We start from the raw sequence: 57,671 nt of genomic DNA on the forward strand, positions 1-57,671 counted from the left end.
CATGCGTGCCCCTCCCGCTTAAATATAAAGGGGACATTTTAGAATTGGACGAAGGGGACATTACTGCTTTGGGCTAACATTGCCCTGGATCTGCTTGACAAATGGCTTGGTATATTAGATTCTAATGAAGTGCCTATATGGTGATTTACTAATGGGCACGCTCCTCCATCCTCCTTTGGTGGTTCTTGGCGCGGCTTGTCCGCGCTTTTTTTCTGCCAATACACTGCCTGCAAAGTCAAGCACTAAGGGCTTTGATGCAAGAAACCGCGAAGAATCTTGAAAAAATTGCCCCCAAGGCTTGTTTTATGCGTCGAGTTGTTGATAATTAGCGGCTTGTTTTAGCAACCCCAGATAGCAAGGTATATGCCCAAAGAAGATCATATTGAAATGGAAGGTACGGTGTTGGAGACCTTACCGAATACGATGTTTCGCGTCGAGCTGGAGAACGGCCATGTCGTGGTTGCCCACATCTCCGGGCGTATGCGCAAGCATTATATTCGTATCCTGACCGGGGATAAGGTCACGGTGCAGATGACGCCTTATGATTTAAGCAAGGGGCGCATTGTGTATCGCAGCAAATAAAACGCGCCTTCGCAAGCAAAAGGCGCGTCAGGCTTGACGGCGCACACCCGCTACGCGGTTTTCAATATCCGCCTGCCAGGTTGCGCAGGGGCGCATGGTTTGGCCACAGGGTCATGCGCCGGGATAGGGCGATTGATCATCAATCGCGGCTGTTGATCGGCGTTTGTGTGGTTAGTGTACGGCTTCTTTGGCGAATTCCAGATCCAATGTCCCTTCCTTGACGCAGATCTGCACCTCTCCTCCGGATACCAGACGTCCAAACAAAATCTCTTCTGCCAATGGCTTTTTGACATGTTCTTGTAACACGCGGGCCATCGGGCGTGCGCCCATTTTCCGGTCATAGCCCTGCTCGGCCAGCCAGGCGCGAGCCTCGTCATTGACATGCAAGGTTACTTTTTTATCATCCAGCTGGGCTTGCAGCTGGGCGATGAATTTGTCTACGACACTGGCAATGGTCAGGGGATCAAGCGGCTTGAACTGGATGATGGCATCCAGGCGATTGCGAAATTCCGGACTGAAGGCTCGCTTGAGGACTTCCATCGCATCGGAGGAATGATCCTGTTCGGTAAAGCCTACGGAGGGACGGCTGCCGGCTTCTGCGCCAATGTTGCTGGTCATCACCAGGATGACGCTGCGAAAATCCACCTTGCGCCCGTTTGTATCGGTCAAGGTGCCGTGATCCATCACTTGCAGGAGCAGATTGAACACGTCGGGATGGGCTTTTTCGACCTCATCAAGCAGCAAGACGGCATGTGGATGTTTAAGCACTGCATCTGTCAGCAGCCCCCCTTCATCGTAACCCACATAGCCTGGCGGTGCGCCGATCAGGCGTGAGACGGTGTGGCGTTCCATGTATTCCGACATGTCAAAGCGCAACAGCTCAATCCCGAGAATGCGCGCGAGCTGGCGGGTCACCTCGGTTTTGCCAACGCCGGTGGGGCCGGAGAATAAAAACGAGCCAATGGGTTTTTGCCCGTCAGATAGCCCTGAGCGCGACATTTTGATCGCCGTGGTTAAGGTTTGAATCGGCTCGTCCTGGCCAAACACCACCATTTTCAGATTGCGCTCCAGGTTTTTAAGCACATCCATGTCCGAGGCGGAAACGCTTTTCGGCGGGATGCGCGCAATTTTGGCAACAATGGCCTCGACGTCCTGTACAGAAATGGTTTTTCTGCGCTGACTGGCGGGTTGCAGGCAGCGGCTGGCCCCGGCCTCGTCAATGACGTCAATGGCCTTGTCGGGTAAATGGCGGTCGGTGATATAGCGGCTGGAAAGATCCACGGCGGCGCGCAGGGCGCGGTTGGTATAGCGCACCTGGTGATGCGATTCAAAGCGTGATTTAAGCCCTTTGAGAATTTCATAGGTTTCATCGACGCTGGGTTCATTGATGTCGATTTTTTGAAAGCGCCGTGCCAGGGCACGATCTTTTTCAAAGACGCCGCGATATTCCTGGTAAGTGGTTGAACCGATGCATTTCAGTTCGCCAGAGGCCAGCATCGGTTTGATCAGGTTGGAGGCATCCATGACCCCGCCCGAGGCAGCACCGGCGCCGATGATAGTATGAATTTCGTCGATAAACAGCACACTGTTGGGCTGGCGCTTGAGTTGGGCGAGTACGCTTTTCAGGCGCTTTTCAAAATCGCCCCGGTATTTGGTTCCGGCTACCAACGCGCCCAGATCCAGCGCATAAATCGTGCTTTGGGCCAGGATTTCCGGCACCTCACCATCGACAATCTTTTTGGCCAGGCCCTCGGCGATGGCGGTTTTGCCAACTCCGGCCTCGCCGACGAGCAGGGGGTTGTTTTTGCGCCGCCGACAGAGAATCTGAATGGTACGCTCGACTTCATAGCCGCGTCCAATCAGCGGATCAATCTTACCCTTGCGGGCCTGCTCGTTGAGGTTAGTGGCAAAGGCATCCAGCGGGCTGCGCCGCGTTTGCTCATCGGTCTCGGCAGGTTCACCGCTGGGGCTTTGCTCTTCTTCCTGCGGCCGGTCTTCATGGATTTTGGAGATGCCGTGCGAGATGTAATTGACGATATCCAGACGGGCGACATCGTGCTGGCTGAGTAGATACACCGCGTGGGATTCCTGTTCGCCAAAAATCGCCACCAACACGTTGGCGCCTGTAACCTCTTTGCGTCCGGAGGATTGCACATGAAACACCGCCCGCTGCAACACGCGCTGAAAGCTCAGCGTGGGCTGTGTATCGCGGGGGTCTTTGGGAGACAGGCGGGGGGTATTGGCCTGAATGAAGTCCGCAAGCTGCTTGCGCAACAATTCCATGTTCACGCCACAGGATTTGAGCACATTCATTGCGGTGGGGTTGTCCGTTAACGCCAGCAGCAAATGCTCAACCGTCATGAATTCATGACGCTTTTCCCGGGCGGCTTTGAAAGCCATGTTCAGGGTAAACTCTAACTCTTTGTTCAGCATCGTTATTAGGCCTCTTCCATCGCACACAGCAACGGATGTTGATGCTCGCGTGCATACTCATTGACCTGCGCGACCTTGGTTTCTGCAATTTCACGGGTATAGATACCGCAGATGCCCTTGCCACGGGTATGCACATGCAGCATGACGCGGGTCGCTTTTTCCCGATCCATGGCAAAAAACAGCTCCAACACCTCTACCACAAATTCCATTGGGGTGTAATCATCATTCAGCAGCACCACTTTATACATCGGTGGTGGTTTTAGCTGAGGTTTGGCCTCCACCACGGTCAGCTCGGTTTCGCTATGGGGTTTTTGTACATCACCCATAATTATGCTCACCTCGGGTGTGGTGGATGATGCCCAGACGCACACACCCATCCAGGGCTGTGCAGCCGCTACGACGACATGGCTGCGCAATAAAAGCAAACGGAATCGCTGCGGGATCAAGGGACTTTAGTTTACCTGCACACATAGCGAAATGCGAACACTCAACAGCGGTTGATTTTACCACGTCCCGGTATAGCGCTTGCGGCGTATTGATACGCGACTTAACAATAGACCCAATAATAAGCTGCCCATCGCCACGCCGCCACCGGCCAAAAACCAGTCACGGATGGTTTTATCCCGCAAAGCGTCATTTTCCTCGCTCAGGCGGTTCACAATCGCTCGCTCGCGCTCCAGGGCCTCCTGTAAGGCTTGATTTTCGCGGGTAAGTTCCAGCGGTCGGGCGGCGGTTTGGCGCAGGGAGGCAAGCTCTGCTTCCAGGGTTTGAACGCGCTGGGCCAAGGCCTGGGCGGTTTGTGCCTCCTGTTCACGCTCAGTCCGTGCCTCACGCAAGGCACGTTCAACATCGCCACGCTGTTCGGTCAATTGTTCCAAGCGGCGTTGCGTTTGTTCCAGACGAACCCTGGCGTGGGGGGTATTGACCAGATGTTGAGCCTCTGTCCAGCCCTCGATGCCATCAGGAATGCGGATCCGCACATAGTCTCCGTCTGTTTCCAAAATGGTCACAGGGGTTCCTGAGCGGACAAAACGCAAGATGCGATGTTGCAAGGTCGTGCCAGAGCGAATGGCAATCGTCAATTCATCACTGACATAGGCATTGCGTTCGGCCAAGGCCACGCTTGGCCAGCCTCCTACCAAAACTAGCCCCAAGAAAACCCAAATAACCCGTTTCACAAGTACTCCTTAAAAAAATGCACATTTAAATATGGCCATACGGCATACGCCGACCACCGTTGCAATGACTGTCTGCTCTGGCATCCGCCAGGCAAACAAATTCCGGCAGCTCAACACAAACTTGCAATGCTGGATGGGCATCCGCAAAGCCCAAAGGAGGGGCCTTGCCTCCAAAAGCATCACAGGCGATGAGCACACACCATAAACGCCATTAAGGCGAATGGCTAAGCATAGCTAAGATTAGCCCAAGCTGCACCTTCACCGCATTCCCGGCGATGCGAACCGGCAAAAAATTTTTGCCACAATTTTGACGCAACACTGAGAAAAAGTGTCAATAATATGATCTAATATGCGGGATAAGCTCAGGAATTTATTTTAAACGCTATGTGCCTGCAGCCGCGCCGGTCTAGTCTGCCCGCTTGGCGATGGCCCTGTTTGCACCGACCGCCGCCGTGATCTTGTTGAGTATGTTGATGGATTCCCGGCTGCCGGTTTCCCTTGATTCTTTAAAAATGATTAATGCGTGATGAACACTACGGACCCTCAAGAACTCAGCCCGATACAGGCCCACGAGCTGTTGCAGAGTAACCCCAAGGCTTTGCTGATCGATATCCGCTCCAGCATGGAGTATCTGTTTGTCGGTCATCCCGTAGGGGCGATTCATGTTCCCTGGCTGGATGAGCCTGACTGGGTGGAAAATCCGCATTTTATCACCGAGATTCGCAAGCTGCTGTTGGGCGGGGTCGTGTGTGAAAACCAGCAGGATTGCTCCCCGATTATTCTCATTTGTCGCAGCGGCAAGCGCTCCAAGGAAGCCGGACGCGCCCTGCTGGCGGCGGGCTTGAGTCAGATATTTCATATCAATGAAGGCTTTGAAGGCAATCTCGACGCGCATCACCACCGCTCCAGCGTCGGTGGGTGGCGTTTCCGGGGGCTGCCGTGGGAACAGTGCTAAATCCAAGCGATGGCGCACGATTAAAGTTTTGCCAATAACTGCCGCCAAGTGAGTCAAAGGCACTCGACTAAATTGTCACATGCGGAGAAGCGTAGCCATGAATAAATCAATGAACCATGAACCGGCCCTGTTTACCCATCCATATCGGGAAATCCCGGAGGCCAGCGCGGGAGCTGCCATTGTCGGCTTTTTGCCGGCCTTTATGGATCTGCACACCCAGGAGACCCACTTATCCATCCATGAAAACGGCGCGCTCGCCAGTGTGCATCTGCTGGACGCCCTGCCGGATCATTGGGTGATTGAACGCGATGATCGCGGGCGGATTACCGCGCTCAAGGAAGGCATCGTTGCCGGTTTTGTGCGCATGGGACGCTTTTATAGCCGTTCTGATCTGGCGCGCCTGCCTTGGGATGATTAAGCCATCCGGCCCGGTGTGTAGGTTTTTCCGCCAATGTTCTTGCGTCTTAGGTGATAATCCGTTCCAATAGCGGGCTTTTATCGGACCACTATTTCAAAAGAGCCGCTTTGCAATGCAAAAAAATCACTATGAACGCGATGAGCTGTTGGCCTGTGGCCAGGGTGAGATGTTTGGCCCCGGCAATGCCCAGCTTCCCACCCCCAATATGCTGATGATGGATCGCATCACCCACATCAGCGATGAAGGCGGGCGCTATGGCAAGGGGGAAATGCGCGCTGAACTGGATATTCACCCCGGATTGTGGTTTTTCGACTGTCACTTTCCGGGTGATCCGGTGATGCCGGGTTGCCTGGGTCTGGACGCCATGTGGCAATTAGTCGGCTTTTTTCTGGCCTGGAAAGGCAACCCCGGACACGGGCGTGCCTTGGGCGTTGGCGAGGTCAAATTCACCGGGCAGGTCTTACCCAAAGCCCGGCGTGTGACCTACCACATTGATATGAAACGCGTGATCACCCGCAAACTGGTACTGGGTATTGGCGATGGTACGATGAGCGTCGATGGCCGCCAGATTTACACGGCAACCGATTTGCGCGTTGGGCTGTTCACCTCGACCGATAATTTCTGAACCCCCGGCGCTGATTGATAAAGCTCAAGGCGTGGTTTATGCGCCAGCACCTGCAAACGGCGGCATCCCTCAGATGCCGCCGTTTTGTTTTGTGCGCTTAGCCGGTGTTGCGCATCCCGGCGGCAATGGCGTTGATGGAGCGCAATAAAGGCGATAACCACGGTTGCTCCGTATCATGCTCATTGCCTGCCGCTGGGGGCTGCGATGCGCGATGGCGGCGCAGTAAGGTCATCTGGATGTGGTTGAGGGCATCCAGATAGGGGTCGCGGCGTTTAAGCGACAAGGCCAGAACGGGATGCTCCTCCAGCAGGGTGTTGCTGTTGGCAATGCGCAAGACCTCCTGTACGGTGAGCGCGTATTCGCCACGAATGGTTTCAATCAGCGACTGTGCCAGCGCCGGTTCTGAACACAGCTGCGCATAGGCCTCGGCGATGCGCATATCCGCTTTGCTCAAAGACATCTGACAGTTGGCCAGCAGGGAATGAAAGAACGGCCACTCTCGATACATGCGCTGTAGCACCGCGATTTTTTTGGGATGGTTGGCATGCCAACATGCCAAGGCAGAGCCAATGCCATACCAGGCCGGCAGGGTGTGACGTGATTGGGCCCAGCCAAATACCCAGGGAATGGCGCGAATCGAGCTTTTGGAGCGATCCGCCCGGCGGCGATGTGAAGGGCGTGAGCCGATATTGAGCAGGCCGATTTCCTGCACCGGCGTGACTTCGTAAAAATAATCAAAAAAGCCTGGGGTGCGATCCACCAACTCCCGGTAGGCCATTTCGCCAAACTGTGCCAGCGCCTGCATGATGGTGATAAATTCCTCCGGCACCGCAGGCTGTGCCAGGCGCTCGCTGACCGAGGCTTTGAGCAGGCCGCTGGCACCCATGGTCAATTCATAGACCGCCGTTTCGGCGTTGCTGTATTTGTATGAAAGCACCTCACCTTGTTCGGTGAATTTGATCTGGCCGTGTACCGTGCCGGAGGGCTGGGCCAGGATGGCCTCATGCGTCGGACCGCCGCCGCGTCCCAGCGTGCCTCCGCGACCGTGGAATAAACGGCATTCAATCCCGTGATCTTTAGCCAGTGCCGTAATCTGTTGCTGGGCCTGATACAGATTCCAGGTCGAGGCGAGAATCCCGCCATCTTTACAGGAATCAGAATAGCCCAGCATCACCTCTTGCACATTGCCGCTGACCCTGAGCAGGGCACGATAGGCGGGAAGCCCCAAGACCTCCGGCAACACCTCGTTGACCCGGCACAGATCGTCGATGGTTTCAAACAGCGGGGATATGTGCAGATGACAGAACAAAGCCCCGTCGCTATCGCGTCCCAACAAGCCGGTCAAGCGGGCCAGCAGGGCCACTTCCAGCAGGTGGGCGGCATGATGGGTCATGGAAATCACATAATGGCCGATGCCCGGCGCGCCGACTTCCTGACGCATCCGCCCCATGACCCGGAACACCTCCAGGGTCTCCAGGGTTTGCTCGCTTAAATCCAGGTGCTTGAGCTGCACCCCATCCAGCGGATCTTGTGTGGGGGATACAGCCTGCGGATCGGGCAATAAACCGGCCAGCAGGGCGGTTTGCTGCGGTGGGCTTAAGGTGCTGTAATCGGTGACCAGCCCGGCCCGCTGCAAGATCTCCGCGACGGCGGCGCTGTGTACCAGGGATTCCTGGCGCACGTCCAGTTGTAACAGATGAAAGCCGCAGGTCTCGGCCAGACGGATCAAATCGGTCAGCGTGCCATTGGCAATCTGCGCGTCATCGTGCTGGCACAGGGATTCGTGCAGGATTTTCAGATCGCGGATGAAGTCCTCGGCACTGGCATAGGCGGCGGTTTGCGGCAAGACAGCCGCCTCGCCGTGGATGCGCCGGCAAACGGTTTGCAGGGTTTCATTGAGGCGATGACGCATAAAATACAATTTGCGCCGGTACGGCTCTGTGGCGGCCTGCTCCGGGTCTTCACGAAACACCGCGCCCGCAATCGTTTCATCCTGGGCCAGATTGTCCCAAAACGCCTGGGTCGGGGTACACATCCGCTGCGAGTGGGTCAGGACATGGCGCAAATAAGACACGCGGCGGATGTATTCGCCCAAGACCTTGGCCATTGCCAAACGAAAGGCCTGCTCGGTGACTGCCGGGGTGACATAGGGATTGCCGTCACGATCCCCGCCAATCCATGAGCCGAAGCGTAAAAAGCTGGGCACCGCCAGCACCGGCAAACCGGCCTCGGTGCTGCCATAGACGCGCTTGATGGCCTTTTCCAGATTGCGATAGACCGTCGGGATCGCCTGAAACAGGCTTTCCTCAAAATAAAACAGGCCGTATTTGATCTCGTCCTGCACCTGGGGTTTTTTCACGCGCACCTCGTTGGTGCGCCACATCACCTGGATTTCCGCCTCCAGGGTCTGAATCACTTCGGCGCGCTCCTCCTCGCCCAGACGCGGATCATACAGCCGGTCGGCGATCAAAAAGATGCGCCGCTGGATCTCCATCAGGGTGCGCCGCCGTGCCTCGGTCGGATGGGCGGTAAATACCGGCATGTATACCATGCGTCCAAGTTCGGCTTGCAACGCCGACGCACTCAGCCCCTGTTGATGCAGGCTGCGCAAGGAGAGATCAAACGATCCTTCCCACAAGGGGCCGCCTTCGCTGGCCTGACGCCGCCTTGCGCGGTGCAGGGCATCCTCCTCGGCAATATTGGCCAGGGTAAAATACGCGGTGTAGGCGCGAATCACCTGCTCCAGGGTGTGCGGATCCAGCTGCTCAATCAGGCGCATCAGGCGCTTGCGTTTGGCGGGGGTGTCGGCCTTGCGCAGGCTCAGATAGCCCCTACGCAGAGATTCAACCGTATCGTAGACGGCCTCCCCTTCGAGGCGTTTGATCACCTGCCCCAGCAAATCACCAAACAGCCGTACCCTGGCCCGCAATTCCCGATCTTTGCCTGTATTCAGACTCAACCACTGTTTCACAAAAATTCGCTCCTCTGTTTGCCCGGTTCCCAGCGCGTGGCCGGCCAATGTGCCCGTTCGCCCAACAGACCTTCATATAATTCCAGATAATGTTGTGCGCTGTGCGCCCAGCTAAAATCCTGGCTCATGGCCTGACGCATCAGTTGCGTCCAGACCGGCTTATCCTGATACAGACTCAAGGCGCGCTCAATGGCGGCGGCCAGCGCCGGGGCTGTAGCCGGTTCAAACACAATGCCGGTGGCGCTCTGATCGGCCAAGGTATCGGCGTGCGCATCCACGACCGTATCCGCCAGCCCGCCGGTGCGCCGGACAATGGGAATGGTGCCATAGCGCAGACTATACATCTGATTCAATCCGCAGGGTTCAAAGCGCGAGGGCATCAGAAAGATGTCGCATCCGGCTTCCAATTGATGCGCCAGGGCCTCGTTATAGCCCAGACACACGCCCATATCCTCCGGAAAGCGCGCCGCCAATGCACGGGCCGCGTCTTCCAGCGCTTTGTCGCCACTGCCGAGCAGGACCATCTGGGCGCGTTTCTCTGCCAGCAGGGGTTCCACGGCCTTGAGGATCAAATCCACGCCTTTTTGTGGCACCATGCGCCCAATATGCCCCAGCAGCGGCACCTCGGGGCGAACCTCAATCCCGAAGCATTCCTGCAAGGCCTGTTTGCACTGGCCTTTGCCCTGCAAATCCTCGGGGCTATAGTGGGCCTTAATATAGTTATCCCAGCGCGGATCCCAGTGGCGATAATCCACGCCATTGAGAATGCCGCTCAAGGTCTGGGCGCGATAATTGAGCAAGCCTTCAAGGCCATAGCCAAACTGGCCGCTGCGAATCTCGCGGGCATAGCTGGGACTGACGGTGGTAACATGGTCTGCATAACTCAGACCACCTTTGATCAATGAAAGCTGGTTGTGAAACTCCAGCCCGTGATAGGACCAAAACGATTCGGAAAGCCCCAGCTCGGCAAAGCGATAGGCGGGAAACAAGCCTTGATAGGCCAGGTTGTGAATGGTAAACACCATGGCGGGCCGTTCCGCATGTTGACTTAACAGGGCCGGCACCAGGCCGGTCTGCCAGTCATTGCAATGCACAATCTGCGGTTGCCAGTTTAGGTTCGCCTCATTGAGCGCCATGGCAACCACAACTCGCGCAAACAGCGCAAAGCGCAGATGATTATCCTGCCAGTCGCGCCGATCCAAGGCACAATATGGATGTCCCTCGCGGGCAAAATATGCGGGGGCATCCACCAGATACGTAGGCACATTGGTTGCAGGCAAAATGCCTTGCAGCAATTCGACCGTCACGCCATCAATCACCAGGGTCGTCACCGTTTGCAAGGCATCAATGTCCGCCTTGGCCCGGGGATAGGCGGGTAATACCATGCGAATATCTTCGTGCGCCTCACGAATGGCCGATGACAAACTGGTACTGACATCCGCCAGGCCACCGGTTTTGACCAGTGGATAGGCTTCACTGCTTGCAAACAGGATACGCATGATGAAAAAAGGCCCCCTGGATTAAAGGTGATCAATTATTTTTTAAATAAATGTGATTAGACTCCGCTAAGGATAGCGCAATGTGCAGGCTAAGATCAGCTTTTGCCCATCGGCCTTTGACGCAAGCCCGGAATGCAAAGGATGCGCCAAAGGCACTATACGCAAAACCTGCGTCGGTGCTATGCCCTGTGTGTGCAACGACGCTGCCGGGTATTGGCTGACCGTCGGGAAAGACCGGCACCTTAAGATAACACTCACCGCTGTGGCTTTGCTGCGGCATGGGATTCCCCGCCGGTCAGGCTGTCGGCAGATCGGTTTTTTTGCGGAGACTTTTTATGAAAAATTTTTTATGGATGCATACGCTGAGTATCCGAAGCAAGCTCATGATCACCATGATCCTGCCATTGGCGGCCCTGCTGCTGATCACCTCCTTATCGATCACATTTATGCGTCAACTGGAAAATACGGCAGAGCGTATCTATGAAGATCGGGTGGTGCCCTTGTTGCAGTTGGCGAAGGTGGGTGATGCCTATGCGGTATTGATTATTGATGCAGTGAATAAGGCAGAGCAGGGCGTCATCTCTGCACCCGAGGCACTGCGCTCTGTCCGCGAGGCGCGTGTGCAGATTGAACGCGAATGGGGTCAATTCATGCAGACCCGCCTGACACCCGAGGAGGCGGCCTTGGCGCGTGAGGCCAATGCCTTGTTTCAGCGCGCCAATGCCCAGATTGAGCAACTGGAACGGGCGCTGTCTGCCTTGCCCAACCGCGCTGCCGGACAATTATCCGCCTACAATGGCCCGCTGTATCAACTCATTGACCCGATTTCGCGCAAGCTGGATGAGTTGGTGATTTTGCAACGCGATGTGGCCGCGCTTGAACATCATGAAATGCAAAGATTGTATGCTCGCGCCATCTGGATCTTTGTCACGCTGTCAACACTGGCTTTATTGCTGGTCGGGCTGATGGGCTGGCAAACCTATCACTCCATTTCCAACCCAATGTCGTATATGCAGACACAGCTGCGCGAAATTGCCCGCGAGCATAATCTGGCACAACGGCTGGAGATCAAAAACCAGGACGAGATTGGCGCCACCGCCGAGGCCTTTAACTCAATCCTTGCGACCTTCAAAGATGCCGTCGATGAGATGACCCGCATGGCCGGGGAGTTGACCGAGGCCTCGGGGGCGCTGTCGCAGATCAGCAGCGCCACCAATCAGGATCTGGAGCATCAGCAGACCCAGACCGAACAAGTCGCCACCGCGATGAACCAGATGACCAGTACGGTGCAGGAGGTCTCGCGCAGTGCCAATGAGGCCGCCCAGGCCAGTCAGGAGGCAGATCGTGAGGCCCGCAGCGGCGGTCAGGTGGTACAATCCGTGGTTACGGCCATCAGCGGTTTGTCCAATGAAGTCCGGCGGGTGGCCGAGGCGGTACAGGCGCTGGATCATCAAAGCCAGGAAATCGGCACAGTGCTGGATGTGATTCGCGGCATTGCCGAACAAACGAACCTGCTGGCGCTCAATGCCGCCATTGAGGCCGCTCGCGCTGGCGAACAGGGGCGCGGCTTTGCGGTGGTGGCCGATGAGGTTCGCACTCTGGCCTCGCGCACCCAGCAATCTACCGCCAATATTCAGTCCATGATTGAGCGTTTGCAGGCCGGAACCCGTGATGCAGTGTCGGCGATGGATCATGGCCGCGAAATGGCCGAAACCACGGCCGCCGAGGCCGCCCGTGCCGGGCAGGGGCTGGAAAGCATCATGGAAGCGGTATCGCGGATTCGCGACATGACCGCGCAAATTGCCAGTGCCGCCGAGGAACAACATCTGGTGGCCGAGGAAATCAACCGCAACGTCACCGCCATCAATGACATTGCCGGCAAGACTTTAGACGGGGCAGGCCAAACGGCCACCTCCAGCGGGCAGGTGCTGAAAATTGCCAATCGGGTGCATGAACTGGTTTCCAAATTCCGCACCTAATACACCGACTTCACTTGCCGACATCCTCTCGGGAATGCGCAGCCTGCGCTGCGCATTCCGCCTATGTGCGGCGCAGTGACTGCGCCCTTCAATGATTTATCGACATCTCACACCCAGGAGTTGAACGCATGACGACGGAGACCCCCGATACACGCCCTGATACTGGGGCACGCTGGCATCACCTGGATGCACAGAAGGTATTGGCACAACTGGACACTCAGGACGAGCAAGGCCTCAGTGAGGCCGAGGCCCAGCAGCGACTGTCGCAGTATGGCCCCAATGCCATCACCGGACAAAAGCCGGTGTCCTGGGTTAAGCGCCTCTTGCTGCAATTTCACAACCCGCTGATCTACATCCTGCTGCTAGCCACGGCAGTGACCCTGGCGCTGGGTGAATACATTGATGCCACGGTGATTTTTGCAGTGGTCTTGATCAATGCCATCATCGGCTTTGTGCAGGAATCCAAGGCCGAGGATGCCATCGCCTCATTGCGTGGCATGTTGTCTTCAACCGCAACAGTGATGCGCGAGGGTAAGCGTCTCACCCTCCCGGCCACCGAGCTGGTGCCGGGCGATGTGGTGATGGTGGCCTCGGGCGACAAAGTGCCCGCTGATATGCGCATTCTCTATTCGCGCGATCTGCAGATTGATGAATCGGCCCTGACCGGTGAATCGGTGCCGGTGGAAAAGCAATGCCCCGCGCTGCCCGAGGATACCGTGCTGGCGGATCGGCATAATATGGCCTTCGCCGGGACGCTGGTTACCTACGGCTCCGGGCGTGGCGTGATCACGGAAACCGGCGATCACACCGAAACCGGCAAGATTGCCGGCATGATCAGCCAGGCGGTCAATCTGGAAACACCGCTGACGCGCAAGATCAACGCCTTTAGCCGCGTACTGTTGTGGGTGATTTTGGTGCTGGCGGGCATCACCTTTATCGTCGGTCTGTTATACGGCCAGGCGTGGGTAGATACCTTTATCGCCGCCGTCGCCCTGGCGGTCGCCGCGATTCCGGAGGGCTTGCCGGCAGTCGTGACCATCACCCTGGCCATCGGAGTGCGCCGTATGGCCTTGCGTCATGCCATCATCCGCAAATTACCAGCGGTGGAAACCCTAGGTTCAACCACCGTCATCTGCTCGGATAAAACCGGCACCCTGACGGAAAATCAGATGACCGTGCAGCGCATCATGGCGGCGGATCATGAATTTGAACTCACCGGCAGTGGCTATGATCCACAGGGCGAAATCCGCCTTGATGGACAACGGGCCGAAGGCGTGATGGCCACCCATCAAGCCCTGCGTCACTGCATCCTCGCGGGTTTGCTGAGTAACGACAGCGAACTGGTGGAAAAAGAAGGCCGCTGGACCGTGCAGGGTGATCCCACCGAAGGCGCCTTGCTCACCAGTGCGCTTAAAGCGGGCTTTGACCGTCACGATATGCAGCAACGCCTGCATCGGGTAGATGCCATCCCCTTTGAATCAGATCGCCAATATATGGCCACCCTGCATCGCCACGAGGAAGGCCATCGCATCTACATGAAAGGCTCCGCTGAACGGGTGGTGGCGCATTGCGACCGGGCGATGGATGCCGACGGTGCGCTACAGCCCATTGATCCGGAAAAAATCCGGCAGCAGGTAGACTATCTGGCCAGCCAAGGTCTGCGTGTGTTGGCCTTTGCCATGCGCGAAACCGACAATACCACGCTGGACATTCCCCATCCGGATCACGCCACAGAGCCGCTGATCTTTCTGGGTTTACAGGCCATGATTGATCCGCCGCGCCAAGAGGTCATTCACTCGGTCAAGATGTGCCATCAGGCCGGTATCGGGGTCAAGATGATTACCGGCGACCATGCGCTGACCGCCCGCGCCATCGCCGAGCGCATCGGCATCATCAAGCCCACCGCCAACAACCCCGCCAAGGTGCTCACCGGGCAGGAACTGGAACGCATTGAACCCAAGGACTTGGCGGCGACCGCCACCGAGGTCTCGGTCTTTGCCCGCGTCGCGCCGGAACAAAAACTGCGCCTGGTCGAAGCCTTGCAAAGCCGGGGGCAGGTCGTCGCCATGACCGGCGATGGGGTCAACGATGCCCCGGCGCTCAAGCGCGCAGACATCGGCATCGCGATGGGCATCAATGGCACCGAGGTCTCGCGGGATGCCTCCGATATGGTGCTGGCTGACGATAATTTCAGCTCCATCGAAGCCGCCGTCGAGGAAGGCCGCAACGTCTTTGATAACCTGACCAAGTTCATCACCTGGATTTTGCCCACCAACCTGGGCCAGGGACTGGTGATCATGGTGGCGATTTTGCTGGGACTAACCCTGCCGGTCTTACCCGTACAAGCCCTGTGGCTGAACATGACCACGGCCGTCTTCCTGGGATTGATGCTCGCCTTTGAACCCCGCGAAAAAGGCATCATGACCCGCCCACCGCGCAATCCCGATGCCCCGATTCTCAATGCCGAGGTCATCGTGCGCATCTTCTCGGTCAGTGCGCTGCTATTGATCGGGGCCTTTGGCTTGTTCCAATGGTCGCTGACCCACGGCGCCAGCCTTGAAGAAGCCCGCACCCTCGCCGTCACCCTGTTTGTGGTCGTGCAAAGCTTCTTCTTGCTCAACTGCCGTTCGCTCACGCGCAGCATCTTTGCCACCCACCCCTTATCCAATCCCTGGATCTGGCGCGGCGTGGCCGGAATGCTCATCGCCCAGCTTTTATTTGTGTACAATCCGCTCATGAACACCCTGTTCCAGAGCGCGCCCTTGTCACTGGCCCAATGGGGTCTGATCATCGCCTACGGCGTCGTGGTTTTACTGCTGGTTGAACTGGAAAAAAGCCTCTGGCGCCGCAAAAAAGCGGCTTAGGCCAAGACCTTGATCTGGGTGCTCTCGGTATGCTGTTTAGCGAACGAGGCGCTGCAGGAGTAATTCCGCCGGGCTTAGCACGGGGATGGCGAGGCCCGCTTTACGCAGCCCTGTTTTAAACTGCAGGGCGCAGCCCAGGTTAGTGGTAACCAGTACATCCACCGGCAAGGTCTGCAAGGCTTCAAGCTTGGGGGCGAGCAAGGCATCTGCCATGTGTGCCTGGGTCAGCAGGTAGCTGCCCGCCCCCCCGCAGCAGCGCGCATTCTCCGGCAAAGGGAGCAGCGTCATACCGGGTAGTTTCTGCAAGAGCGTCTCGACCTGCTTCACTTCTCGCAATACATGACGCAGGCTGCACGGGGTATGCAGGGCCACACGCAAGGGATCATGGCGCAGGTCCAGCCCAGTCCAGTCGCCCGCCAAGGCGCATTCGCAAAAGCCCTGCAATTTGGCAGCAACGGCCTGCGCCTGGGGGTCTGGGCTGTGAGCAATCACCCCGTTAAAGTGCGCCCGACACCCGCTATTGAGCATGACCATCCGCATCATCTCCGGGGCCGCAAAGCGGCTGAGGGTTTCTTGCGCCAGGCGTGCGGCGGTTTTGGTCTCGCCGCTGTGCTGGCTGAGCGCCCCGCAACATCCTTGTGCAGGCGGGATAATGACCCGATAGCCGAGTTGTTCCAACACCGTGCAGGCGGCCTCAAGCATGGATCCTTCAAAGGTTTCTGCCATGCAGCCGCTAAACAGGCCCACAGTAATGGGCATTTTGGCGCTGGCCGGTGCAGATGCACGCCGGGCCGGGGTGCTAACGAAGGGTAATAACGACAGACTGCGTGTTACGGGGTGCGCTGGGGTCTGCCGCACCATGCGTTCAAATAAGGGCGTCAAACGCAGCGCCTGCACCGTGCGCAAGCCCGCCGCCGTGAAACGCCGTATCTGCGAGTGCTCAAGCCAGCCGTGTATCAGGCGCTGTGACAGTCGGTAGCGCCATGTACGCTGATGTTGCACGGCGATAAACTGGTGATATTGATCCAGCAGTTGCCCATACGCCACCCCAGAGGGACACACCGCCTCGCAGGCGCGACAGCCCAGACAGCGATCCAGATGCCCCTGAGTCTTGGCATCCAGTGCCAAACGCCCTTGACCAATGGCCTGTAACAGGCTGATCCGCCCGCGCGGTGAATCCGCTTCGTGGCGTTGCAAGCCATAGGTGGGGCAATGCGGCAAACACAGACCACACAGCACACACTGATCCGTTTGCGCAAAACGTGGAGGCTGGTCGGGCTGGGCTTTAGCCGGTTTTAACACGCGGTGTATCATTAAAGGGGGCTGCCTATTTTATCGCTCAGGTCCTGCGGCAAAGCGGGAGTAAGATGCTATGATGATTTGATCCGGTCGGCATGGGCGCTTTGGGCCTACGTCAAGACCTCTCTCGCCCCATCGGTGGGCGCTTTTTTGTACCCTGCACCCGCAGGGTCTTTGGCGGAGAAACTAATGACCGCGCAATCGTATGACGTTATTGTAATCGGAGCAGGCCCGGCGGGCTATGCCGCCGCCATTCGCAGTGCCCAGCTTGGCAAAAAAACCGCCTGCATTGACCGCAAACTCAACGCCGCCAACGAACCCCGCTTAGGTGGCACCTGCTTTAGTGCGGGGTGTATTCCCTCCAAGACCTTGCTCGAATTATCCGAATTTTATGAACATGCCAGCCAGTTTCTTAGCCAGCATGGGCTGCGCTATGAGCATCTCAGCCTTGATCTGGAGGCGATGATGGCGCGCAAGGAGCAGGTGATTGACAATCTGGCCCAAGGGATTGCCACCCTGTTCAAGGCGCATGGCATCACCTGGCTTGCCGGGCATGGCCTGCTTTTGGGGGAGCGGCGCGTGGGCTTTACCCCACACGGCGGCGTGCCACAAAGCCTTGAAGCCGAGCATATTGTGCTGGCGCCCGGTTCGGTGCCGGTGACGCTGCCCGGCATCGCCTTTGACGGCCTACGGATCATTGATTCCGCCGATGCCTTAAGTCTGACCGCGCCGCCCAAACGTCTGGGCGTGGTTGGTGCCGGGGTGATTGGTCTGGAGCTGGCGAGCATCTGGCGACGGCTGGGCTCAGAGGTTGTGTTGCTGGATGCTCAGGAAAGCTTTCTCAGTCATTGCGATGAGCAAATCATGCGCGAGGCACAGCGCAACTTTGTGCGCCAAGGGCTGGATTTGCGCCTCAATGCGCGAGTAACCGGGGCGCAGGTCGATGATCAGGGGGTCAGCGTGCAGTATCAGCACGAAGGACACGCCCTTGAAGAGCGCGTGACCCACCTGTTAGTCGCGGTAGGTCGCCAACCGGCCACCGATGGCCTGATCAGCCCGCAAGCCGAGCTGGCTTTAGATGAGTATGGCCTGATCCACGTCAATGAGGTCTGCGAGACCACGCTGCCGGGCGTTTACGCGGTTGGTGATTGTGTACGCGGGCCGATGCTGGCACACAAAGGCGCAGAAGAGGGCCGCGTGGTGGCCGAGCGCATCTGTGGTGAGGATATCCAGATTCATTACAGCACGATCCCGCAGGTGATTTACACCTTGCCGGAAATTGCCTGGCTGGGTAAGACCGAACAAGCCTTGAAAGCTGAAGGCGTCCCCTATCGCAGCGGCGTCTTTCCCTTCAGCGTATCCGGTCGGGCGCGCGCCATGGATGCCACCAGTGGCATGGTGAAATTACTCACGCATCAGGAAAATGACCGCCTGCTGGGCGCGCACATCATTGGCGCGCAAGCCTCGGAATTAATCGCCAGTCTGGTGGTAGCCATGGAGTTTGGAGCCTGTGGTGAAGATCTGGCGCGTATGGTTTTTCCGCATCCAACCCTGGCTCAAGCCATCCCCGAGGCCGCAGCCTTGGCCACTCAGGGATACTCCCTGCACATGGGACGGGCACCCACGCCTAGCCCATAAACAGACAAAAAGAAGCCCCGGTGTCCTTGGGGAATGGACGGCCGGGGCAACCTAAAGGCTCAAATTGGGGGGATTCGAGCCACCCCGCTCAGGGAGTGAAGCGGGAAGCGTCGGGCTGTGACGCTTGCAGGGTATGACTCAAAGACTCCCCAAGAGTTCCATCCGGATATCTAAGCGGCATCAAAGCACACGCTGTGCAAATCCCCAAGATTCCAGTCCTTGGGGTCTTCGCGCTGGCGGATGGCATCATCCGTTTCTGTACAAAGGTCAACAAGATAAGGGGAAATCGCTTTCTTGGATGTCGTGGAATAAAAGACTTTGACAATCGGTTTGAGCAAGGACTGCCCAGATTGCTCAGTGACTATGCCAAGTTTACCGGATTTGAGGCTGACGAGAGAGCCGATAGGGTAAATGCCAAGGGTTTTGACAAAAGCCTGGAAAATACGGGGATTAAAATGACCGTCCCAGCTGGCCATTTTATGAATGGAAATAGCGGGGTCCCAACCCGCTTTATAAGGACGATTTGAGGTAATGGCATCATAGACATCACACACTGCGCACATCTTTGCAAATACATTAATTTCATCATTTTTCAGTCCGGCAGGATACCCTGAACCATCAATTTTTTCATGATGATTTAGGCATACTTTCAAAACTTTTTCATCGACCTCGTTTTCCCTTAAAGTCAAGACCTCATAACCTGACATTGGATGGCTTTTGATAATATAAAACTCATCATCCGTCAGTCGGTCAGGTTTATTGAGAATCTCCATGGGAATGAATACCTTACCCAAGTCATGTAACAGTCCTGCCATACCCGCTAAATGAATGTCCGTCTCACTCAATTGTAATTGTTTGGCCAATGCGGTCATCATTGCACACACTGCAACAGAGTGCATATAGGTGTATTCATCCAGTGATTTTAATCGCACCAAGCTAATCAATGCACCAGGATTTCGATCAACCGAGCTTGAGATATGTTCTACAATATCGCCGGCAAGGTTTACATCAATGGCGTTGCCCATGCGTATTTCAGCAAACATACAGGCAACCGCATCTTTAGATTTATCGATGATTTTTCGTGCATTAACCAACTCTTGAGTAATGGGTACTGATTTTGCGCGATGCGCGGCGTGTGCAGCTTTGGCTAATTCCTTTTCAACAATAGCATCGTTCTCATCTTCTGAGATGGCCATCCTTGAATCTTTAATATCCAAGCCACGTTCAGTATCAATCCAGACTTCTTGTACTCCGCTATTGTGAATAATCTTCAGGTCTTTTGGATTCTCCAAAAGAAAACTGGTCCGCCAAAAGGGATGCTCCATCCATGAGGCACAAAATTCCTTGATATACATTCCCATTATTAAATGTTTAACGCTGATTTTTTTTAGCATTTTTAAAATCCGTGACTCGTTCTACAACGGCAGTAATCAAAAATCCATTATGCCGCCCCGCCAAAAAAGGACACTCAGCATCCTGCGCTGGCATTTTTTCAACAAATTTAGCTCCGTTAGAGATAAATGTATGCCTCAAGGTGCGCAATGTCAATTGAAGATGCTGGCGGTTTCCCTGGCCGTTTGCACGGCGCTGTGCTCTGCAAAAACCAGTCACACGCGCATTGCGCTCTCGGCTATGATACGGATTTTATTCACACCATCTCATGGAGAGCCGTCACATGCCTTTGCTATCCCCACGCCCGCTGGCGAGTCTGCTGATCCTGTTTACCCTGTTAAGCGTCGGCCAAGCCATGGCAGAAAGCCCCCGTCCAGCCACACCCACGGGGCTAAGCCTCACCCCCGGTAACCAATCCATCACCGTGCACTGGCAGCCAGTCCCCCAGGCCCAAGGCTATCTGCTGTATTACGGCACCCAACCGCAGATCAACACCATCGTCTTTGACAGCTACACCCAGCGCATCGCCCTTAGCGCCGAGCAAACCGACTACACCATCCACGCCCTCGCCGACGACACCGACTATTATTTCATCATCACCAGCCTGCACGAAGGCCGCCCCAGCGCCCCCAGCGAACGGATCAGCGGGCGCGTTGATCCCAGTTGCAGTCTCTTGAATCAAGGCCAAGCCATGCACGCAGCGGGCGAAAGCGCACAGGCCCTGGCCCACTACCAGCACATCCGCAGCCTCGACCCAGACAGCCAGCAGCACTGTACTCCGCACATTTACGGCGCAATCGCCGCGCTCCATCAAGACGCCGCCGCCCAGGCCACCACCCCCGAACACGCCGCCCACCACTACCAAACCGCCGCCCGCTATTACCAAGCCTTCGCCTACGGCCTGCTCTGCCAGCAAGGCGACTGCGCCCCCGCCCACACCCTTTGGCGCGAACTTGACGACCAGCCGCCCCAATGACGAATAAGTCCACCGGGCTACCTATAAAACCTGATTAAATTTAAGAATCTTTAATTCAGAAAATGAGGAGCACATCCCATGAGTGACCCTATCGAAAATCTCCGCCACCAGCTGGGTGAGGCATTTCAGGCCATCAGCAGCGGTGCAAAAAACACTTACCAATCCAGCTATTATCGTCCTGAATCCTCCGGCAGCCCGTGGGAGGCGACAAAGCTTGCCGAGGAGATTGCGTTCAGCATTCTGACCAGCGTAGAGGCGGAAACGGTTGAGGAATTTTTAAAAGAACTGGTCACGCGCCTTGAAGAACGACGCACCGCCTTGCTGGAAAATGACATTGCCGATCCAGACGGTTACGGCTGCGCAGCCTTAAGGGAGCTGATCAGCGAGGTGCATCTCATTGGCAAACAGTTTCAGGTCTGAACCGCACAGGACATCGCCCATGCAATGGATCGTCGGTATCCTGTTACTCGGGTGCTGCAGCACCCCCTTTGCCGCCAGTTTTGACTGTGGCAAGGCGCAAACGCTGGTGGAAAAAGCCATCTGCCAGAATCCATCCCTGTCGGCACTGGATGTTGAGCTGGCGGCCGTGTATCAAGCGGCCCTGCAAAGCATCCCCGACAAATCCGCGCTGCGCGAGCAGCAACGCCAATGGTTGCTCAGTACCCGCAACCCCTGTCAAAACGAGACCTGCCTGGAGCGAGCCTACCAACAGCGCATCGACACCTTGCGCACGCTGATGTATCCGCATCTGGAACGCAATAAAGAGAGCCTTAGCCTGCGCTATGAACGCTGTATGCAGCAAACTGAAGGCGTAGATCACGTCATGCGCGCCTGTGATTACGAAGAAACCGATTTTCAGGAATGGCGTATGCAGCGCGCCTATCAGCAATTGCGCAAGCATCTGGATCAAGCACAGACCGCAAGCCTGCAAGAAGTGCAAGAACTCTGGCAGCGCTACCGTGACACCCACTGCTATTTTCTTCTAGAAATAGATCACGGTACCTTGGCACAAGCCATGACCAGCAACTGCGTCATGAACTTAACCAAAGAACGCGCCGCCAAACTTGAGTATTATCTCGAGTTTTATTTCAACGACTAACCATGCGCCGGGAGTAGTTCGATCAGCGGGTAGTGCCCAAGGCGAGCGCGTCCGCTCCGTGGCGGCATCTTGCAGGTGTCGCTGGTGTTTATGCGGCATCAAGATGATGCCGCCACGTTTTATGCGCAGCTGGTGCTGTGCGCTCCCAAGGGATAAAATCTCCCCATGCGCACGGATTCTCTGTTTTATCAGCTGTTTCTGCAAAACCCCGCCTTTGCCTTGCAGCTGTTGGGGCTGTCAGATTCAGGGGCGGGGTATCGCTTTACCTCGGTCGAGGTCAAGCAGACCAGTTCCTGGGAGCGCGTAGCACCAGCTACGCATATCTTTTAAACCCCGCGAGGCCTACGGCCTTGATGCGGAGCTGGTGCTCCGCGCTCCCAGGGCGTTGAATGCCTGCCCGGGGAAGACTTTGCCCCCTTTCTGCAAATGCCACAGGTGCGGCGGCTGTATCTGAGCGACTATCAAGACATTGACCCACACAGCGGCTTGGTCTGGCAACTGCTCAAACTCATCAGCGCCCGGGATGTCCAAGAAACCATCACTGTTGCACAACAGCTGCCCCAAACGTCGGAAAACCTAAGCGCAGACACCCTAAACCTTATTGAAACTGTATTAGCCTATCGCTTACCGCATCTCAGCCTTGAGGAGATACACGCCATGCTCAATCTTTATGAACTCAATGAAGTACGTTTGGAGGATACGCAGTTTTACAAGGACGTGGCCAGGATTGAAGGTGAGAAAGCGCGGCGGGAATGGCTGGCGCGGGGGATGGAGAAGGGGATGAAGAAAGGCGTGAAACAGGGAATGCAGCAGGGCTTGCAGAAAGGCGTGGAGCAAGGAATACAGAAAGGCGTGAAACAAGGCGTGCAAAAAGCCAAAGCGGAGGCATTGCTGACGTTGATCACGCAGAAATATGGGGCACCGGCGGAGGCTATAAAAACGCAAATAAACAGCGCCACGGTAGAGGAGCTGGATATATGGATACAGCGTATTTTAACGGCGGAAAGTCTTGAGGCGTTGTTGGGGTAATGGCAGGGAGCGCCACCCGGGAGCGCGGAGCACCCGCTCGGCACCGGGGCAAAAAAAGCGGCACCTGGAAGGTGCCACCACAAAAAACTCCCCTCCTTTTTAAGGAGGGGTGCCCCGTGAGGGGCGGGGTGGTTATTTAACAAAACCAACCCCTCCCCGCCTGCGGCGGGACTCCTCCTTGGCAGAGGGAGGGTTTTTATGTGCTGCTGGCTGGAATGCGGTTGCCTTTGGCTATAGGCCGAGATAAGCGCTGCGGACTTGTTCGTTGTTGAGCAGGCTGCGGCCGCTGCCTTCCAGCACGATGCGCCCGACTTCCAGTACATAGCCGCGATCGGCCAGTGCCAAGGCTTGTGAGGCGTTTTGTTCGACTAAAAAGATGGTGATGCCTTCGTTTTTCAGTTCGCGGATGATGTGAAAGATTTCTTCGACGATCAATGGGGCCAGCCCCATGCTGGGCTCATCAAGCAAGAGCAGGCGGGGTTTGGCCATGAGGGCGCGGCCAATCGCGAGCATTTGCTGTTGCCCGCCGGAGAGCATCCCCGCCAGTTCGCGGTGTTTTTGTCTTAGAATCGGGAATTTGGCATAGACGCGCTCGATTTCGTAGTTGATTTCGCTGCGTTTTTTGGCGTGGGCATAGGCGCCCAGACACAGGTTGTCATACACCGACATATCGCGAAACACTTGGCGGCCTTCCGGCACCTGGACAATGCCTTTGGCGACCCGCGTGTGTGAGGGCATCCGCCGCAGGTCTTCGCCTTCAAAGCGCAGTTCACCGTGATCCACCGGTTGCAAGCCCGATAGCGTCATTAACAGGGTGCTTTTCCCGGCGCCATTGGCCCCCACCAGCGAGACGATTTCGCCGGCGCGGATGTTCAGGTCGATTTCATGCAATACCTGAATGCGCCCATAGGAGCTGGTTAGTCCGCGCACCTGCAACATTTCCGCGCTGGCATGTGGGGCGCTCATGCGTTCACTGTGAATCATCCCAAAGCCGCCGAGGTGTTCCGGGGTGATCTGGATGATGCGGTGGCGCAATTCGCGAAATTCATCGCGCACCCGCTCGCCGAAGAGGGGGTCGTTGTATTGATCCTTGGCGTGCAGAATCTGATCCCAGTCCTCTGGCGTGAGCGCCGTGCGGGCGGCGGGGATGATGGTGTGTTCTTCCTGATGGATGTGCTGGCGCAAAACCTCAATGAAAGCCTTGAGCGCATTGGCAAAGCCGTCGCAGCCTTGCGGCCAGTATTCCATGCAATGTCGCAGCAACACGCGCAGCCGCTGCAAGGACTCGTGGGCGCTGAGGTAATCGTGTTCCAGCTCGTCGAGTTCCGGCAGTGGCTGCGTCAGGCGTTGGCGCAGACGCTGATAGAGCAGGATCTCACGCGGTTTGCTCTGCACCCGCTCGGAGAAATGCTCAAAATAGTCAAAAATCGTGTTGAGCAGGAGTTCATCAGGCAGGCTGGCATGGGTCTCCATATCATGTTGCAGATGCCCAAGCAAGGCGGTAATCCGCCAAAGATTGACATGCTCTTGCAGGATGATGCGCGTGGCCTGTTCACACGGCGTGGGTAAGGGATGACTGCTAATAACCTGGCCCCTTTAGGAAAAACCGCTCAGCAAAGCGGCATGATGGTTGGCAATAAAAGCACGGTGTGCCGGGCAGGTATGCCCTTAAAAATAGGGCCGATATGCCCCGGCACCCACGGCCTTGGCGCGATACATGGCGGCATAGGCGCGGGAGAGCAGAATGTCGCGCTCACCGCCATCGCGTGGATACAGGCTGCTGCCCATGCTCAGCGAGAGCTGAATCACCGTGCCCTCGAGGATAAATGGCTCGCTGACCGACTCCAGAATCTTTTCTACGAGAATATCCAGATCCGCCATGCGGCGCAAATCCGTGATCACCAGCGCAAATTCTCCCGAGCTGCAGCGCGACACCAGATCGCCTTTGCGCACCCGCTGACACAGGCGCTTGGCCAGGTCACATAATACCAAGTCGCGCATGGCCTGTGGTTCCAGCCTCGGAATATGCGCCAGGGCATCGCTGAAATCATCGACCTCCAGAAATAATACCGATACCAATGTGCCGCGCCGTTGCGCCTGGGCAATGCTGTGTTCGAGGAATTCATCCAGCAGCGGCTGTTGCGGGAGATCGGTGAGCGGGTCACGCGGGCTTTGGGGATGGGAGATATCCTGTAGCGCAAACGCTGGGGCAGGATAGGCCTCCATCAAGACCCCTAAGGACTCGCCGATGTACACCCCTGAACAGGCACACAGCATGTTGCGGGGCTGGCCATTGGGATAAAACAGCCAAGTGTCGGTGATGGCATCGCCCTGGGCCAGGATCGGCTGATAATGCTCCAGACGTTGGCGCATGGCCTGCGACATGCCACTGAGCATGTCGTGTTCCTGCAAGGTGAGTTCATCGCTCACGCCCCAAAAATCCACGGCGGCGGTATTGCCCCAATAGATACAGCGTTGTCCCAGATCAAAAATCCAGATCGGGGTTTGCAGTCGATTCAGGACATCCGCCCAAGATGAGTTGAATTGCGATAACGTGTTCATAACCCGTCGCCCCTCCGCTACGTTGATGCGTTAGTATTGCATCGAGAGAATTGCTAATACCCGGCCAGCTCCAGATGGTGTCCATCACGTCCCTGCTACATTAAGCATAGACTAAAAAAAGCATACAATGCACACCTGTGTGCATTATGTGGCTACATCGCCTAAGCAGCGCTGGGTATGCAGCCTTTTTGCGGTCAGTAACGCCTTTTCCATCAATCCCTTAGCCCCGACCCATGAGGTTTTTCCATGAAATTTGAAACCCTGGCGATTCATGCCGGTTATACCCCCGACCCGACCACCAAGGCGGTGGCGGTGCCGATTTATCAAACCACCTCTTATGCCTTTGACAACACCCAGCATGGTGCTGATCTGTTTGATTTGAAGGTGGCGGGCAATATTTACACGCGCATCATGAATCCCACCAGCGATGCCCTGGAAAAACGGCTGGCGGCGCTGGAAGGGGGCGTGGGGGCCTTGGCGCTGGCCTCGGGCATGGCCGCAGTGACCTATGCGATCATGACCCTGGCGGAGGCTGGCCATAATATCGTCACCGTCAGTACCCTCTATGGTGGCACCTACAACCTCTTTGCGCATACCCTGCCGCGCTACGGGATTGAAGTCCGTTTTGCCAAGCCCGGTGATCTGGCCGATATGGAGCGGATGATCGACGCCAATACCCGTGCGGTTTTTTGCGAATCCATCGGCAACCCGGCGGGTAATGTCGCCGATCTTGAGGCGCTGGCGGCGCTGGCGCATCGTCACGGCGTCCCGTTGATTGTGGATAACACCGTGCCCACGCCGTATCTGTGCCGTCCTTTTGAATTTGGTGCCGATATTGTCGTCCATGCCCTGACCAAGTACATCGGCGGACAGGGCAGTACCATCGGCGGTGCAATTGTGGATTCCGGGGCCTTCCCCTGGGATCAGCACCGCGAGCGCTTCCCGCGTTTCAATGAGCCGGATCGCTCCTATCATGGGGTGGTCTATACCGAGGCCTTTGGCGCAGCCGCCTACATCGGACGGGCGCGGGTGGTGCCGTTGCGCAATATGGGGGCAGCGATTTCCCCGTTTAACAGCTTCTTGCTGATTCAGGGTCTGGAAACCCTGGCGGTGCGCATGGATCGTCATTGCACCAATGCCCAGGCCGTTGCCGAGTTTTTGCAGGGCCACCCCAAGGTCAGCTGGGTCAATTATGCCGGACTGCCGAACCATCCTGATCATGCCAAGGTGCAAAAATACATGCAGGGCAAAGCAGCCAGCATCCTTAATTTCGGTATCCAGGGTGGGCTGGAAGGTGGTGCCCGTTTCATTGACGCGCTCAAGCTGGTCGTGCGACTGGTCAATATCGGTGATACTCGCACCCTGGCTTGTCATCCGGCCACCACCACCCACCGCCAGCTCTCGGATGCGGAACTGGCCAATGCCGGGGTCTCCAAAGACATGGTGCGCCTCTCCATCGGCCTGGAACACATTGACGATATTCTCGCCGATCTGGAGCAGGCGCTGGCAGCAGCTTGATCAACACCGTGGCGGCAGGCAGGCGGCGCTTTTTGCAGCGGCATCTGGAAGATGCCGTCACGTTTTTATGCCGCTCTGGTGAGCGGCTTTCTTACTTATGATGCGGAGAATTTAAAATGAAACCTTACCTGACCGGAATTTTGGCGGTACTGTGTTTTTTCCTGGCGGCTGTACCCGCGCAGGCGTATATGATCGGCACCCCTGAAGTGCTGGCAACCTCACCCGAACCACTGAGCCAGCAGCGCGCTGAGCTTGCCCACTGGATGCAGCGTGAAGAGGTGCAGGCGCAGTGGCTAGCCTTGGGCGTCAATCCTGAAGATATTACACACCGCCTGGAGGGTCTGACCGATGCTGAAATTACACTGCTGGCACAGCGGCTGGATGAATTGCCTGCCGGTGCAGGCGCCGGGGCTGTGGTGGGCGCGGTGGTGGTGATTTTTGTGGTGTTCGTGATCACCGATGTCATCGGCGCTACGGATATCTTCCCCTTCATCCGTGCGGTGCAATAATCCTTGCGGCGTTACTGGCGAGGCATCGCTTTACTGCTGTGTTTGCTGTCTGTGTCGGCCTGTGCGCATGCCCCACAAAGCCGCGCGCTGGCCGTGCATGGGGAACCTCCGGCGTCGATGACTCTGGATGCGGTGCCGTTTTTTCCCCAGACAGCATACGCCTGCGGCCCGGCAGCCTTGGCCAGTGTCTTGCAATATCGGGGGGTCATGCTCACGCCGGAAGATTTGCAGCCGCAGGTTTATCTGCCGGGAAAACAGGGTAGCCTGGCGGTTGAGCTGACAGCGGCGGTACGTCGTCAGGGGCTGGTGGCCTATCCGCTGGCCCCCCGTCTGGGTGATGTGTTTGAAGAAGTGGCGGCGGGTCATCCGGTTATTGTGATGCAAAATCTGGGCTATGGCTGGTGGCCATTTTGGCATTATGCCGTGGTGGTTGGCGTGGATGCATCCACACGCCAGCTGATTCTGCGCTCCGGACAACAGCCGCAGCGGCATACGCCCTGGGCCACCTTTGAGCGCACCTGGGCGCGGGCAGATTTTTGGGCATTGGTTATCGTTCCGCCAAGCGTATTGCCCGCCACCGCCACAGAGCGCCGCTGGCTGCAAAGTGCTTATGATCTGGAACAAATCGGCCAGACCCCGGCGGCATTAAGCGCCTACCACAGCGCGCTCACGCGCTGGCCCGATTCCGCCAGCAGCGCACTGGCCCTAAGTAACCTGCTGTATCAACAGGGGCAGTTGCAACACGCCGATGCAGTTTTGCAAACCGCCCGGATGCAACAGCCCGAAGATGCACGGCTATGGAACAACCACGCCCAGGTTTTGCTGGCTCTGGATCGTCTTGAGGAAGCGCAACACGCCGCCGCTCACGCCCGCCAGCTTGACCCCACCCATCCCGCTATTCAGGCCACCTGGAAGGCCATCCAAAACCGCCGCTGAACACAGCGGAGATGCGCATAAGCTGGAGCACGATGATTGGAAAAGTGGGCACGAAAATTCAGGATTGACAGCGTATGAGTGACAACACGATGAAAAAAAAGACGAGTGGATTAGTGCCGAGGTTGCGCTTTCCCGAGTTTCGGGAGGCGGGGGAGTGGGAGGAGAAGCGACTTGGAACTGAAGGTAATTTTTTATCCACGCTTACCGGAAAGACTGCACAATACTTTGATACAGGGGATGCCAAATTCATACCTTATATAAATGTTTTTTCAAACACCTTTACAGATGTAAAAGATCTCCGATAAGTTAATGTATTATAAGGGTAATCACAGAATGCTGTTGCGAAAGGTAATGTGTTCTTTACTGTCTAATCAGAAACACCAGAAGAAGCTGTAATGTCGAGCGTTCTGCTCGAAGACATAAGAAACTGCTACCTGAATTCTTTTTGCACCTTGTTTAGATTTATGCTTATAAATCGCCTAATTTAATTTTTTAGGTTACCTTTTGCGTTCCAAGCTAGTTCGAGATCATCTGTCGCGCGGCGCACAGGGTGCGACACGCTACAACATTTCCAAGGCTGTATTCAGGAACGTGCCGATTTTGCTGCCGTCAATACCCGAGCAACAAAAAATCGCCGCCTGCCTCTCCTCCCTCGACGCCCTGATCGCCGCGCATACGGATAAACTCGACGCCCTTAAATTGCACAAAAAAGGGCTGATGCAACAACTCTTTCCCAGCCCGGAGGCGGATACATAACGGCACAGACCGCGCTGGACGCTCTAGCCTCGGCTTTTTCAGCGCGTATAAAAAACAGAAGTTACGCAGTTAAAGACGCGAAACATATAAAAAATCATGTTTCATCCTTCGCGCCCTTCGCGGCTTCGCGTGACCCATTAAAGACTCAACACTGAAAACGGCGGCGCACCCGCCGCTGAAGGGCTGATCTCACGCGAAGCCGCGAAGACGCGAAAAAATACAAAATCGAATCTGGCAAAATCAATCCGCTAGACGCTAACTGCTTAACTTCTATAAAAAAGACGTATTGCAAGGTACCAGCCGAGCCAGACGGCGAGCAGCCAGAGTATCAATGAGGCGATGATATTGAGGCCGGCAAGCCATACCATTCCCTGTTGGATCAGGTGCAGGGTTTCCAGGCTAAAGATGGAAAAGCTGGTAAAGCCGCCGCAAAAGCCGGTGATGACAAATTGGCGTTGGGCGTGGGAGGTTTTCAGGGGGCCGTCGGGGGCGCTCAGGGTTGCATATAGCCCGATCAGCAGGGAACCTAAGGTATTGACCAGCAGGCTGGCCCAGGGGAATGGATGTTGACCCGGCAGGGCGAGGATGAGCAGGCTTACTGCGTAGCGACTCATCGCCCCCAGTGCGCTGCCCAGACCCACTGCCAGAGATACGCGAAATTGAGTTGACATCGCGGTTAGCCGATGAACAGTAACTGCGTCAGCCAATACCCCAACCACACCGCGCCCAGCGTCAGGCCAACGGAGGCCAGGACGTTGATGCCCGCCAGCCATCCTTTTCCTTGACGTATCAGGACCAGTGTTTGCAGGCTGAATGAGGATACGGTGGTGTAGCTGCCGACCAGACCGATCATCAGCCCCAGCACCCGCATATCGCTTTGATCCGGTGTGCTGATGCCGATGCTGGTATCGGCTACGAGCAGGCTGCTGAGCATCCCGATCAGCAGGGCACCACTGACATTGACGCTCAGGGTGCCCCACGGAAAGTTTTGGCCCAGGCGGCGCGCCATCCAGCCAGTAAGCCAGAAACGCGCCAGTCCGCCTATAAAACCGCCCAGACCGATGAATAGCCACAAGCCCAGGGTGTGCAACATCGCTGGATTTGTCGCCGTCAGACTACTGCCCGGCCATCAATTGCGCCATGGCTGCGGTTGTGGGTTTTTCCACCACGCCGCGCTCGGTGACAATGACATCAATCAGTTCTGCCGGGGTGACATCAAAAGAGGGGTTCCACGCCTGCGCACCGTTGGCGGCAATGGTTTTGCCTCCCAGACCCAAGACCTCTGAGGCGTCCCGCTGTTCAATGGGAATCGCTCGGCCATCGGCGGCCTGCATGTCGATGGTGGCGGTGGGAGCAACCACCATAAAGCGCAGGCCATGATGCCGCGCCATGATTGCCAGGCCGTAGGTGCCGACTTTGTTGGCGGTGTCACCGTTGGCGGCAATGCGATCTGCACCGACAACCACCCAGCCGATACGTCCCTCACGCATCAGGCTGGCGGCGGCACCCTCACAGATGACACTGACCGGGATGCCTTCTTCCACCAATTCCCAGGCCGTCAAACGCGAGCCTTGCAGCCAGGGACGGGTTTCATCAGCAAACACATGGCGGATATAGCCTTTGGCATAGGCGCTGCGAATCACGCCCAGGCCCGTGCCATACCCACCGGTCGCCAGCGCGCCGCTGTTGCAATGCGTCAGGGCGCAGTCTTTACCGCCCTGCTGCAAAAAGGCCGCGCCCAGTTCTCCCATGCGTTGATTGGCGGCGATGTCTTCCTGATGCAGGCGCTGCGCCTCGGCCAGTAAAGCGTTCACCGGATCGGTGCCGGCGGGCAGTTGGGCGATGCAGCTTTGCATGTGTTTGAGTGCCCAGAACAGGTTGACGGCGGTCGGGCGTGAGGCGGCCAGGGTCTCGATGTCGGCCTGCAGGCGGGTTTGCCAGTTTTGCGGGTCGTGTGTCAGAGCTTGACGCACCGCCAGCACTACACCATAGGCGGCGGTGATGCCGATGGCCGGAGCACCGCGTACCACCATATCGCGAATCGCCGCAGCTGTGTCGCTGGCGCTGTCGATGTCTAAATAGCTGACCGTGTGAGGCAATACGCGCTGGTCCAGCAGGCGCAGTTTGGCATCAAGCCATTGCACGGCGCGCACGGAATCATAGCTGGGCTGTTTGGCATCAAGCGGGTTCATGGTTTTTGATGATCTCCAAAAGCGACCTTGGCAAGGCCGGGTTATTAAAATCGGGTTCTAAAAGACGGGGGTCCTGGCGCTGTGCCGGGAGCGCTCCGCGCCCGTCTGGCGGGAATTGGCGGATCGTGCCTCGACGGATACGGAGGGTGGTATTAGAATGCAACGCTTTATCATTCATTTTTCAGGAGGTATGAAGATATGCCCAGAGGGATACGTTCTTTTTTTGTGGTATGCATGATGTTGCCTGCACTGGCTGTCGCCGAGGTACAGATCCGTGAATTACACCCCGGTGAGGGGCCGCCCGCCAAGCGCCATGATACCGTGACGGTGCATTATACGGGCTGGCTGGAAGATGGTACAAAGTTTGATTCCAGCCGGGATCGTAACAGCCCTTTCAGTCTGGTACTGGGGCAAGGGCAAGTGATTCCCGGCTGGGAGCGTGGGCTTTTGGGAATGCAAGCCGGGGGTCAACGTGAATTGATCATTCCGCCTGAATTGGGTTATGGCTCTCGGGGCGCTGGCGGAGTGATTCCGCCCAATGCAACCCTGCGTTTTGAGGTGGAGCTGCTATCCATTACCCCGCCGCCGTTCAGCAATCTGGACCGTGAGGCATTGTCAGCACGTTTGCAGGCGGGTGATATCAAAGTGATTGATATTCGCCGCGCCGATGAATGGCAGGCCACCGGCGTCATTCCCGGCAGTCACTTGCTCACCGCCTTTGATGAGCGCGGTCATCTGGTGCCCAGTTTTCCGCAGGATATTCAGGCGCTGGTAAAACCCGATGAGCCTTTTGTCATTGTCTGCCGGGTTGGCAATCGTACCGGCGTATTATCCCGCGCTCTGGCCGAACAGGCGGGATATAGCAAGGTGCATAACCTGGAAGAGGGCATTACCGACTGGATCAGCCAAGGGCAAGCCGTGCGCAAGAATTGCCCCTCCTTTGCGCATGGGGCGCAGTGTTAAGTGAATCACTGTGCGCCGGGATATTTATACGCGCATGGATTTAAATATAATACTATAATGATATTCTTAAATAATGATGTACTTAGGGGCTAGCAAACTTGATTACGGTGGTAGGCAATCTCAAAGGAGGTACGGGAAAAAGCACCATTACCTTTAACCTGGCCATTTGGCTGGCGCATCAGGGTGTGCATGTGATCGCGCTGGATCTTGATCCACAGGCCACCTTGACAGATGTCGCCGAGATTCGTGCCGAAGAAGCTTTGCAACCCCTGCTGCATGTGCAACAAAATCGCAGTTTGTTACACACCCTGGCCGGCAACAGTGAAGTGCTCGTGGATGTCGGAACGGCGGATATTGATGCGATGTGCCTGGCTTTGGGCTGTGCCGATCAGGTCTTGATCCCGGTCGCCCCGAGTCAGGCAGACATTTGGTCAACCCAGCGCTTTGTGCGTATCATTCGGGAGATTGACGAATCCATTGGCCGACAACCCCGACTGATGGCCTTTATCAACCGGGCAGACACCAATCCGGCCATTTCGGAAACGGCTGAGGCTGAAGCTGCCTTGGATTTGCTGCCGGGGATTGAGCGACTGGACACGCGCCTGTCACAGCGTACCGATTTTCGCCGCTCCCTGAGCGAGGGTATGGCCGTATTTGAAATGGAGCCTGGTTGCAAGGCGGCGGTTGAATTTGCACAGCTGGCGCACCGGGTATTTCCGGCAACGCCCGGCCTGCCCCCGGCAATGCGTCAGGGCTGAGCGCCCCTTATCCTTTGCCTGAGCGCATCCAGGCGTCTTGCGCGCATGTACAGAGACTAGCAGATGAAATCAGATGATGGCAAAAAGCCGCACCTCAGTCGCGAAGAACGGCTGGGCAAGGTGGATGAACTGTACAAAAAATGGCAGTTTCTGGAAGGCCGGGAACGCACCTTGGCGCATGAAATCAAGCAGGAAGAGCAGCGCTCCAAGCGCCTGGCCCTGCTGGTGTATCCCTCCTTGGTGGCCTTTTTCATCCTCTCGGCCTATGGCTTTTTTCTGATCGCCAGTCTGACCCGCGATGTCAACCGCCTGGCCGTAGAAGTCACCGCCATGACGGTTGCCATTGAACGGGATATTCCCTTGATTGCCAATAATATGGTGCAAATGAGTGAGCTGATGATGCACATGAACCGCTCGATGCACGCAATGAATCAAAGCATGGAAGCGATGAAAAACGATACCGGCAGCATGGCGCAATCAACGCATTCCATGCAAAGCGATACCCGTCAAATGTCCAGAGTGACCGCCGCTATCCATCAAGACCTGTGGAGCCTGAATCAAAATGTCTCCAAACCCTTCAACATGATGAATACCATGATGCCCTGGGGCGGCGGTGTGAATCAGGGGCCCTTCCCCGGTTCGCCGGGACCGATGCCCCCGTTCACGCAGGGCTTTCCCTGGGGCGGCCCCATGCCGTAACCAGGCATGGCCGTAACCAACATGCGCACATTGCTGATGCGTGTGATACTCAGCCTGCTCATTGCTGCGGCCTTACTGCTGGCTGGAACAGGCGCGTATTATTTTGCCGACCAACGCTATCTGCAACGCTTGAGCTTACAGTGGCCGATAGCCTCTGATGCCACCCGCGAGATCGTGCTCGGTCCGCTGGATGCCCAGGGTCAGTGGGTCCATGCCTTGCCGCTGCCATACCCGCTGCCTGCCCATCGCTATGCCTCTTTTCATGTGCAGCGCACCGATACGCATGTGCCGGTGCAGCTGTTTTTGCTGATTGATAGCGAACATCACGCCTCCCCTCACGCCTATCCGCTGCGGCAGCATGACTTAAACGAGTATCGGCAAGCACTGCATCCCCTGCTGGAAACAACGGAGCGGATCACGGGTCTGGCTTTAGCTATCCAGGGGCCGCCTGGGGCGCAGATCTCCGTGCATGGGCTGCGTTTGGATGCCCAGCCGATGACATTATGGGCGCTGTATCGGGCCATCCTGGATGACTGGCGGCGTTTTGAGGGAATACAAAACTACACGATTAACCGCATTCACGGCGGTTATTACCCGCAAGCCGTCCTTTTGCCTCCGGTCCTTGCCGGGGCGCTCTGGCTGCTGTTAGGCGTGCTGATTTATCCATTATTGCGCGGCAAGCAAAAGCACCAACGCCTAATAACCGCTTGGCTTGTCTTCGGTGTGATCATCTGGGTGCTTCTGGATCTGCGCTGGCAATGGGATTTATTCGGCCAACATACACACAGCGCACCGCGTTCTGCCGGAGTATCCTGGGAGCACAAGGCGCACTCCCCGGCAGATGTGCCGCTGCGCGAGCTGGCGCAAACACTCAAAGCGGAAGGCATCCCCGAGACGCTAAAGCGCGTGTTTATTGTCGGCAGCCATTCTGAGGATTATCTGGCCCTGCGCTTACGCTGGCATTTATTGCCCCATCCTGTGGCATTGGTCTATCCGGAGCAGCCGCTACAGCAAGACGATGGGGTGATTTTGCTGCCAACGCAGCAGCATCTCCGCTATGAGGCCGGTGCCCAACCGGCTTACGGTCATTTATACCATCGTCATAGCAATCGCCGTATTCCGGTTCGTCTGATGATGACTCACCCTGCGGGGAGTGTCTTTAAAGTCCTTGATTCTTGACATCCTACCCGCCCTAAGAAGCTGTTTGGAAACTACCGCCTCAAACCAAGCGGTTAGCCATCAGTCGACTCATTGCGAGATAAATCCAGGCTTCGCTGCTCGACATCAAGCGCTCGTAGTCCTTGCTCAGACGGCGTGAGTGGTTCAGCCAGCCAAAGGTCCGCTCAACAACCCAGCGTCGCGGCAACAAAACAAACCCTCGGCGCTCCTTGGGACGCAAGACCCCCGTCAAGACGAAACGAAAGCGCTGGGCAACCCAGTCAACCAGGCGTCCACTGTAGCCGCCGTCAACCCAGATTTTGCGCAGCTTTTTGCAATGACCGGGGAGATGGCGCAGGAGTTGGCGCGCCCCATCACGGTCTTGCACGCTGGCGGCGGTGACAACGACGGCCAGCACCAGCCCCAGGGTATCGACCAGAAGATGGCGTTTGCGGCCCTTGATCTTCTTGCCGGCGTCATAGCCGCGCTCACCAGGGATCGCCGTGGTCTTGACGCTTTGGCTGTCCAGACACCCGGCGCTTGGATGCTTGTGACGCCCGTGGCGTTGCCGTAGCCGAGCGCGTAGCCTGTCATGAAGACGCTGCCAGGTTCCATCGCGCCGCCAGCGATTGAAGTCATAGTACACTGCCGACCAGGCAGGAAAGTCGCGCGGCAGCTGACGCCACTGGCAGCCCGTCTGCAGGACATAGAAGATCGCATTGATGACTTGGCGCATGCTGAGCTTACGAGGGCGCCCGACCGGGGCGCTCGGCAACAGCGGCTTGATCGCCTTCCAGGCGCCGTCGCTGAGGTGACTCGGGTAGCGTTTTTTTGCGAATCTTCTTGCTGCATTTCTGGGGCATGTGGGCCACTTCCTAGAAAAAATCGTAGGTTAAGCCATTACGCGATTAATTTCCAAACAGCCTCTGAGGCTTTTGAACCGTGAATCCTTTGGAAAATGATGACTGAGTGGTGTTTTCACACTGCGCTTTTATCCATTGATCACGGATGCTGGTCAAGCCTGGGTTTTAAAACGCAGACATGGCGGATGGTTTTGCAGACATCGTTTCAGCTATGCGCGATAGGTGCTGCGTAATCGCCCGTCCTTCGGCGTGGTTTTTTCAGCAGTGGCTTGAGGAAGCGGCCGGTGTGGGAGCGGCGGTTGCGGGTCAGTTGTTCGGGGGTGCCTTGGGCGATGATTTCACCGCCGCCGGCGCCGCCTTCCGGGCCTAGGTCAATGATCCAGTCGGCGGTTTTGATGACATCCAGATTATGCTCGATGACGACCAGGGTGTTGCCATGATCGCGCAGGCGGTGCAGGACGTTGAGCAATTGCTCAACATCATGAAAATGCAGGCCGGTGGTGGGTTCGTCGAGGATGTACAGGGTGCGGCCGGTGTCGCGTTTGGAGAGTTCCCGCGCCAGTTTGACCCGCTGGGCCTCACCGCCGGAGAGGGTGGTGGCATTTTGTCCCAGCTGGATGTAGGCCAGCCCGACCTCCATGAGGGTGTCGAGTTTGCGCCGGACGATGGGGATGGCCTGGAAAAACTCGCGGGCATCTTCCACCGTCATGGACAGCACATCGTGGATGCTTTTGCCCTTGTAGCGAATCTCCAGGGTTTCGCGGTTGTAGCGTTTGCCTTTGCAGATATCGCAGGGGACGTAGACATCGGGCAAAAAGTGCATTTCTACCCGGATCACGCCATCACCCTGACAGGCCTCACAGCGGCCGCCGCGTACATTGAAAGAAAAGCGTCCCGGCGCATAGCCGCGTGAGCGCGCTTCGGGGGTGGCGGCGAATAATTCACGGATCGGGGTGAACACGCCGGTATAGGTGGCCGGATTAGAGCGCGGGGTGCGTCCAATCGGGCTTTGATCAATCTCGACCACTTTGTCGAGTTGCTCAAGTCCGCTGATTTCATGATAGGCCGCCGGCATCTCACCGCTTTTGTTGATGTGCAAGGCGACGATGCGATAGAGGGTGTCGTTGACCAGGGTAGATTTGCCCGAGCCTGAGACCCCAGTGACGCAGACAAACAGCCCCAACGGCAAAACCAGATCCACGGCTTTGAGGTTGTTGCCGCTGGCCCCTGACAGGCATAGCTGACGCGCCGGGTCGGGGGGGTAACGGCGGGTGGGAACGGCAATGGCCCGCCGTCCGCTGAGATACTGGCCGGTGAGGGAGTCGGGGTGTTGCATGATGGCCTGCGGGCTGCCTTGGGCCACCACGCGCCCGCCATGGCGTCCGGCACCAGGGCCGATGTCGAGCACATAATCGGCACGGCGAATGGCTTCTTCATCGTGTTCCACCACCATCACGGTATTGCCCAGATCGCGCAGATCGCTCAGGGTGTTGAGCAGGCGCTCATTATCGCGTTGATGCAGCCCGATGGAGGGTTCATCCAGGATATACATCACGCCCACCAGCCCGGCGCCGATTTGTGAGGCGAGTCGAATGCGCTGCGCCTCGCCGCCGGAGAGGGTTTCGGCACTGCGCGCCAGGCTCAGGTAATCCAGCCCCACGTTGATGAGAAAATCCAGGCGGGCACTGATTTCTTTGACGATGCGCTCCGCCACCTGTCCGCGTGCCCCGGGTAAACTCAGGGTTGCAAACACCTCCCGCGCCTCGCGAATGGCTAAGGCGGTGATCTGCGGCAGGGTGTAATCCCCAACAAAAACATGCCGCGCCCCACGGTTGAGCCGCGTGCCTTCACAGTGCGGGCAGGGATGGGTGGCCAGATATTTGGCCAGTTCCTCGCGCACACTGGTGGAGTCGGTCTCCCGATAGCGTCGCTGAAAATTGGGCAAAATCCCTTCAAAGGGGTGGCGCCGGGTGACCTGATCGCCGCGCTCGTTGGTGTAGGAAAAATCAATCACCGTCTCGCCGCTGCCATTGAGAACCACTTCACGCACAGGCTCTGGCAAGTCCGCAAAGGGGGTTTGCAGATCAAAGCCATAATGGCGGGCCAGGGAGGACAGCATCTGAAAATAGTAGTTGTTGCGCTGATCCCAGCCGCGAATGGCGCCTTCAGCCAGACTCAACTGCGGGCGACTGACCACCCGCCGGGGATCAAAAAACTGCTCCACCCCCAGGCCATCACAGGCGCTGCAGGCCCCGGCGGGATTATTAAAAGAAAACAGGCGCGGTTCGAGTTCATTGAGGGCATAGCCGCACACCGGGCAGGCATAATTGGCGGAAAAAATCAGCGGTTTGGCCAGCGGTTCATCCATCGGCAGCACCCAGGCAATGCCCTCGCTCAGACCCAAAGCGGTTTCCAGTGATTCAGCCAGGCGCACCGCCACCGAGCTGCGCACCTTGAAACGATCCACCACCACCTCGATGTCATGCTTGCGCCGGGCAGGCAGGGCGGCCAGCTCATCCAGCGCATGTACCGTACCATTGACCCGCACCCGCAGATACCCCTGAGCCCGCAGCTGCGCCAACAGCGGGCTGTGCTCGCCTTTGCGGCCCTGCACCAGCGGGGCCAGCAGTAACAGCGGGGTATCCTCCGGCAGACTTAAGATCTGATCCACCATCTGGCTGATGGTTTGCGCCTCCAGTGACAGATCATGTTCCGGGCAGCGCGGCTGACCGGCACGCGCAAACAGTAAGCGCAGATAGTCATAAATCTCGGTGATGGTGCCCACCGTCGAGCGCGGATTATGCGAGGTGGTCTTTTGCTCGATGGAAATCGCCGGGGAAAGGCCCTCGATATGATCCACATCGGGCTTGTCCATCATCGCCAAAAACTGGCGGGCATAGGCCGACAGGGACTCTACATAACGGCGCTGTCCTTCGGCAAAAAGGGTATCAAAGGCCAGCGAGGACTTGCCCGAACCCGATACCCCGGTAATCACAATCAGCTGATCACGCGGTAATTCAAGGTCAAGGTTTTGCAGATTATGGGTGCGGGCACCGCGAATCAAGATACTGTGCATGCAGGGGCTCAATCAAAAGGTCGATGATTTTATCAAACGGTGCTGCGAAATTCCTGCGCCGGGTCGGCCAGCAGGATAGATCCCTCTTGGCCCAGCCGCTCGCGTTTGAGCGGGCTGAGCACCTTGATGGGATGACGCTCATCAATAATCCGTGCTGACATGGCGTTAAACCGGTTACACGGTGAATGGTATGCTCATGGTGAAGCTTACAATAGAACAGGCAAAATATGAGCAAACCTCGATAAAACAGGCCAAAGGCCATGCTCATGCTGACGCTGATGGATGACGAAGGCAAGCCAGCACCACCGCCCTAGGCCACGGCGATTGGTACCGACACCCGCCTGCAACCGCATAAATCCAGAGGCTTTGTGTACAAACTCCCTGCTAAAAATGTCGCGGTAGTGTGGGCTGAGCTGCATTAGGACCTGTTGCTGCAACCGGCCCTGGACTGACTAGGAGGTGCGGGCGCAACCAAGCGCTTTTGAAGCGTTTAATCAACGCCGCTCCATTTCGCATTACTAAACTACTGACGGATAACGGCAAGGAATTCGCCGACTGCTTCTGCCCCACCGGACAACGTTCACTAACCGGTAATCATTAATGGCCGCATTGCCGAGGTGCTTCAAACCACGCGATTTCAGTCGGGCGAACACTTATCAGAAACTATTCGGCGTTATGTCAGGCTGTATCATCAGCATATCCCGCAACGGGCGCATGGCAATGTTGCCCCGATCCAATCTCTGAAACAATGGCATCCAATGAAGCCTGGGTTGTTTGTTAAAAACCCCTATAATCTTACGGGACTTGTTATGTTTCCTATACGCGGGGTTTCCATGGAGCATGCGATGAGGCAATGGCGCAGCTCGCCCGCAGCAAGCGGCGGGCGTACCTGACGCTGCTGGTGGGCAGCGTGCTGGTGCTCGTCCTCGCGCTGGTTACCCGCGCAGCAAACGACGCCTTCGTGGTGGTCGTTTACCCGATCCTGATCGGGGTGTACGTGGTGGTGCTGTTCGCCACCCACCGGCTGTCGGAGTTCTGGACCAAGATCGCGATCATAATGGTCACGGGCGGCGGGGTGATGCTGCGGCTCGTTGAGCTGCTGGTCTGGCGCCCCGATCCGCTCGCTGACCGGCTGCTCCCAATCGTCGGCGGGCACTACTGGGCCTTCGCCGTGACGCTCCTGGTCTGCTTCCTGCTGTTCGACCGGCAGATCGCACTGCGTGTGGGTATCGGGCTGCTGCTGACCTCCGCCGGTCTGGTACTCTTCGCCATTCTGCGGGATGCGGCCGCTGATCAGCTGACCACCACGGTCGTCGTGTATTTCCTTCGGCTTCATCTCTTGCTCGCCATCCTGCTCGCGATCGTCGCGGGGGCGGCGGCGCTGCAATCGCAGCTCTTGCAGGTCATTAAGCTCGCGGAGGTGTTCGCCGAGCGGTCTCGGACCGACCCGCTGACCGGGGTCGCCAACCGCATCGCCGGCAACGAACGGCTCGTAACCGAGAGTGAGGATGCCCAACGGCGGGCACCACTCGCGCTGGCCGCCGCGAGGCCGCACGGGCTGCCGGTGACTGCGACGTTCGGGGTGGCCGAGCACCTCGGGCACGAGGGGATCAAGGACCTGCTCGCACGCGCCGATGCCGCGCTGTACGAAGGTAAGAACGGTAGGCGCGACCAGGTGGTGCTGGCCGGCGGACAGCGGCGTGACATGGCGTGAATCGGCACCTGGCACTGGCCATGTTGGAAAGCCGCCGCCATATCACGTCTCAGGGGTGGATCGGGCGGTGGGGATACGTGGCTGCTCGCTAAAGCTCAGGGATTGAGCCTGTAACCCGGCGCGCAGCTGTTCACAGGCGGGTAGCAGGGTCGGCTCCGGGCCTTTGAGGCCAATCTCCAGAAAGCGGCCCCGCTCGCCAGACGGCAGTGACGACAGGCGAAGCTGCGGAAAATGTGCTGTCAGCGCCTCCATCAGGGGAATCAGATCGCTTTCCGCCGCACCCTGAACGGTAAACAGCATCTCGGTATCAGGCGATGTGTACAGATGCATATAATGTGTATCCAGCACCCACTCCACCATCGGCCATGCCATATTGGGAAAGCCGGGGACACAGTGATGTTGCTGCAGGCTAAAGCCAGGCACCTGATTCACCGGATTAGGAATCAGTGTCGCTCCGACCGGCAAGTGTGCCATGCGGATGCGGTGCGGATAGGCGGCCTCACCAAAGCGCGCCTCCAGCAGTGCCTGTGCTTCGGGATGTCGCTGCAATGGAAGTCCTGCTGCTTGCGCCAGCGTGCTGCGGGTCAGATCATCCGGGGTTGCGCCAATACCGCCAAAGCAAAAGACGACGGCCTCAGTGGCCAGGGTCTGGCGAAAGGTTTCCAGCAGATGCTGTGGGTGATCCCCCACCATACGCACCCAGCGAAGCTCCAGCCCACGCGGGGTGAGTGTGTCGATCAAAAAGCCCAGATGTTTGTCCTGACGCTTGCCTGATAAAAGCTCATCGCCAATGATAACGGCGCCGATATCCATACACTTCCCCTCGTCTATGTCGCTTAACGCAGTGTTCCCATCACAAAACGGCTTTCCCGCTGGCGCAGGATGTGCGGATCATCCACAGACTGCACCTGAAATATCAGCAGCGCCGTTGCGCTATCCAGCCGTGCCGGATCGGCCTGCACCCGTACCAGCGTTTGCATCACCCCGCCCGGCGGCAGGGTCAGCAGGCCCGCGTGGTCAGCCACCAGCGTTGCACCGGGCACGCCTGCAATGCTCAGCTGATAGACTGCCGGTTGATTGCGGCGGTTGCTTAGTTTCAGGGTATAACTGTTTTCGATGCGTCCATCGACCAGCTCACGATACAAGACATTGCGATCTCGGATCACATCCAGACTCACCGGATCGCGGGCGCCAATTCCATAAATCAGCCCGGCAAACAACATTCCCAGCACCAGCAGATACAAAAAAATACGCGGGCGGGCAATGCGGGTGGGCTTGCCCAGCCGGGCATTTTCTGTGGTATAGCCAATCAGGTTACGCGCATACCCCATTTTGTCCATGATCTCGTTGCATTGGTCAATACAGGCCGCACAGGCCAGACATTGATATTGCAGGCCATCGCGAATATCAATTGCGGTGGGACAGACCTGCACACACAAGCCGCAATCCACACAATCGCCCAGGCCGGCGTGATCCGCCCCTTTGCCCCGCGCCCCGCGAGGCTCACCGCGTGTCTCATCATAGGAGATGATCAGGGTATCTTTATCAAACATGGCACTTTGAAAGCGCGCATAGGGGCACATATACACGCACACCTGTTCACGCATAAAACCGGCATTGCCCCAGGTCGCCACGCTATAAAACACAATCCAGAAGGTCTCCCAGCCGGAGGTTTGCGCTGTGAAAAAGCGCGGGAATAATTCTGCAATCGGGGAAAAATAGCCCACAAAGGTCAGGCCGGTGAACAGGGCAAAGAGCAGCCAGACGCTGTGCTTGCCACCCTTGACCCAGAGCTTGCGTCCACGCCACGGGGCTTTAGCCAGTTTAAGCTGCTCGGCACGACTGCCCTCAAAACGGCGCTCAATCCACAAAAACATCTCGGTCCACACCGATTGCGGACAGGCATAACCACACCACAGCCGCCCGGCCAAGGCGGTAAAGAAAAACAGCGATAAGGCTGCCGTAATCAGCAGCAAGGCCAATAAAAAGAAATCCTGCGGCCAGAAGGTCAGACTGAAAAGATGAAACTGCCGCCCCGGCAGATCAAACCACACGGCCTGACGGCCATCGTAAGACAGCCACGGCAGCACATAATAAAGCCCAAGCAAGATCAGCACACTCGCCGTGCGCAAGCGGGTAAACCGCCCATGCGCCTGGCGCGGGTAGATCTTGGCATGTTTGGCATAGGCCTCAACCCACGGTGTTTCAGGGTTATCCGGTGAGTCTGACTTGGAAGCGTCTGGCGGGTGGGGCATCGTCACGTCCTGAGTAGCAAGCGTATGCAAAGGCCAATTTTAGCCTAAAAGCCACCGCCTCGCAGCAGCCTCGCCAACACCGCCACACATCCACACCTGCCCTTGCCTTGAGATTGAGGGAGGGTTTCCGGCATCAAACCGCCTTGCAATCTCAGCAATTCCAAATTTGAACGTTAACAATCAGGCCGCCAAACGATGGCCGAGAAGTCACATACCGGGCGTGCCGCTCACCAGAGCGGCACTTAGAAGATGCCGCCACGCTATACAATAAGGATATAATTGATTTTTTATAAAATCATAAGGTATGTGCTGATGTCTTTAACACGTCGTTTGCTTTGGGTTGTTTTGCTCACCGGAATGGCCTGTTTGCTGCTGGGATTTGTGTATGTGCAATGGCTGCGCGCCTCGCTGGTTCATGACGTGATTGAAGATAATAGCCAGTATCTGGCCACGATTCTTGAGGAACGCATCAAAAGCAAAAAAGAGTTTGGCATCGGCGTCAGTGTGATGCTGGCGCAGCATCCCGGCATTCGTGAGGCATTTTTGCAAAATGACCGCCCCGCAGCTATTGGGGCCTTGAATGCGATTCTTGAGACGTATACGACAACGACGAATTATCGCGGTTTGCGCGTACAGATACATAGCCACGATGGCTTTTCCTGGTTGCGCAGCTGGGCGGTGGATGAGTATGGTGATGATCTGCGTTTTCGCCCGAGTATCCAGCGCATCATGCGTGAACAGCGCCCGTGTGCGGAATGTGACGAGATGGGACGCGCAGGCTTTGCGATTCGGGCCTTGGCGCCGATCATGGAGCAGGGGCGTTATCGCGGCAGTTTGGAGCTGTTGCAAGGGGTGGGCAGCATCAGCCGCGATTTTGAGCGGGATGGTGCGGCCTATATCCTGTTGTTATCGCAAAACGCCTTACAGGACAGTCCGGGAGTGAGCAGTAATCGCCGCGTCGGGGAATATATTGTTGCCCACGATGGCTGGTTTAATGATCATGCCTTGAATTTTGCGCGCAGTCTGGATCTGGCGACACTGACACAAGACGGCGTGTATCTGGGGGCGCAATGGTTTGGGGTTATGGTGCCCTTGCTCAATGAGCGCGGCGAAAAAATCGGTATGCATGTCATAGGTAAACCGGCACACGGTGTACGTGCCGAGGTGGCGGCGGCAACCCGGTCTGCGTGGATGTTTCTGGGGTTAATCGCGGTATTGGTGATCAGCATGGGCATTCTCATTGCCTGGATGGTGCAAAAGCGTATGGTCACGCCCATCAGGGACAATGTGGTGCGCATTCAGCAGATGGAACATGCCCCTGACATGCGCTTGCAGGCAGAAGGGCGCGATGAGTTAGCCGTTTTATTCCAGGCATTTAATCACTATGCGGATAATTTGCAGCATATTTTGCAGCAAATCACCGAGACATCACTGGATTTGGCCGCCGCCGCAGAACAATTGCTCAGCCATGCGCATACTGGCCTGAATCTGGTGACTCAGCAGCAAAATGAAAGCGAGCAGGTGGCCTCCGCGAGTGTGCAGATGGCGGCCTCGGCCGGTGAGATGTCCGGCCATGCCCAGCATACGCAGCATTCTGCAGAGCAGGCGCTTGAATCAGCGGATAAGGGAATTGATGTGGTGGGCGAAACCCGCCGGGCGATAGAATCCCTGGCGGCCAATATGCACGGTATGCTGGAAAGCATCAAGCGGCTGGATCAAGACAGCCAAAGCATCGGCACCGTCTTGCAAACCATTACCGAAATTTCTGAGCAGACCAATCTGTTGGCGCTCAACGCCGCGATTGAGGCCGCCCGGGCCGGTGAGCATGGGCGCGGCTTCGCGGTGGTGGCCGATGAGGTGCGCCGCCTGGCCAGCAAAACCCAAAACTCAACCGATGAGATTTATCGCATCATTACGCAGTTACAAACCTCGGTCGGTGAGGTGACCGTTGCGATTGAAAAAGGACAAGACGAAACCCAGCGCTGCGTAACCCATGCCCAGCAGGCCAGCGAAGGGCTGGATTTTATCAAGCAGACGGTCAGCGATGTCTATCAACAAGGGCTCTCCATCAGCCAATCTGCCCATGAGCAAAATCACGTTGCCGATGAAGTCAGTCAAAATATCTTGCGCATCAATAATTTGGCAGAAAAAAATGCCCAGTCTGCCCAACAGATTCTGGCGATTGCCACAAACCTCTCCAAACGCGCCGAGGCCCTGGAAGCCTTGCTAAAAAGCTGATTTGTATAAACCGTTGAGGAAATTGCCCAGCGTCTGCGCCAGATTGTGCGGCGTGAAGACACCTTGGCCCGCGTCGGTGGCGATGAATTTGTGATCCTGCTGTCCGACATTCCGGCAGACGATCAGGCGAAAAGCATCGCCGAGCGTGTTGCCGAGCAATGTTTAAGCGTTTTCCAGGAACCGTTGATCTTGCAAGGTGAGTCCTGCCGCTTGGGGGTATCCATCGGGATTGCACAAAGTCAGGGCGAACATACACTTGATGATCTGACCACCCACGCCGATCAGGCGATGTATCGTGCCAAACAGGCCGGGCGTGGATGTTTTGTGTGGGCGCATTGAGCGGTGATACGCAGCACTTCCAGCCACGGCGAACGCACGAGTAACGGCATCCGGGAAGATGCCGTTACCTTTCAGGATATCCGCCTAGAGGCGTTTACTGGCCATGATGATGCTATCGTCTTCGGGGGAGACGTGGGTTGAGAATTTCAGGCGTTTGACCAGGGCGAGCATATTGCTGTTTTGCGACAAGATCTCACCTTCCATCACATCAATCCCTTTTTTCTTGGCCACATCCATTAAATAGTGCATCAGGTGTGAGCCGATACCTTTGCCTTTCCATTCATCCGCAACAGCCAGGGCAAACTCGCAACTGCGCTGGTCAGGGTTGGCGGTATAACGGGCTACGGCGACCTGCAGTTCGCTACCATCCGGGCGTTCATGGACGGCAATCAGCGCCATTTCGCGGTCATAGTCAATCTGGGTAAAGCGCACCAGCATCTGCGGCGTGAGTTCGTGGACGGCCTGCATGAAGCGGAAATAGCGCGATTCAGCCGAGAGTTTGCGCACGAATTCCTGTTCAATCTTGGCATCTTCGGGGCGAATCGGGCGAATCACCAAGGTGGTGCCGTCCGATAATTGCCATTGCGTGACCCAGTGATTCGGATAGGGATGAATCGCCATGTGGGCATAGCGATCTGACATCGGCGCCGGATAATCCACCGAGATGCGGGCATCTACGGCAGCCAGGCCACGTTCATCGACAATCAGGGGGTTGATGTCGAGCTCCTGAATCTCGGGCAGTTCGCAGGCCATTTCAGAAACGCGCAGCAAGACCATTTCCAGGGCCTCGGTATCGACCGGCGGCATATTGCGAAATTGCTTGAGCATCCGCGCCACTTTGGTGCGTTCGATCATGTTCTGAATGATGAACTCATTGAGCGGTGGCAGAGCGACGGCGCGGTCTTTCATGACCTCTACCGAGGTGCCGCCCGAGCCAAAGCTGACCACAGGGCCAAAGGCCGGATCGCGGATAACGCCGATCATCAGCTCACGCCCGTAGGTACTTTTATACATGCGCTCCACGGTGACGCCCTGAATACGCGCCTGCGGAGCGACCCGGCGGGCTTCTTCCACCATCGCCTGATAGGCGCTGCGCACTGCCTCGGCACTGACAATATTAAGCTTGACCCCGCCCACATCCGATTTATGCGTAATATCGGGGGAGTCGATTTTCATCGCCACCGGATAACCCACAGTACCTGCAGCCACGAGCGCCTCATTGGCACTGCGCGCCTGCACGGTTTGGGTCACCGGAATGCGGAAAGCCGACAAGACCGCCTTGGATTCCATGGTGCTCAGGGTCTTGCGGCCTTCGGACAGAGCACCTTCAATGATCATGCGCGCCCCGGAAACATCGGTTTTAATCCGGTCAGACAGCGGGCCAGGGACCTGCAAGAGCATCTTCTGGTTGCGCTGATGCGCCGCCAGATAGGCAAAGGCTTCCACCGAGGCCTCGGGGGTGGAAAAATGCGGCAGATGATGTTTGGTGAATAATTCACGCCCGGCACGCACCTGCTCACCGCCCATCCATGAAGCCATCACCGGTTTTTCGGTTTTTTTAGCCGCATCAATGACTGCCTGCGCGACCTCCGTGGGTTGGGTCATGGCCTGCGGGGTCAGCATGACCAGAGCGCCGTCAATATTGGGATCACTTAGGCAGATGGAAATGGCTTTTTCGTAGCGCGGTGCATCGGCATCGCCGAGAATATCAATGGGGTTGCCATGTGACCAGTGATCTGGCAGAACCTCATTGAGTGCTTTGATGCTTTCCGGGGTGAGCTGTGCCAGCTCAATATCCACCTCTACCGCGCGGTCAGTCGCCATGACGCCAGGACCCCCGGCGTTACTGATGATGGCTAAACGGTTACTTTCAACACGATAGCGACTCGACAGAATCCGGGCGGCGGAAAATAACTGACTGATGGTCAGGGCGCGCACCGCACCGGCACGTTCCAGCGAGGCATCAAAGACATCATCAGCCCCCACAATCGCGCCGGTATGCGACATCGCCGCCCGCGAACCTTCTTCCTTGCGCCCGGATTTGATCACAATCACCGGCTTAATGCGTGCCGCTGCGCGCAGGCCGCTCATAAAGCGCCGGGCATTCCGCACCCCTTCCACATACACTAAAATGCTGTGAGTTTCGCGATCCAGCGCCAGATAATCCAGCACATCGCCAAAATCCACATCGGCGGTATCGCCCATTGAGGCCACCGCCGAAAAGCCGATCTGCTGCGTTTCAGCCCAGTCCAGAATGGCGGTACAGATGGCGCCAGATTGCGACACCAGCGCCAGATCGCCTTTCAGCGCGCTGTTTTTACTGAAGGTGGCATTCAGGCCCTGCGACGGGCGCATGATCCCCAGGCAGTTGGGGCCGATGATGCGCACGTCATATTCCCGTGCGGCATCAATCATGGCCTCTTGCAGGCGCCGTCCAACCGAGCCAGCCTCGCCAAATCCGGCAGATAACACCACCGCCGAACGGATACCAAAAGCACCGCATTGGCGGATCAAGGGCGGGACGGTACGTGCCGGGGTGGCAATCACCACCAGATCAACCGGGCGGCCAATGGCCTCGACATCCGGATACGCCTTGTAGCCCTGGATGGTGTCACGCTTGAGGTTAATCGGGTATAAATCGCCCTGATAACCGGCACTGATTAAATTAGCAAACACCAGCGAACCGACGGCATCTGCGCGTTCGCTCGCACCGATGACCGCGATACTCTTGGCGGAGAAAAAACGGTTCAGGTAATGGGGGCCCATAAGCATATCCTCGGACAGGTTCCGGGTTAAAATATATTGCACTGCAGCATAGTATGGAATAGATGCGCCTGAAGGTCTAGCAGGGATTTTGCGAAACAGATCACGCCGCCTGAGTCCGGCCCATGATCCAAGCCCTTTGCGGGCAAGCGTATAGGCTCTGCGCCAGCGTCTTAAAAAATAGGAAACCGATCCCATGTCATTCTCCTGCGTAATCGGCGTTGATCTGGGCACCTCCGGGTGCCGTGCCATCGCCATCGACCTTCAGGCCCGCATCATCGCCAGCGCTGTGCAAGCACTGCCTGCGCCGTTAAGCCCCGAGACGGATCATTATGAACAAGATCCGCAGCTTTGGTGGCAGGCGCTGATTGAGGTATTGCGTACTCTGTCTGCACAACTAACAGACTATCGCGTCACCCGCCTGGCCATTGACGCTACCTCAGCCAGTGTTTTATTGACCGATGCCCAGGCTCAGCCCCTGGGGCCGGCCTTGATGTATCGTGATCAACGCGCCAAATCCGAGGCCGCTTATATTGCGCGATACGCACCTTCCGCCAGTCCAGCCCGCGGAGCCAGCGCCAGCCTGGCAAAGCTTTTATCAGTTTGCGCGGGAAACCCCGGCCGCAAGGCCAAGGAGGGATAGCGCAGCACGCAAAGCGTGCGCCTGTTCCCGAGGCCTCCTCTTTGGTAGCTCGCTCTCTTTAATACATAGATGCTATCTTCATTTTAACCGCCGGGCTGGCGGGGTTAGTCTGTGGAGAAACTGTAAGTCCGGTGTCTCTTTGAGGCATTTGGCAGGTCTCGGCGCAGGCAGGAAGGACGGGGAGGATGTCAACCAGGCATCCCTTGCTGGGTGATGCACCAGGCCGATTGGCTCAGCGCCCGTCTTAGCGGACAGATCGGCTATAGCGATTGGAATAATGCCCTAAAACTGGGCTTTGATGTGCAGCAACAACAGTGGCCATCCTGGGTCAAGGCACTGATTCCTCCCGAAGTACACTTGCCACAGGTACTGGCACCTGGCACCCCGCTGGGCACACTAAGCGCAACCAGCGCGGCATTAACGGGTCTGTCGGCGGACACGCAAGTGGTCGCTGGCACCACCGACAGCACTGCCGCCTTTATCGCCACCGGAGCCTGTGCGCTGGGGGATGCCGTCACCTCGCTGGGCAGCACCCTGGTTTTGAAAATCCTAAGCCCGGTTGCGGTCAATGACGCCAGTATTGGGGTTTACAGTCATCGCTTGGGGGAGTATTGGCTGGTCGGCGGAGCCTCCAACAGCGGTGGCTCGGTCTTGCGCCAGTTTTTCAGCGATGCACAGATCCAGACATTAAGCGCCCACATCGACCCCACCCGCCCCAGCGGCCTGAACTACTACCCATTGCCAGCCATCGGCGAACGGTTTCCGCTGGCCAACCCCGCAATGGTCCCGCGTTTAAGCCCCCGTCCACCCGATCCCGCCCTCTTCCTGCAAGGACTGCTGGAAGGCATTGCCCAGATTGAGGCCCAAGGCTACGCCCATTTGGCCGCCTGTGGCGCCCCCTACCCGCAACGCATCCTCACCGTGGGCGGCGGCAGTCAAAATCCGGCCTGGACACACCTTCGCCAGCGCATCCTCGGCGTCCCCATTGAGCCCTTGCCCGACCGCCCCGCCGCCTTGGGCGCCGCGATGCTTTGCTTATCAAAATGACCGCGCTTTGCCTCTGGGAGCGCGGAGCACCCAAGCGCTATAAAAACGTGGCAGCATCTTCCAGATGCCGCTGCAAAAAAGCGACGGCTAGAAGCCGACGCCACTTTGTGATGAACAAACATTATTTAAACCCATCACACACATCACCATCCACGCTGGACAGTGACGCCGTGGATGGTGCAAAATCCGTGCGTTTATCTCCCCTTGGGTGCGATATCCGCAGAATAAGCGCATTAACCCAGATTTTAGATACCTTTTCACGCCTTGTATGAAAAAAATTTTACTCTTGAACGGGCCTAATCTGAACCTGCTGGGCCGACGCGAGCCGACGATGTATGGGCGCGAAGGGCTGGCCGAGATTGAGGCCCGGCTGATCCAGCAGGCCGCCATGGCCGGCGTGGAACTGGTGTGTTTTCAAAGCAACGCGGAGCATCATCTGATTGAACGTGTTCATCAGGCGGCGCTTGATGATGTGTGTTTTATCTTGATCAATCCCGGTGCCTTTACCCATACCAGCATTGCCTTGCGCGATGCTTTACTGGGGGTGGCGATTCCTTTTATCGAGATTCATTTATCCAATGTGCATGCCCGCGAGCCTTTCCGGCACCATTCGTATTTTTCCGATGTGGCCGCAGGTGTGATCATTGGCCTGGGCACCAAGGGCTACGCGCTGGCTCTTGAGGCTGCCATTCATCTGACCCATAACCATTGAGCTAACATGGATATCCGTAAAATAAAAAAACTGATTGAATTACTTGAAGAATCCGGTATCAACGAGATTGAGATCAAAGAAGGGGAGGAGTCGGTGCGGATTACCCGTGCGGCGCATTCCAATGCCCCCACCATGATGATGCCGCAGATGTACGGGATGGTCCCGCCAGCTCCGGCACACGCCACCGCTGCAGTATCCGCGCCTGCGGTGACCACGGAGGACGCCGCCCCCGCTGCCCATCTGGGGCATGCCGTCACGGCTCCCATGGTGGGCACCTTTTACCGCGCCCCGACACCGGGCTCCAAGCCCTTTGCCGAAATCGGGCAGACCGTGTCCTCCGGCGATACGCTGTGCATCATTGAGGCCATGAAGATGCTCAATCAGATCGAAGCGGATAAAAACGGGGTGATCAAGGCGTGTCTGGTGGAAAATGGCCAGCCGGTTGAATATGGCCAGCCCCTGTTCATCATTGAGTAATCAGGGGTATAGCATGTTTGATAAGATACTCATCGCCAATCGCGGCGAGATTGCCTTGCGGGTTTTACGCGCCTGCCGCGAGCTGGGCATTAAAACCGTGGCGGTTCACTCCGAGGCCGACCGCGATCTCAAGCACGTTCGCCTAGCCGATGAATCGGTGTGCATCGGCCCGGCCAACTCCACGGAAAGCTACCTCAACATCCCGGCCATTATCAGCGCGGCGGAGGTCACCGATGCCGAGGCGATTCATCCCGGCTATGGCTTTTTATCGGAAAATGCCGATTTTGCCGAGCGGGTGGAATCCAGCGGCTTTGTCTTTATCGGCCCGCGTGCCGAAAATATCCGTCAGATGGGCGATAAGGTGGCCGCCAAAGATGCCATGAAAAAAGCCGGGGTGCCCTGTGTGCCGGGTTCTGATGGCGCCTTGAATCAGGTATTGGAAGATAATCTCGAGCTGGCACGGGAGATCGGCTATCCGGTCATTATCAAGGCGGCGGGCGGTGGCGGCGGGCGCGGGATGCGGGTGGTACATGCCGAGGGTGCCTTGATCAATGCCATTACCCTCACCCGTGGCGAGGCGCAGGCGGCTTTTGGTAACCCGACCCTCTATATGGAAAAATATCTGGAACGGCCCCGCCATATCGAGTTTCAGGTGCTGGCTGACCAACAGGGTAATGTCGTCAGTCTGGGGGAGCGGGATTGTTCCATGCAGCGGCGTCATCAGAAGGTGATCGAAGAGGCGCCTGCGCCGGGAATTACCGAAGAAGAACGCCGCCGTATGGGCGAATGCGTGACGCGGGCCTGTCGCGACATGAACTACCGGGGCGCGGGCACCTTCGAGTTTTTATACGAAAACGGGGAGTTTTTCTTTATCGAGATGAACACTCGGGTGCAGGTCGAACATCCGGTCACCGAAATGATCACTGGCATTGATATCGTCTGCGAACAGATCCGCATCGCTGCGGGCCTGCCTTTATCCTTTACGCAAGATGACATCGTGCTGCGCGGTCATGCCATCGAATGCCGCATCAATGCCGAAGATCCGCACAAGTTCACGCCATCCCCCGGTCTGATCAAACAATTCCATGCCCCCGGCGGGATTGGGGTGCGCGTCGATACGCATATCTACAATAATTATTTTGTGCCGCCTTATTATGATTCTATGATTGGCAAGCTGATCATCCACGGCCCAGACCGTGAGACCGCCATCGCCCGCATGCGCGGCGCGCTTTCAGAAATCGTCATTGAAGGTATCAAGCACAATATCCCCTTGCACAAGGAACTGATCAACGACGCCGCCTTTCAGGCGGGCGGTACGGATATTCACTACCTTGAGAAAAAACTCAAGCAAGAGTTTTGACATCCTCCTTTTCCCGTAAGGCTGGCGATGACGCACACCTAACCTTGCCGTCACCCGTTGAGCGGCACACTCGCCGCCTACAGGCCAAAGAGTGTACACACACCGGGCATTTGATTGCATTGGCGATTCAGATGCCCGCCCAAGCGTCCGGCTCATGCGTACATGATGATGACCTCCATGCCGTCTTGCATAGACCGGCTCATGCCGTTTCGCCGCCAGCGCCCGCTTCACCGGCCTTAGCGCCCGGACGCTTTACTTGAAGACAGGATACATCCTGCATGTAAACAACCCCTCGATCCGCCTCCGGGCGCGCTGGATACATTTTCATTTATGAAGGGCATAACAGGTTTAAGCGATGGTATTTTCTGCACAGTATGATGTGATTGTGGTCGGTGGGGGTCATGCGGGCGTGGAAGCGGCAGCGGTGGCAGCGCGGATGGGCTGTCAAACCCTGCTGCTGACGCACAACATCGAAACCATTGGCCAGATGAGCTGCAATCCGGCCATCGGTGGTATTGGCAAGGGCCATCTGGTCAAAGAGATTGACGCGCTGGGCGGTATCATGGCCCAGGCGGCGGATCGTGCCGGGATTCATTTTCGCCGCCTCAACAGCAGCAAAGGGCCGGCGGTGCGGGCCACCCGGGCGCAGGCGGATCGTCGTCTGTATAAAACGGCGGTACGCACCATGCTGGAAAATCAGCCGAATCTGTGGCTGTTTCAGCAGGGCGTAGACGATCTGATTGTCCACGGCGAGCGGGTGGCCGGGGTGGTGACGCAGGCCGGGCTGCGCTTTTATGCCCCCTCGGTGGTGCTAACCGTGGGCACCTTTCTCGCGGGTCTGATTCATATCGGTGAGGCGCGCTATCCGGCGGGCCGGGCCGGTGATCCACCGTCGGTGCATCTGGCGCATCGGCTGGCGGAGCTATTACCCGGTCAGACACGCCTGAAAACCGGCACCCCGCCGCGCCTGGATGCCCGCAGCCTGGATTACTCACAATTGCAGGAACAGCCCGGCGATACCCCGCGCCCGGTGTTTTCCTTTCTGGGTTCGCTGGCTGATCATCCGCCGCAAGTCAGTTGTCACATGACCCGCACCACCGCGCAAACACATGCCATTATCCGCGAAAATCTGCACCGTTCGCCGCTATATACCGGCGTGATTGAGTCCATCGGGCCACGGTATTGTCCCTCGATTGAAGACAAAATCGTGCGCTTTGCCGACAAAGACAGCCATCAGATTTTTATCGAACCGGAAGGGCTGGATACCTATGAGCTGTATCCCAATGGCATTTCCACCAGCCTGCCCTTTGATGTGCAAATGGCTCTGGTGCGCTCGATCATCGGCTTTGAAAATGCGCATATCCTGCGTCCCGGCTATGCGATTGAATATGACTGCTTTGATCCCAGAGGACTCTATCCCAGCCTGGAAACCCGCACCTTGGCAGGGCTGTTTCTGGCCGGACAGATCAACGGCACCACCGGCTATGAAGAGGCCGGGGCACAGGGCCTGCTTGCCGGGATCAATGCCGCCCGGCGGGTACAGGCACAACCGGCCTGGTATCCGCGCCGCGATGAAGCCTATATCGGCGTGATGGTGGATGATCTGATCACCCGAGGCACCAACGAGCCCTATCGCATGTTCACCAGCCGCGCTGAATACCGCCTGCTGCTGCGCGAAGATAACGCCGATCTGCGCCTGACGCCCATCGGTCGCGAACTGGGCACGGTGGATGACAGCCGCTGGCACGCCTTCAGCAAGAAGCGCGAGGCCATCGAGCGCGAAACGCAGCGCCTGGCCAGCACCTTCGTGCAACCCAACAGCCCCGCCGCCCACGCCTTGATACCGCTAACCGGCGAGCTGGCCCGGGAACACAGCCTGCTGGAGCTGTTGCGCCGTCCGGAGTTGAGCTATGCCGCATTGGCGCAGCTGGACGGACTCACCCCCGGCCTGGCCACCGGCGATACCGCCGAGCAGGTGGAGATTCAGATTAAATATGCTGGCTACATCAAACGCCAGCAGGAAGAAGTCGAGCGGCTGAGTCGCTATGAGGCCACGATCCTGCCCAATGACATTGATTATCAAGACATTGCGGGCCTGTCTCATGAGGTGCGCCAGAAACTGGCCAGTCACCGACCTCACACCGTCGGCCAGGCTTCACGTATTCCCGGTATTACCCCGGCGGCGGTGTCTTTGCTGCTGGTACACCTCAAACGACTGCGCAAATCCGCAGCGGGATAACGCATTTAACGGCACTCCCAGCTTGAGTATGGAATAATCCGCCGGGCTGTGTCAGGATACAGGCGCTATTTTTGGCCTTGGCTTGGGCCGGTCTGCTGTCAGTGTGCTGGGCATACGCAGGCCGGTTTGGGGCTGATGGCGATTGTTTAACGCAATTTTTGCAGATTTTTGGGGAGATTTGAGCGTATGTATTGGGTCTTGGCGTTAATGACGGTGGCTTTGGTGGGGATGATCGCGGCGGGGATTTATTATGATATGAATCCGCCCAAGCCGGATAACACCCGTGTGGTGCGGCGCATGAAAGGGATTTTGGGGGCAAATTTGCTGACCTTTGTCAGTGCGCAAGCCTTGCTGGTGTTCGTGGCCTTTCAGCAGGTCATGGCCAGTGACGCAGTATCACAGGGGGTCAATGAGATCTCCATCGGCATGGGTCTGGCCATGATTGGCGCCGGCATTCCAACGGCGTTTGCCACGGTGGGCGCGGGGATTGCCGTGGGGCCGGTGGGCAGCGCCGCCATTGCCGCGATCAGCGAAAAACCCGAGATCTTTGGGCGCAGTCTGGTGTATCTGGGGCTGGCAGAAGGGATTGCGATTTATGGCCTGGTGGTCACCATCCTGATGCTGGGCGCGATTGGTTAGGCCTGAGAATCGCTCATGTATGCAGCATCCCCTGTACAAGACACTGCCCCCACGCGCTTTATCGCCATTGGCTCGGCGCCGCTGGTGGAAGGGTTTGGGCTGATTGGCTTTGAAACCTATCCGGATGTGCAGTGTGAGGCACTGGCCACCTTACTGGAGACGGTGGTGCGCAGTCGTGTGCCCACGCTGTTATTGCTGGAAAACCGCCTGGCGCGTTGTCCCTGTCCGATTCTGGAGCATATCCGCAATCAGCAGGCGCAGATCGTGGTGGTGGAGATTCCCGAACTGCATAATCCAACGGATTTTCACCCGGAAGTGGAGCATCTGGTGCAAAGCGTCTTGGGTCCTTCTGCTCTGGAGCAAAAAACGTGATCAGCGAAAATCATATCGCGGAACTGGAACATGCCTTGCTGGCGCGGGCGCGCAACCTTGCCCAGGAATATCTGGGGCGGGCGGATACTGGGCGCGAGCAGATCATCCGTGATACCAACTATCATCTGCGTCTGCGCGAAGAGCGCGAGATGCTGGCGGCCAAAAGTTTAGGCGATCGTACCTATCGCCAGTTGACCCAGGCCGGTGAGTTGCAGCTACAGGCCGATATGGACCGGCTACGCTTTGCCCTGATTCAGGGGGTGATGCTCTCGGCACTTGAGGAAATCAAGCAATTTACCCGTGATGAACAGCGCTATCTACCGGTACTTGGCCAGTTTTTGGCACGCAGCGCCCAGGCCATTGAGGATAAACCGCTGATTGTGCGGGTGAATGCAGCGGATCATAAACGCCTGAACAAGCGTTGGGAGAGCTGGAGCGCCGAATATGTGCCACACCGTCAGGTAACGCTGGATGAAGAGACGCTGGATTGCATCGGCGGGCTGGTGGTGCAGGATGAGGCCGGGCGTGAGCGCATTGATCAAACCTTTGAAGGTCGTCTGGAGCGTCTGGAAATGGCAGTACAGCAAGTGGCAGTGCAGCGATTATTTGCGACGCTGCCGGAGGCCGGAGGGCTTTTGAATGGCTAAGGTGGTAGATATCAATGGCCCGATTGTGATTGTGCATCTGCCGGAGGTCTTGATCGGTGAGCAGGTGCGCCTCGGCGAGCTGGGCCTGTTGGGCGAAGTGATCGGACGCGAGCAGGAATGCGCAGTGGTGCAGGTCTATGAATCCACCGAAGCGCTGCGCCCCGGTGAATCGGTGGAGGCGCTGGGACATCCCTTGTCGGTGGAATTGGGCCCCGGCTTACTGGGGCAGATTCTGGACGGAATTCAGCGCCCGCTGACCGCCATTGCCGCCCAAAGTGGCGATTTTATCGGGCGTGGCGTACATCCCCCGGCGCTGGATCGGGAGAAGCGCTGGCCATTTGTCCCCAATCCGCTGCTCAAGACCGGCCAACGCATTCAGGGCGGGCAAGCGCTGGGCACGGTGCGCGAAACCCAAAGTATTGAGCATCGCATTCTGGTTCCGCCGGACATTGACGGCGAACTGCTGGAACTGGCACCGCAAGGCGACTATACCATTGAGGAAATCGCGGCACGGGTACAGGATAGCAAAGGCCAGATCCACTCCTTGCGCTTTTACCAGCGCTGGCCGGTGCGCAAACCGCGCCCCTATCTGCGCCGCAGTGCTGTGGGCAAGCCTCTGCTCACCGGGCAGCGCGTACTGGATACTTTCTTCCCGCTGATCAAAGGCGGGAAAGCCGCCGTACCGGGCCCCTTCGGAGCGGGCAAAACCATGGTGCAGCAGCAGATTGCCCGCTGGTCTAATGCCGATATCGTGATCTATGTCGGCTGCGGCGAACGCGGCAACGAACTGGTGGACATTCTCGAAACCTTCCCCGAACTGATTGATCCGCATACGGGTCGCTCGCTGATGGAGCGCACCCTGCTGGTGGCCAATACCTCGAATATGCCGGTGGTGGCGCGGGAGGCCTCGATTTATGTGGGCGTAACGATGGCCGAATACTACCGCGACCAGGGCTATGATGTGGTGATGGTGGCGGATTCCACCTCCCGCTGGGCAGAGGCTTTGCGCGAGGTCAGCGGGCGGCTGGGACAAATGCCAGTGGAGGAAGGCTATCCGGCCTATCTGGCCTCACGGCTGGCGGCGTTTTATGAGCGGGCCGGGTGCGTGGATCTGCTCGGCGGCGAGGGCAGTGGTTCTGTCACGCTGATTGGCGCGGTTTCCCCGCCCGGCGGTGATTTTTCCGAACCCGTGACCAGCCACACCAAAGAGATCATTCAAACCTTCTGGGCCTTGTCCAAAGAACTGGCCGATGCCCGTCACTATCCCTCCGTGGACTGGGCTGACAGCTTTTCGGGCTA

At 57.2% G+C, this 57,671-nt stretch carries 52 protein-coding genes and 2 pseudogenes (1 of these 54 running past the window's edge); 35 read left to right on the plus strand and 19 right to left on the minus strand.

The annotated features are described in order from the left end of the window. The first annotated feature begins 363 nt into the window (after positions 1–363). Positions 364–582 (plus strand): translation initiation factor IF-1, encoded by a 219-nt coding sequence (gene infA, locus THISIDRAFT_RS01550; protein ID WP_006788081.1) that lies wholly within the window; start codon positions 364–366, stop codon positions 580–582. 171 nt (positions 583–753) lie between these two features. Here the strand turns inward: infA and clpA are convergent, their stop codons facing one another. The 3 genes from clpA to THISIDRAFT_RS01565 all read right to left on the minus strand — a co-directional run bounded on the left by clpA (position 754) and on the right by THISIDRAFT_RS01565 (position 4,193). Further along, positions 754–3,015 (minus strand): ATP-dependent Clp protease ATP-binding subunit ClpA, encoded by a 2,262-nt coding sequence (clpA, locus tag THISIDRAFT_RS01555; RefSeq protein ID WP_006788080.1) that lies wholly within the window; start codon positions 3,013–3,015, stop codon positions 754–756. A gap of 5 nt (positions 3,016–3,020) precedes the next feature. Beyond that, positions 3,021–3,341, minus strand: a complete 321-nt coding sequence (clpS, locus tag THISIDRAFT_RS01560; RefSeq protein ID WP_006788079.1) for an ATP-dependent Clp protease adapter ClpS — start codon at positions 3,339–3,341, stop codon at positions 3,021–3,023. Between the two features lie 177 nt (positions 3,342–3,518). After that, positions 3,519–4,193: a TIGR04211 family SH3 domain-containing protein gene (locus THISIDRAFT_RS01565; protein WP_006788078.1), complete on the minus strand. Its 675-nt coding sequence runs from the start codon at positions 4,191–4,193 to the stop codon at positions 3,519–3,521. 526 nt (positions 4,194–4,719) lie between these two features. Here THISIDRAFT_RS01565 and THISIDRAFT_RS01570 point away from each other — a divergent pair. The 3 genes from THISIDRAFT_RS01570 to fabA all read left to right on the plus strand — a co-directional run bounded on the left by THISIDRAFT_RS01570 (position 4,720) and on the right by fabA (position 6,191). After that, entirely contained in the window at positions 4,720–5,148 is a 429-nt protein-coding gene (locus THISIDRAFT_RS01570) for a rhodanese-like domain-containing protein (RefSeq protein WP_006788077.1), read from the plus strand. Between the two features lie 97 nt (positions 5,149–5,245). After that, positions 5,246–5,566, plus strand: coding sequence for a hypothetical protein (locus THISIDRAFT_RS01575; protein WP_006788076.1), 321 nt, complete (start codon positions 5,246–5,248; stop codon positions 5,564–5,566). Between the two features lie 112 nt (positions 5,567–5,678). Next, positions 5,679–6,191, plus strand: coding sequence for a 3-hydroxyacyl-[acyl-carrier-protein] dehydratase FabA (fabA, locus tag THISIDRAFT_RS01580; RefSeq protein ID WP_006788075.1), 513 nt, complete (start codon positions 5,679–5,681; stop codon positions 6,189–6,191). 97 nt (positions 6,192–6,288) lie between these two features. On the opposite strand, the gene ppc is transcribed toward fabA, so the two are convergent. Together ppc and glgA are read right to left on the minus strand one after the other, a co-directional pair. Continuing rightward, positions 6,289–9,162: a phosphoenolpyruvate carboxylase gene (gene ppc / locus THISIDRAFT_RS01585; RefSeq protein WP_006788074.1), complete on the minus strand. Its 2,874-nt coding sequence runs from the start codon at positions 9,160–9,162 to the stop codon at positions 6,289–6,291. Further along, positions 9,159–10,661: a glycogen synthase GlgA gene (gene glgA / locus THISIDRAFT_RS01590; RefSeq protein ID WP_006788073.1), complete on the minus strand. Its 1,503-nt coding sequence runs from the start codon at positions 10,659–10,661 to the stop codon at positions 9,159–9,161. Before glgA ends, ppc begins: the two co-directional genes overlap by 4 nt. A 335-nt stretch (positions 10,662–10,996) precedes the next feature. Between glgA and THISIDRAFT_RS01595 the strand changes: the two genes are divergently transcribed. After that, positions 10,997–12,640: a methyl-accepting chemotaxis protein gene (locus THISIDRAFT_RS01595; RefSeq protein ID WP_006788072.1), complete on the plus strand. Its 1,644-nt coding sequence runs from the start codon at positions 10,997–10,999 to the stop codon at positions 12,638–12,640. Between the two features lie 128 nt (positions 12,641–12,768). Beyond that, positions 12,769–15,504 carry a cation-transporting P-type ATPase gene (locus THISIDRAFT_RS01600; protein ID WP_006788071.1) on the plus strand — a complete coding sequence of 912 codons (2,736 nt, stop codon included), beginning with the start codon at positions 12,769–12,771 and terminating at the stop codon, positions 15,502–15,504. Positions 15,505–15,540: 36 nt separating this feature from the next. On the opposite strand, the gene THISIDRAFT_RS01605 is transcribed toward THISIDRAFT_RS01600, so the two are convergent. Beyond that, positions 15,541–16,806 (minus strand): (Fe-S)-binding protein, encoded by a 1,266-nt coding sequence (locus THISIDRAFT_RS01605; RefSeq protein ID WP_050984919.1) that lies wholly within the window; start codon positions 16,804–16,806, stop codon positions 15,541–15,543. 186 nt (positions 16,807–16,992) lie between these two features. Here THISIDRAFT_RS01605 and lpdA point away from each other — a divergent pair, with 186 nt between their 5' ends. Beyond that, positions 16,993–18,441 (plus strand): dihydrolipoyl dehydrogenase, encoded by a 1,449-nt coding sequence (gene lpdA, locus THISIDRAFT_RS01610; protein WP_006788069.1) that lies wholly within the window; start codon positions 16,993–16,995, stop codon positions 18,439–18,441. Between the two features lie 170 nt (positions 18,442–18,611). On the opposite strand, the gene THISIDRAFT_RS01615 is transcribed toward lpdA, so the two are convergent. Next, positions 18,612–19,835: an HD-GYP domain-containing protein gene (locus THISIDRAFT_RS01615; protein WP_006788068.1), complete on the minus strand. Its 1,224-nt coding sequence runs from the start codon at positions 19,833–19,835 to the stop codon at positions 18,612–18,614. After that, a complete protein-coding gene (locus THISIDRAFT_RS01620; protein WP_139064061.1) occupies positions 19,813–20,052 on the minus strand; it encodes a hypothetical protein in 240 nt (79 codons plus the stop codon). The genes THISIDRAFT_RS01615 and THISIDRAFT_RS01620 overlap by 23 nt, the downstream gene beginning before the upstream one ends. 64 nt (positions 20,053–20,116) lie before the next feature. Between THISIDRAFT_RS01620 and THISIDRAFT_RS01625 the strand changes: the two genes are divergently transcribed. From THISIDRAFT_RS01625 to THISIDRAFT_RS01645, 5 genes are all read left to right on the plus strand, one after another. Beyond that, positions 20,117–20,809 carry a fibronectin type III domain-containing protein gene (locus THISIDRAFT_RS01625; protein WP_006788067.1) on the plus strand — a complete coding sequence of 231 codons (693 nt, stop codon included), beginning with the start codon at positions 20,117–20,119 and terminating at the stop codon, positions 20,807–20,809. 78 nt (positions 20,810–20,887) lie between these two features. Continuing rightward, positions 20,888–21,229, plus strand: a complete 342-nt coding sequence (locus THISIDRAFT_RS01630; protein WP_006788066.1) for a hypothetical protein — start codon at positions 20,888–20,890, stop codon at positions 21,227–21,229. A 19-nt stretch (positions 21,230–21,248) separates the two neighbouring features. Beyond that, on the plus strand, positions 21,249–21,908 hold the full coding sequence (locus THISIDRAFT_RS01635) for a lysozyme inhibitor LprI family protein (protein WP_006788065.1): 660 nt from the start codon (positions 21,249–21,251) through the stop codon (positions 21,906–21,908). A gap of 165 nt (positions 21,909–22,073) precedes the next feature. Further along, positions 22,074–22,238, plus strand: a complete 165-nt coding sequence (locus THISIDRAFT_RS01640; RefSeq protein ID WP_006788064.1) for a DUF2887 domain-containing protein — start codon at positions 22,074–22,076, stop codon at positions 22,236–22,238. Positions 22,239–22,328: 90 nt separating this feature from the next. Beyond that, positions 22,329–22,937, plus strand: a complete 609-nt coding sequence (locus THISIDRAFT_RS01645) for a DUF2887 domain-containing protein (protein WP_256439208.1) — start codon at positions 22,329–22,331, stop codon at positions 22,935–22,937. A 231-nt stretch (positions 22,938–23,168) separates the two neighbouring features. Here the strand turns inward: THISIDRAFT_RS01645 and THISIDRAFT_RS15435 are convergent, their stop codons facing one another. Further along, a complete protein-coding gene (locus THISIDRAFT_RS15435; protein ID WP_006786234.1) occupies positions 23,169–24,434 on the minus strand; it encodes an ATP-binding cassette domain-containing protein in 1,266 nt (421 codons plus the stop codon). Between the two features lie 171 nt (positions 24,435–24,605). Next, on the minus strand, positions 24,606–25,499 hold the full coding sequence (locus THISIDRAFT_RS01660; protein ID WP_006786235.1) for a GGDEF domain-containing protein: 894 nt from the start codon (positions 25,497–25,499) through the stop codon (positions 24,606–24,608). 246 nt (positions 25,500–25,745) lie between these two features. Here THISIDRAFT_RS01660 and THISIDRAFT_RS01665 point away from each other — a divergent pair, with 246 nt between their 5' ends. The 5 genes and pseudogenes from THISIDRAFT_RS01665 to THISIDRAFT_RS01685 form a co-directional block, all read left to right on the plus strand. Further along, positions 25,746–27,017 carry an O-acetylhomoserine aminocarboxypropyltransferase/cysteine synthase family protein gene (locus THISIDRAFT_RS01665; protein WP_006786236.1) on the plus strand — a complete coding sequence of 424 codons (1,272 nt, stop codon included), beginning with the start codon at positions 25,746–25,748 and terminating at the stop codon, positions 27,015–27,017. Between the two features lie 116 nt (positions 27,018–27,133). Next, positions 27,134–27,526, plus strand: coding sequence for a DUF6627 family protein (locus THISIDRAFT_RS01670; protein ID WP_006786237.1), 393 nt, complete (start codon positions 27,134–27,136; stop codon positions 27,524–27,526). Positions 27,527–27,619: 93 nt separating this feature from the next. Continuing rightward, positions 27,620–28,462 (plus strand): PA2778 family cysteine peptidase, encoded by an 843-nt coding sequence (locus tag THISIDRAFT_RS01675; protein WP_221913938.1) that lies wholly within the window; start codon positions 27,620–27,622, stop codon positions 28,460–28,462. Positions 28,463–28,536: 74 nt separating this feature from the next. Continuing rightward, positions 28,537–28,767 carry a hypothetical protein gene (locus THISIDRAFT_RS01680; protein WP_006786239.1) on the plus strand — a complete coding sequence of 77 codons (231 nt, stop codon included), beginning with the start codon at positions 28,537–28,539 and terminating at the stop codon, positions 28,765–28,767. 196 nt (positions 28,768–28,963) lie between these two features. Next, positions 28,964–29,218: pseudogene (locus tag THISIDRAFT_RS01685) on the plus strand (restriction endonuclease subunit S); the annotation flags it as partial. Positions 29,219–29,481: 263 nt separating this feature from the next. Here THISIDRAFT_RS01685 and crcB read toward each other — a convergent pair. The 3 genes from crcB to mtnA are packed head-to-tail and all read right to left on the minus strand — an operon-like array spanning position 29,482 to position 31,410. Next, positions 29,482–29,889 carry a fluoride efflux transporter CrcB gene (crcB, locus tag THISIDRAFT_RS01690; RefSeq protein WP_006786241.1) on the minus strand — a complete coding sequence of 136 codons (408 nt, stop codon included), beginning with the start codon at positions 29,887–29,889 and terminating at the stop codon, positions 29,482–29,484. Between the two features lie 5 nt (positions 29,890–29,894). After that, positions 29,895–30,311: a fluoride efflux transporter FluC gene (locus THISIDRAFT_RS01695; RefSeq protein ID WP_006786242.1), complete on the minus strand. Its 417-nt coding sequence runs from the start codon at positions 30,309–30,311 to the stop codon at positions 29,895–29,897. Between the two features lie 22 nt (positions 30,312–30,333). Then, positions 30,334–31,410, minus strand: coding sequence for an S-methyl-5-thioribose-1-phosphate isomerase (gene mtnA, locus THISIDRAFT_RS01700; RefSeq protein WP_006786243.1), 1,077 nt, complete (start codon positions 31,408–31,410; stop codon positions 30,334–30,336). 237 nt (positions 31,411–31,647) lie between these two features. Here mtnA and THISIDRAFT_RS01705 point away from each other — a divergent pair, with 237 nt between their 5' ends. The 4 genes from THISIDRAFT_RS01705 to THISIDRAFT_RS01720 all read left to right on the plus strand — a co-directional run bounded on the left by THISIDRAFT_RS01705 (position 31,648) and on the right by THISIDRAFT_RS01720 (position 35,009). Next, positions 31,648–32,373 carry an FKBP-type peptidyl-prolyl cis-trans isomerase gene (locus THISIDRAFT_RS01705; RefSeq protein WP_418896137.1) on the plus strand — a complete coding sequence of 242 codons (726 nt, stop codon included), beginning with the start codon at positions 31,648–31,650 and terminating at the stop codon, positions 32,371–32,373. A gap of 107 nt (positions 32,374–32,480) precedes the next feature. Continuing rightward, complete coding sequence (locus tag THISIDRAFT_RS01710) at positions 32,481–33,131, plus strand: nucleotide-binding protein (RefSeq protein ID WP_336245409.1); 651 nt, start codon at positions 32,481–32,483, stop codon at positions 33,129–33,131. Between the two features lie 63 nt (positions 33,132–33,194). Then, positions 33,195–33,830, plus strand: coding sequence for a hypothetical protein (locus THISIDRAFT_RS01715; RefSeq protein ID WP_006786247.1), 636 nt, complete (start codon positions 33,195–33,197; stop codon positions 33,828–33,830). A gap of 21 nt (positions 33,831–33,851) precedes the next feature. Beyond that, complete coding sequence (locus THISIDRAFT_RS01720; RefSeq protein WP_221913939.1) at positions 33,852–35,009, plus strand: hypothetical protein; 1,158 nt, start codon at positions 33,852–33,854, stop codon at positions 35,007–35,009. 40 nt (positions 35,010–35,049) lie between these two features. Here the strand turns inward: THISIDRAFT_RS01720 and THISIDRAFT_RS01725 are convergent. The 3 genes from THISIDRAFT_RS01725 to THISIDRAFT_RS15020 all read right to left on the minus strand — a co-directional run bounded on the left by THISIDRAFT_RS01725 (position 35,050) and on the right by THISIDRAFT_RS15020 (position 39,088). After that, a protein-coding gene (locus THISIDRAFT_RS01725; RefSeq protein ID WP_246585304.1) for an IS5 family transposase occupies positions 35,050–35,851 on the minus strand; the annotation gives its coding sequence in 2 pieces (ribosomal slippage) (positions 35,050–35,820 and positions 35,822–35,851; 801 coding nt in all). A gap of 205 nt (positions 35,852–36,056) precedes the next feature. After that, complete coding sequence (gene uvrA / locus THISIDRAFT_RS01730) at positions 36,057–38,927, minus strand: excinuclease ABC subunit UvrA (RefSeq protein WP_006786251.1); 2,871 nt, start codon at positions 38,925–38,927, stop codon at positions 36,057–36,059. 32 nt (positions 38,928–38,959) lie between these two features. After that, positions 38,960–39,088 (minus strand): hypothetical protein, encoded by a 129-nt coding sequence (locus THISIDRAFT_RS15020; protein WP_006786252.1) that lies wholly within the window; start codon positions 39,086–39,088, stop codon positions 38,960–38,962. A gap of 320 nt (positions 39,089–39,408) precedes the next feature. Here THISIDRAFT_RS15020 and THISIDRAFT_RS15440 point away from each other — a divergent pair. Further along, positions 39,409–39,820 (plus strand): annotated as a pseudogene (locus tag THISIDRAFT_RS15440) (hypothetical protein); the annotation flags it as partial. Next, positions 39,781–40,641 (plus strand): hypothetical protein, encoded by an 861-nt coding sequence (locus THISIDRAFT_RS01735; protein WP_006786253.1) that lies wholly within the window; start codon positions 39,781–39,783, stop codon positions 40,639–40,641. The pseudogene THISIDRAFT_RS15440 and the gene THISIDRAFT_RS01735, both read left to right, overlap by 40 nt. 42 nt (positions 40,642–40,683) lie before the next feature. Here the strand turns inward: THISIDRAFT_RS01735 and THISIDRAFT_RS01740 are convergent, their stop codons facing one another. Together THISIDRAFT_RS01740 and ccoG are read right to left on the minus strand one after the other, a co-directional pair. Beyond that, positions 40,684–41,454, minus strand: coding sequence for a competence/damage-inducible protein A (locus THISIDRAFT_RS01740; RefSeq protein ID WP_006786254.1), 771 nt, complete (start codon positions 41,452–41,454; stop codon positions 40,684–40,686). Between the two features lie 23 nt (positions 41,455–41,477). Beyond that, a complete protein-coding gene (ccoG, locus tag THISIDRAFT_RS01745) occupies positions 41,478–42,896 on the minus strand; it encodes a cytochrome c oxidase accessory protein CcoG (protein WP_006786255.1) in 1,419 nt (472 codons plus the stop codon). A 312-nt stretch (positions 42,897–43,208) separates the two neighbouring features. Here ccoG and THISIDRAFT_RS01750 point away from each other — a divergent pair, with 312 nt between their 5' ends. After that, on the plus strand, positions 43,209–45,134 hold the full coding sequence (locus tag THISIDRAFT_RS01750) for a methyl-accepting chemotaxis protein (protein ID WP_006786256.1): 1,926 nt from the start codon (positions 43,209–43,211) through the stop codon (positions 45,132–45,134). Positions 45,135–45,155: 21 nt separating this feature from the next. After that, on the plus strand, positions 45,156–45,473 hold the full coding sequence (locus THISIDRAFT_RS01755) for a GGDEF domain-containing protein (protein ID WP_083824551.1): 318 nt from the start codon (positions 45,156–45,158) through the stop codon (positions 45,471–45,473). Positions 45,474–45,557: 84 nt separating this feature from the next. Here the strand turns inward: THISIDRAFT_RS01755 and THISIDRAFT_RS01760 are convergent, their stop codons facing one another. Continuing rightward, positions 45,558–48,239, minus strand: coding sequence for a bifunctional acetate--CoA ligase family protein/GNAT family N-acetyltransferase (locus tag THISIDRAFT_RS01760; RefSeq protein WP_006786258.1), 2,682 nt, complete (start codon positions 48,237–48,239; stop codon positions 45,558–45,560). 193 nt (positions 48,240–48,432) lie between these two features. Here THISIDRAFT_RS01760 and THISIDRAFT_RS01765 point away from each other — a divergent pair, with 193 nt between their 5' ends. The 10 genes from THISIDRAFT_RS01765 to THISIDRAFT_RS01810 form a co-directional block, all read left to right on the plus strand. After that, a complete protein-coding gene (locus THISIDRAFT_RS01765) occupies positions 48,433–48,879 on the plus strand; it encodes an FGGY family carbohydrate kinase (protein ID WP_006786259.1) in 447 nt (148 codons plus the stop codon). 213 nt (positions 48,880–49,092) lie between these two features. Further along, positions 49,093–49,926, plus strand: a complete 834-nt coding sequence (locus THISIDRAFT_RS01770; RefSeq protein WP_006786260.1) for an FGGY-family carbohydrate kinase — start codon at positions 49,093–49,095, stop codon at positions 49,924–49,926. 268 nt (positions 49,927–50,194) lie between these two features. After that, on the plus strand, positions 50,195–50,638 hold the full coding sequence (aroQ, locus tag THISIDRAFT_RS01775; RefSeq protein WP_006786261.1) for a type II 3-dehydroquinate dehydratase: 444 nt from the start codon (positions 50,195–50,197) through the stop codon (positions 50,636–50,638). A gap of 6 nt (positions 50,639–50,644) precedes the next feature. After that, positions 50,645–51,115 (plus strand): acetyl-CoA carboxylase biotin carboxyl carrier protein, encoded by a 471-nt coding sequence (gene accB / locus THISIDRAFT_RS01780; protein WP_006786262.1) that lies wholly within the window; start codon positions 50,645–50,647, stop codon positions 51,113–51,115. 13 nt (positions 51,116–51,128) lie between these two features. Beyond that, on the plus strand, positions 51,129–52,475 hold the full coding sequence (accC, locus tag THISIDRAFT_RS01785; protein WP_006786263.1) for an acetyl-CoA carboxylase biotin carboxylase subunit: 1,347 nt from the start codon (positions 51,129–51,131) through the stop codon (positions 52,473–52,475). Between the two features lie 355 nt (positions 52,476–52,830). Next, positions 52,831–54,714 carry a tRNA uridine-5-carboxymethylaminomethyl(34) synthesis enzyme MnmG gene (gene mnmG / locus THISIDRAFT_RS01790; RefSeq protein ID WP_006786264.1) on the plus strand — a complete coding sequence of 628 codons (1,884 nt, stop codon included), beginning with the start codon at positions 52,831–52,833 and terminating at the stop codon, positions 54,712–54,714. A gap of 186 nt (positions 54,715–54,900) precedes the next feature. Continuing rightward, positions 54,901–55,353 (plus strand): ATP synthase subunit C, encoded by a 453-nt coding sequence (locus tag THISIDRAFT_RS01795; protein WP_006786265.1) that lies wholly within the window; start codon positions 54,901–54,903, stop codon positions 55,351–55,353. A 15-nt stretch (positions 55,354–55,368) separates the two neighbouring features. After that, positions 55,369–55,725 carry a V-type ATP synthase subunit F gene (locus THISIDRAFT_RS01800; RefSeq protein WP_006786266.1) on the plus strand — a complete coding sequence of 119 codons (357 nt, stop codon included), beginning with the start codon at positions 55,369–55,371 and terminating at the stop codon, positions 55,723–55,725. Continuing rightward, positions 55,722–56,372: a V-type ATP synthase subunit E gene (locus tag THISIDRAFT_RS01805; RefSeq protein WP_006786267.1), complete on the plus strand. Its 651-nt coding sequence runs from the start codon at positions 55,722–55,724 to the stop codon at positions 56,370–56,372. Before THISIDRAFT_RS01800 ends, THISIDRAFT_RS01805 begins: the two co-directional genes overlap by 4 nt. After that, positions 56,365–57,671 carry the 5' portion of a V-type ATP synthase subunit A gene (locus tag THISIDRAFT_RS01810; RefSeq protein ID WP_006786268.1) on the plus strand. It continues 484 nt past the right edge of the window, so 1,307 of the gene's 1,791 nt are visible here — the first part of the coding sequence; it begins with the start codon at positions 56,365–56,367; its stop codon lies off the right edge, out of view. Before THISIDRAFT_RS01805 ends, THISIDRAFT_RS01810 begins: the two co-directional genes overlap by 8 nt.

Origin of the sequence: Thiorhodospira sibirica ATCC 700588 (assembly GCF_000227725.2) — a bacterium.
Lineage (GTDB): Bacteria > Pseudomonadota > Gammaproteobacteria > Ectothiorhodospirales > Ectothiorhodospiraceae > Thiorhodospira > Thiorhodospira sibirica.

Bases quoted from the DNA above. Each gene is read 5' to 3' on its own strand.
- mnmG (WP_006786264.1), top strand. From the start codon at position 52,831: ATGGTATTTTCTGCACAGTATGATGTGATTGTGGTCGGTGGGGGTCAT.
- THISIDRAFT_RS01570 (WP_006788077.1), top strand. From the start codon at position 4,720: ATGAACACTACGGACCCTCAAGAACTCAGCCCGATACAGGCCCACGAG.
- THISIDRAFT_RS01625 (WP_006788067.1), top strand. From the start codon at position 20,117: ATGCCTTTGCTATCCCCACGCCCGCTGGCGAGTCTGCTGATCCTGTTT.
- accB (WP_006786262.1), top strand. From the start codon at position 50,645: ATGGATATCCGTAAAATAAAAAAACTGATTGAATTACTTGAAGAATCC.
- THISIDRAFT_RS01670 (WP_006786237.1), top strand. From the start codon at position 27,134: ATGAAACCTTACCTGACCGGAATTTTGGCGGTACTGTGTTTTTTCCTG.
- THISIDRAFT_RS01595 (WP_006788072.1), top strand. From the start codon at position 10,997: ATGAAAAATTTTTTATGGATGCATACGCTGAGTATCCGAAGCAAGCTC.
- THISIDRAFT_RS01640 (WP_006788064.1), top strand. From the start codon at position 22,074: ATGCGCACGGATTCTCTGTTTTATCAGCTGTTTCTGCAAAACCCCGCC.
- clpS (WP_006788079.1), bottom strand. From the start codon at position 3,341: ATGGGTGATGTACAAAAACCCCATAGCGAAACCGAGCTGACCGTGGTG.
- THISIDRAFT_RS01630 (WP_006788066.1), top strand. From the start codon at position 20,888: ATGAGTGACCCTATCGAAAATCTCCGCCACCAGCTGGGTGAGGCATTT.
- THISIDRAFT_RS01665 (WP_006786236.1), top strand. From the start codon at position 25,746: ATGAAATTTGAAACCCTGGCGATTCATGCCGGTTATACCCCCGACCCG.
- clpA (WP_006788080.1), bottom strand. From the start codon at position 3,015: ATGCTGAACAAAGAGTTAGAGTTTACCCTGAACATGGCTTTCAAAGCC.
- THISIDRAFT_RS15020 (WP_006786252.1), bottom strand. From the start codon at position 39,088: ATGTCAGCACGGATTATTGATGAGCGTCATCCCATCAAGGTGCTCAGC.
- THISIDRAFT_RS01735 (WP_006786253.1), top strand. From the start codon at position 39,781: ATGGCGCAGCTCGCCCGCAGCAAGCGGCGGGCGTACCTGACGCTGCTG.
- THISIDRAFT_RS01800 (WP_006786266.1), top strand. From the start codon at position 55,369: ATGTATGCAGCATCCCCTGTACAAGACACTGCCCCCACGCGCTTTATC.
- THISIDRAFT_RS01680 (WP_006786239.1), top strand. From the start codon at position 28,537: ATGAGTGACAACACGATGAAAAAAAAGACGAGTGGATTAGTGCCGAGG.
- aroQ (WP_006786261.1), top strand. From the start codon at position 50,195: ATGAAAAAAATTTTACTCTTGAACGGGCCTAATCTGAACCTGCTGGGC.
- fabA (WP_006788075.1), top strand. From the start codon at position 5,679: ATGCAAAAAAATCACTATGAACGCGATGAGCTGTTGGCCTGTGGCCAG.
- THISIDRAFT_RS01720 (WP_221913939.1), top strand. From the start codon at position 33,852: ATGCGCACATTGCTGATGCGTGTGATACTCAGCCTGCTCATTGCTGCG.
- THISIDRAFT_RS01740 (WP_006786254.1), bottom strand. From the start codon at position 41,454: ATGGATATCGGCGCCGTTATCATTGGCGATGAGCTTTTATCAGGCAAG.
- infA (WP_006788081.1), top strand. From the start codon at position 364: ATGCCCAAAGAAGATCATATTGAAATGGAAGGTACGGTGTTGGAGACC.
- mtnA (WP_006786243.1), bottom strand. From the start codon at position 31,410: ATGAACCCGCTTGATGCCAAACAGCCCAGCTATGATTCCGTGCGCGCC.
- THISIDRAFT_RS01795 (WP_006786265.1), top strand. From the start codon at position 54,901: ATGTATTGGGTCTTGGCGTTAATGACGGTGGCTTTGGTGGGGATGATC.
- lpdA (WP_006788069.1), top strand. From the start codon at position 16,993: ATGACCGCGCAATCGTATGACGTTATTGTAATCGGAGCAGGCCCGGCG.
- crcB (WP_006786241.1), bottom strand. From the start codon at position 29,889: ATGTCAACTCAATTTCGCGTATCTCTGGCAGTGGGTCTGGGCAGCGCA.
- glgA (WP_006788073.1), bottom strand. From the start codon at position 10,661: ATGCGTATCCTGTTTGCAAGCAGTGAAGCCTATCCACTGGTCAAAACC.
- THISIDRAFT_RS01770 (WP_006786260.1), top strand. From the start codon at position 49,093: ATGCACCAGGCCGATTGGCTCAGCGCCCGTCTTAGCGGACAGATCGGC.
- THISIDRAFT_RS01660 (WP_006786235.1), bottom strand. From the start codon at position 25,499: ATGAACACGTTATCGCAATTCAACTCATCTTGGGCGGATGTCCTGAAT.
- uvrA (WP_006786251.1), bottom strand. From the start codon at position 38,927: ATGCACAGTATCTTGATTCGCGGTGCCCGCACCCATAATCTGCAAAAC.
- THISIDRAFT_RS01695 (WP_006786242.1), bottom strand. From the start codon at position 30,311: ATGTTGCACACCCTGGGCTTGTGGCTATTCATCGGTCTGGGCGGTTTT.
- THISIDRAFT_RS01750 (WP_006786256.1), top strand. From the start codon at position 43,209: ATGTCTTTAACACGTCGTTTGCTTTGGGTTGTTTTGCTCACCGGAATG.
- THISIDRAFT_RS01635 (WP_006788065.1), top strand. From the start codon at position 21,249: ATGCAATGGATCGTCGGTATCCTGTTACTCGGGTGCTGCAGCACCCCC.
- ccoG (WP_006786255.1), bottom strand. From the start codon at position 42,896: ATGCCCCACCCGCCAGACGCTTCCAAGTCAGACTCACCGGATAACCCT.
- THISIDRAFT_RS01705 (WP_418896137.1), top strand. From the start codon at position 31,648: ATGTTGCCTGCACTGGCTGTCGCCGAGGTACAGATCCGTGAATTACAC.
- THISIDRAFT_RS01600 (WP_006788071.1), top strand. From the start codon at position 12,769: ATGACGACGGAGACCCCCGATACACGCCCTGATACTGGGGCACGCTGG.
- THISIDRAFT_RS01765 (WP_006786259.1), top strand. From the start codon at position 48,433: ATGTCATTCTCCTGCGTAATCGGCGTTGATCTGGGCACCTCCGGGTGC.
- THISIDRAFT_RS01615 (WP_006788068.1), bottom strand. From the start codon at position 19,835: ATGCTAAAAAAAATCAGCGTTAAACATTTAATAATGGGAATGTATATC.
- accC (WP_006786263.1), top strand. From the start codon at position 51,129: ATGTTTGATAAGATACTCATCGCCAATCGCGGCGAGATTGCCTTGCGG.
- THISIDRAFT_RS01575 (WP_006788076.1), top strand. From the start codon at position 5,246: ATGAATAAATCAATGAACCATGAACCGGCCCTGTTTACCCATCCATAT.
- THISIDRAFT_RS01715 (WP_006786247.1), top strand. From the start codon at position 33,195: ATGAAATCAGATGATGGCAAAAAGCCGCACCTCAGTCGCGAAGAACGG.
- THISIDRAFT_RS01760 (WP_006786258.1), bottom strand. From the start codon at position 48,239: ATGGGCCCCCATTACCTGAACCGTTTTTTCTCCGCCAAGAGTATCGCG.